This window comes from Streptomyces sp. B1866 (assembly GCF_031932565.1).
Classification (GTDB): Bacteria; Actinomycetota; Actinomycetes; order Streptomycetales; family Streptomycetaceae; genus Streptomyces.
Genome location: NZ_JAVSCF010000020.1, coordinates 1 through 47,183 on the forward strand (window position 1 = coordinate 1; position 47,183 = coordinate 47,183).

Consider the following 47,183-nt stretch of genomic DNA (forward strand, 5'->3'; position numbering starts at 1 on the left):
CGCCGCGCCGACGGCGGGCGGGGGCGGGCGGGTCGACTACGAGCACCCCGGCCGCCGCGCCGCGCCGCCGCAGGCACCGCCGGCTTCGCAACCCGCCGAGCCGGGCCGGCCCGCCGTGCCCGTGGCCGGGGACGCCTCCGGGTGGACCATGGAAGAGCGGCTGTACAACCAGGTCTGGGGCATGTTCGAGGACCTGGCCCGGACCACCGCCGCCTACCGCAGCGCGGTGGAATTCGCGGAGTCGCGCATGGAGCGGGAGCTGGACGGGGTGCTGTCCGACCCGCGCACCCGCGTCGGCCCGGCCGCCGACGCCGCCCGCGCCGCGGCGCGGGCCAAGCACGCCGAGCTGGTGGCGCAGGCGCGCGTCGTCCTCGACCGGGACCTGGTGCAGCTGGTGGCCGAGGCCGAGGTCGTCGAGCCTGCGCTGCCGCCCGCGTACGCCCGCTGGGACAGCCCGGTCTGGCAGGCGTACCGGGTTCCGATGGAGAACCCGATGGCCCTGCGCCTGGGCGACCTCCACCTCCCCGAGCGCCCGGACCTGCGCGTCCCCATGCTGGCGCGGCTGCCGCTGGAGCGCGGGATGTGGATCGACAGCGGGCGCGGGCAGTCGGAGGCGGCGGCGCTGGCGGACTCCACCGAGCTGCGCCGGCTCGCGGCGGACACGGCCGTCGCGCACGCGGCGCGGCTGCTGGCCGTCTACCCGGCGGGCGAGTTCACGGTGCACGTGATCGACCCCGCGGGCTCCGCGACCTCCTCCTTCGCCCCGCTGATCCGGTCCGGCGCGCTGCGCCGGCCGCCGGCCGCCGGGGCCCAGGGGGTCGCCGCGGTGCTCGCCGAGCTGACCCGCCGGGTGGACCTGGTGCAGATGGCCGTCCGCAGTGGCGCCTCCGACGCGCTGCCGCCCGACGTGGACATCGCGGAGCAGCTTCTGATCGTCAACGACTTCCCCCACGGCTTCGACGACCGCGCCGTCACGCAGCTGCGCTACCTCGCGGACGAGGGGACGTCGGTGGGCGTGCACCTGATGATGGTGGCCGACCGGGAGGACGCCCGGGCCTACGGACCGGTGCTCGACCCGCTGTGGCGTGCCCTGCTGCGCTTGACGCCGGTGCCCGAGGACCACCTGGCCGACCCGTGGGTCGGGCACGCGTGGACCTACGAGCCGCCGCGCGTCCCGGCCGGCAGCCAGATCCTCGACCAGGTGCTCACCCAGGTCGCCCACGCCCGGGAGACCTACGGCCGATAGCCTTTACCAGCAGCTTTACCAATCGCTTTACTTTCTCTTGGGACTTCCTGTACGCTTTCTTGGACGGAGGGGAGTACTCCCGTCGCGACGTACCCCGTCACCACGGACCGCTTCGGCGCGGTCCCGGGGCGTCGGTCCGCGGCCCGGCCGCGGGCGGAGGAGACCTCCGGCAGCGCACGACGCTGAGACTGCCGTACGAGTGCCGGAGGACCCGTGGACACCTCATTGACCGTGTGGGGGCTGACGATCGTCGGCCTGTCCGCACTGATCGCCGTCGACTTCCTGGTGGGCGGGCGCAAGCCGCACGAGGTCTCCCTCAAGGAGGCCGGGATCTGGAGCGCCGTCTGGGTCACGCTGGCCTGCCTCTTCGGCTTCGGGCTGCTGCTCTTCGCGGGCGGGCAGCCATCCGGCGAGTTCTTCGCTGGCTTCATCACCGAGAAGTCGCTCAGCGTGGACAACCTCTTCGTGTTCGTGCTGATCATGGCGAAGTTCGCCGTTCCGACGGCCTACCAGCAGCGGGTGCTGATGGTGGGCGTGCTGATCGCACTGGTGCTCCGCACGATCTTCATCGGGGCGGGCGCCGCCATCACCGCCACCTTCTCCTGGGTCTTCTACCTGTTCGGCGCCTTCCTCGTCTGGACGGCGTGGAAGCTGATCCAGGAGGCGCGCGGCCAGAGCGGGCAGGAGGAGTTCGAGGAGAACCGCTTCCTGAAAATGGTGGAGCGGCGCTTCCCGGCCACCGACACCTATCACGGCACCCAGCTGTTCGTCGTGCGGCAGGGCCGGCGCCTGATCACGCCGATGCTGGTGGTGATGCTGGCGATCGGCACCACGGACGTCCTCTTCGCGCTCGACTCGATACCCGCGATCTTCGGTCTGACGCAGGACCCGTACATCGTCTTCACCGCCAACGCCTTCGCGCTGATGGGGCTGCGCCAGCTGTACTTCCTCATCGGCGGGCTGCTGAAGAAGCTGGTCCACCTCTCCTACGGGCTCTCGGTCATCCTCGGCTTCATCGGCGTGAAGCTGGTGCTGCACGCCCTGCACGAGTCCGGGGTGCACGTGCCCGAGATCGGCATACCGGTCTCGCTCGGCGTCATCTGCACGGTGCTGGCCGTCACCACGGTCACCAGCCTGCGCGCGTCGTCCCGGCAGCGGGCCGGCGACGGGGCGCCGCGGCAGGAGGAGCCGGTGGGTGCCGGCAGCGGCGGGGGCACGGCCGGGCAGTGAGCCGCGGGCCGACCGGCCGGTGCGCGGGGCCCGGAAGGCCGTGACCCGCTCTGGTCGGCGGTCGGCCGACTGGATGCCGGGCGGGGGCGGGCCCGCGCCCGGCGGGCGGGGCGGCGGCCTACCAGCCGCGCTCGCGCCACTCGGCCAGGTGCGGGCGCTCCGCGCCGAGGGTGGTGTCGTCGCCGTGGCCGGGATACACCCAGGTCTCGTCCGGAAGCTGCCCGAAGAGCTTGGTCTCGACATCGCCGATCAGGCTCTGGAACGCCTCCGGGTCACCGTGGGTGTTGCCGACCCCGCCCGGGAAGAGGCAGTCCCCGGTGAACAGGTGCGGATGGCCGTGCGGGTCGTCGTAGACCAGGGCGATGCTGCCGGGAGTGTGGCCGACCAGGTGGCGCGCGGTCAGCTCGACCCGGCCCACGCGCAGCGTGTCGCCGTCGTCCACCAGGACGTCGGTGGGCACGGGAATGCCCTCCGCGTCGTGGCGGCCCGCGAGGGTGCGCGCGCCGGTGGCGTCCACCACCTCGCGCAGCGCGGCCCAGTGGTCGTGGTGGCGGTGGGTGGTGACGACGGACGCGATACCGCTGTCGCCGACCAGGGACAGCAGCGTCCGTGGCTCGGCGGCGGCGTCGATGAGCAGCTGCTCACCGGTTGCGCGGCAGCGCAGCAGGTAGGCGTTGTTGTTCATGGGGCCGACCGCGACCTTCGAGATCATCAGGTCGGTCAGTTCGTGGACGTCCGCGGGCCCGCCGACCTTCACCGCTCCGCTGTAGGTCATGTCCTCCAGCCTATAGCGGGCACGGGCCCGGCAGGGGGCGCGGTCCGGACACGTTCCGGCCTGTCCCGAGGCGGCCCGAGGCGACGGCGGCGCCCCTCGCGGCGGGTCGGGTCCGCTCCGTAGCGCCGGCCACACGTTCGGGTGAAGTGGCTCCGGCGCGACCGTGAATCGAATGTACGTGCGATAAGCTCGGTGTGCTGCATCGGTAAGACTTCACCGTAGCGCCCCCCTACTCTGGAGCGGGGGGCCTGCTCCACGCCGCTGCCGGGCCGGCGGGGGCCCGGAATGCAGTGCCTGACCCCACCTCTCCCAAGAAAGGTGCCGACCGGCGTGGCCGACCGTCTCATCGTCCGTGGCGCTCGCGAGCACAATCTCCGGAATGTCTCGCTCGACCTGCCCCGCGACGCGCTCATCGTGTTCACCGGGCTCTCGGGGTCGGGCAAGTCGTCACTCGCGTTCGACACGATCTTCGCCGAGGGCCAGCGCCGGTACGTGGAGTCCCTGTCCTCCTACGCGCGGCAGTTCCTCGGCCAGATGGACAAGCCCGACGTGGACTTCATCGAGGGGCTGTCCCCGGCGGTGTCCATCGACCAGAAGTCGACCTCGCGCAACCCGCGGTCGACCGTCGGCACCATCACCGAGGTCTACGACTACCTGCGGCTGCTGTTCGCCCGCATCGGGCGGCCGCACTGCCCCGAGTGCCGCCGACCGATCGCGCGCCAGTCGCCGCAGGCGATCGTGGACCGCGTGCTCGAACTGCCCGAGGGCAGCCGGTTCCAGGTGCTGTCCCCGCTGGTGCGCGAGCGCAAGGGCGAGTTCGCCGACCTCTTCACCGACCTCCAGACCAAGGGGTACAGCCGGGCGCGGGTGGACGGCCGCACCGTCCAGCTCGCCGAGCCGCCGAAGCTGAAGAAGCAGGAGAAGCACACCATCGAGGTGGTCGTCGACCGCCTGACGGTCAAGGACACCGCCAAGCGGCGGCTGACCGACTCGGTGGAGACCGCTCTCGGCCTCTCCGGCGGCATGGTGGTCCTCGACTTCGTGGACCTCCCCGAGGACGACCCGCAGCGCGAGCGGATGTTCTCCGAGCACCTGTACTGCCCGTACGACGACCTCTCCTTCGAGGAGCTGGAGCCGCGCTCGTTCTCCTTCAACTCGCCGTTCGGCGCCTGCCCGGACTGCACGGGCATCGGCACCCGCATGGAGGTCGACCCCGAGCTCGTCGTGCCCGACGAGGAGAAGTCGCTGGACGAGGGCGCCATCCACCCCTGGTCGCACGGGCACACCAAGGACTACTTCGGCCGGCTGGTGGGCGCGCTCGGCGAGGCCCTGGGCTTCCGCACCGACATCCCCTGGGCGGGTCTGCCGCAGCGCGCCAAGAAGGCGCTGCTGCACGGCCACAAGACGCAGATCGAGGTGCGCTACCGCAACCGCTACGGCCGCGAGCGCGCCTACACCACCGCCTTCGAGGGGGCCCTGCCCTTCGTCAAGCGGCGGCACTCCGAGGCCGAGAGCGACTCAAGCCGCGAGCGCTTCGAGGGCTACATGCGCGAGGTGCCCTGCCCCACCTGCGAGGGAAGCCGGCTCAAGCCGATCGTCCTGGCGGTCACCGTGCAGGGGAAGTCCATCGCGGAGGTCTCCGCGATGTCGATCAGCGACTGCGCCGGGTTCCTGCGCGGGATGACGCTCAGCGCGCGGGAGAAGACCATCGCCGAGCGGGTGCTGAAGGAGGTCAACGAGCGCCTGAAGTTCCTGGTCGACGTGGGCCTGGACTACCTGTCGCTCAACCGGGCCGCGGGCACGCTCTCCGGCGGCGAGGCGCAGCGCATCCGGCTCGCCACCCAGATCGGCTCCGGCCTGGTGGGCGTGCTGTACGTGCTGGACGAGCCGTCGATCGGCCTGCACCAGCGCGACAACCACCGCCTGATCGAGACGCTGGTGCGCCTGCGCGACCTGGGCAACACGCTGATCGTCGTGGAGCACGACGAGGACACCATCGCCACCGCCGACTGGGTGGTCGACATCGGTCCGGGCGCGGGCGAGCACGGCGGCAAGGTGGTGCACAGCGGCACGTTGAAGGAGCTGCTGGCCAACGAGCAGTCGCTCACCGGGCAGTACCTGGCGGGCAAGAGGTCCATCCCGGTGCCGGCCGCGCGGCGGCCGACTGACCCGGGTCGGCGGCTGACCGTGCACGGCGCCCGGGAGAACAACCTCCGCGACATCGACGTGTCCTTCCCGCTCGGCCTGCTCACCGCCGTCACCGGCGTCTCGGGCTCGGGCAAGTCGACTCTGGTCAACGACATCCTCTACACCCACCTGGCCCGCGAGCTGAACGGGGCGCGGTCCGTGCCCGGGCGGCACACCCGGGTGGACGGCGACGACCTGGTGGACAAGGTGGTGCACGTCGACCAGTCGCCCATCGGCCGCACCCCCCGGTCCAACCCGGCGACGTACACCGGCGTCTTCGACCACGTCCGCAGGCTGTTCGCGGAGACCACCGAGGCCAAGGTCCGCGGCTATCTGCCGGGCCGCTTCTCGTTCAACGTCAAGGGCGGGCGCTGCGAGAACTGCTCCGGCGACGGCACCATCAAGATCGAGATGAACTTCCTGCCGGACGTGTACGTGCCGTGCGAGGTCTGCCACGGCGCGCGCTACAACCGGGAGACGCTGGAGGTGCACTACAAGGGCAAGTCCATCGCCGAGGTGCTGGACATGCCCATCGAGGAGGCCCTGGACTTCTTCGAGGCGGTGCCGACCATCTCCCGGCACCTGCGCACGCTCAGCGAGGTGGGACTGGGGTACGTGCGGCTCGGGCAGCCCGCGCCGACCCTCTCGGGCGGTGAGGCGCAGCGCGTGAAGCTGGCGTCCGAGCTGCAGAAGAGGTCGACCGGCCGCACGGTGTACGTGCTGGACGAGCCCACCACCGGTCTGCACTTCGAGGACATCAGCAAGCTGATCACGGTGCTGTCCGGACTGGTCGACAAGGGCAACACGGTGATCGTCATCGAGCACAACCTGGACGTCATCAAGACCGCCGACTGGGTCGTGGACATGGGGCCGGAGGGCGGCAGCGGCGGCGGCCTCGTGGTCGCCGAGGGCACGCCGGAGCAGGTCGCGACGGTCCCGGCCAGCCACACCGGCACGTTCCTGCGGGACATCCTCGGGCCCGAGCGGATCAGCGCCGCCGCCGTGCCCCCGGCGCGGAAGGCCGCCAGGAGCTCCAGGGCCGCCAGGTCGGCCGGGGCGGCGGACGCGGGCACGCCGGTGAGCGCCGACGGCGCGGGCGAGACCATGAAGACCGCCAGGACCGCGAAGAAGAAGCCCGCGGCCCGGACCGCCCGCGGCTGACCGGCACGACCCCGCGCCAGGGGCGCCCGCACCGCCTCCGCGTCGCTCCCGACCCGGCCGCGCGGGAGTACGCGCACGGCCGGACCCCGGCCTCCCGGCGCCCGCGAACCCCCCCGCCCCTCGGGGTGCGCGAGCCGGCGTCGCGCGGACCTGGCGCCGCACGGGGCCGGGGCGGGCAGGGCCGGGGTCCGGCGTCTCGTGGCGGAGCGCTCGGCGCCGCCCGGCCGCGGGGGGCGGACCCGCCACCCGTGCCCCGCCGGCCCCCGTCCGGCGGAACTGCCTGACTGTCAGTCCCCGCCAGTAGGGTGGTGACCATGGCCGACCCGAGCACCTACCGCCCCAAGCCGGGACAGATCCCCGACTCGCCGGGGGTCTACAAGTTCCGTGACCAGCACGGCCGGGTGATCTACGTGGGAAAGGCGAAGAGCCTGCGCCAGCGGCTCTCCTCCTACTTCCAGGACATGGCGAACCTGCACCCGCGCACCCGCACCATGGTCACGACGGCAGCGGGCGTGGAGTGGACCGTCGTCGCCACCGAGGTCGAGGCCCTGCAGCTCGAATACTCCTGGATCAAGGAGTTCGACCCCCGGTTCAACGTCAAGTACCGGGACGACAAGAGCTACCCCTCCCTCGCCGTGACCACGGGCGAGGAGTTCCCGCGCGTGCAGGTCATGCGCGGCCCCAAGCGGAAGGGCGTGCGCTACTTCGGCCCGTACGCGCACGCGTGGGCGATCCGCGAGACCGTCGACCTGCTGCTGCGGGTCTTCCCGGTGCGGACCTGCTCGGCGGGGGTGTTCAAGCGCTCGGCCCAGATCGGCCGCCCCTGCCTGCTGGGGTACATCGACAAGTGCTCCGCACCCTGCGTGGGCCGGGTCACCGCCGAGGAGCACCGCGCCCTGGCCGAGGAGTTCTGCGACTTCATGGCCGGCCGCACCGGCGCCTACCTGCGCCGCCTGGAGCAGGGCATGCGGGAGGCGGCCGAGGACATGGAGTACGAGCGGGCCGCCCGGCTGCGCGACGACATAGAGGCGCTGCGGCGCGCCATGGAGAAGAACGCCGTCGTGCTGGCCGACGGCACGGACGCCGACCTGCTCGCGGTCGCCGAGGACGAGCTGGAGGCGGCCGTGCAGATCTTCCACGTGCGCGGCGGCCGGGTGCGCGGCCAGCGCGGCTGGGTCACCGACAAGGTCGAGGCCGTGGACACCGCGGGCCTGGTGGAGCTGGCGCTCCAGCAGCTGTACGGCGAGGAGAGCGGCGACTCGCAGGCCGCGGGCGGCAACGGCGGCATTCCCAGGGAGGTCCTGGTCCCGGACCTCCCCGACCCCGCCGAGCCGCTGGCCCAGTGGCTCGCCGCGCGCCGCGGCGCGGGCGTCAGCCTGCGCGTCCCGCAGCGCGGCGACAAGAAGGACCTGATGACGACGGTCGAGCGCAACGCGCAGCAGGCGCTCGCCCTGCACAAGACCAAGCGCGCCTCCGACCTGACCACCCGCTCCCGCGCCCTGGAGGAGATCACCGAGGCGCTGGGCCTGGACACCGCGCCGCTGCGCATCGAGTGCTTCGACGTCTCGCACCTTCAGGGCGACGACGTGGTGGCGTCCATGGTGGTCTTCGAGGACGGCCTGGCGCGCAAGAGCGAGTACCGGCGCTTCCAGATCAGGACCTTCAGCGGCCAGGACGACGTCCGCTCCATGCACGAGGTCGTCAGCCGCCGCTTCCGCCGCTACCTCCAGGAGCGGCAGCGGACGGGGGAGTGGGAGGTCGCCGCCGCTGACGAGGACGCCGCGGACGGGCAGTTCCCGGACGGGGGCGCCGCGGGTGAGGCCGCCGCGGGCGCCGCGGCCCGGGATCCGGTCCCGGCGGGCGCCGTCACGGCGGTCGGCCGGCCGCCCGACGACGGCGCGGAGGACACCGGCCGGCCCAGGCGGTTCGCCTACCCGCCGCAGCTCGTCGTCGTGGACGGCGGGCAGCCGCAGGTCGCCGCCGCCCAGCGGGCCCTGGACGAGCTCGGCGTGGACGACGTGGCCGTCTGCGGCCTGGCCAAGCGCCTGGAGGAGGTCTGGCTGCCCGGCCAGGCCGATCCGGTGGTGCTGCCGCGCTCCAGCGAGGGGCTGTACCTGCTCCAGCGGGTCCGGGACGAGGCGCACCGGTTCGCCCTCGCCTACCAGCGCGGCAAGCGCGGCAAGACGCTGCGGGCCGGACCGCTGGACGCCGTGCCGGGCCTCGGCGAGAGCCGCAGGCAGGCGCTGCTGAAGCACTTCGGCTCGCTCAGGCGGCTGCGCGCGGCGACGGTCGAGCAGATCTGCGAGGTGCCGGGCTTCGGTCGCAAGACGGCCGAGACGGTCGTCGCGGCCCTGGCCCAGGCGGCCCCGGCCGGCCCCGCGGTCAACACCGCGACCGGCGAGATCCTGGACGAGAGCGGATGACCGCGGCCGCGGGCCCGGCGCCCGCCGCGCGCCGGCCCGCGGCGGCGGTCCGCGGATGCCCGGTGGCGCGCGCGGACCGCAGTATGGAAGACGGCACCCGCGGCGCCGACCGCGCCGCGGGGGCGGGAGACGGGGCACGGACCGCGCACCGGTGAACGGGACAATGACACGGGGGACGAAGCGATGAACGAGACCAGCGAAGGCGGAGCACAGGTGACGACGGGCACGGTGGGAGAGGTCGCCGACGAGGCCGCCATCCCCGAGCTGGTGATCATCTCCGGGATGTCGGGGGCCGGCCGCAGCACCGCGGCCAAGTGCCTGGAGGACCTGGGCTGGTTCGTCGTGGACAACCTGCCGCCCGCCCTGATCCCCACCATGGTGGACCTCGGCGCCCGCTCCCAGGGCAACGTGGCCCGGATCGCCGTGGTCGTGGACGTGCGCGGCCGGCGCTTCTTCGACAACCTCCGCGAATCCCTCGCGGACCTGGCCACCAGGAGTGTCCGGCGGCGCGTGCTGTTCCTGGAGGCGTCCGACGACGTGCTGGTGCGCCGCTTCGAGTCCGTGCGCCGCCCGCACCCGCTGCAGGGCGACGGCCGGGTGGTGGACGGCATCGCCGCCGAGCGCGACCTGCTGCGCGAGCTGCGCGGCGACGCCGACCTGGTGATCGACACCTCCGCGCTGAACGTGCACGAGCTGCGCGCCAAGATGGACGCCCAGTTCGCCGGGGACGAGGAGCCGGAGCTGCGGGCCACGGTCATGTCCTTCGGGTACAAGTACGGCCTGCCGGTCGACGCCGACCTGGTGGCCGACTGCCGCTTCCTGCCCAACCCGCACTGGGTGCCGGAGCTGCGCCCCTTCACCGGGCTCCACGAGGAGGTGGCCGCCTTCGTGTTCAACCAGCCCGGTGCCAAGGAGTTCCTGGACCGCTACGCGGAGCTGCTGCACCTGATCGCCGCGGGCTACCGCCGCGAGGGCAAGCGGTACGTGACCATCGCCGTCGGCTGTACGGGCGGCAAGCACCGCAGCGTGGCGATGTCCGAGCGGCTGGCCGCCCGGCTCGCCGCGGACGGGGTCGAGACCGTCGTCGTCCACCGGGACATGGGGCGCGAGTGACGATCCGCACCCGGCGCCTGCGGCGGCTGGTCGGGGCACGTACGGGCCGGGGCGCGCAGCCCAAGGTCGTCGCACTCGGCGGCGGCATGGGCCTGTCCGCCTCGCTGGCCGCCCTGCGCCGCATCACCGGCGCCCTGACCGCCGTCGTCACCGTCGCCGACGACGGCGGCTCCAGCGGGCGGCTGCGCCAGGAGCTGGGCGTGCTGCCGCCCGGTGACCTGCGCAAGGCCCTGGCCGCGCTGTGCGGCGACGACGACTGGGGCCGCACCTGGTCGCGGGTGATCCAGCACCGCTTCGCCGGCGGGGGCGAGCTGCACGACCACGCCGTGGGCAACCTCCTCATCGTCGCGCTGTGGGAGCAGCTGGGCGACCATGTCAAGGCGCTCGACCTGGTGGGCCGGCTGCTGGGCGCGCACGGCCGGGTGCTGCCCATGTCGGCCGTGCCGCTGGAGCTCCAGGCGCTGGTGCGCGGCCACGACCCGCGGCGGCCCGAGGAGGTCACCACCGTCCGCGGCCAGGCCACGGTCGCCCTCACCCCCGGTGAGGTGCAGTCGGTGCACCTGGTGCCGCACGACCCGCCGGCCGTGCCCGAGGCCGTCGAGGCGGTCCTGGACGCCGACTGGGTGGTGCTCGGCCCCGGCTCGTGGTTCTCCTCCGTCATCCCGCACCTGCTGGTGCCGGAGCTGCTACAGGCCCTCACCGAGACGAAGGCCCGGCGCGTGCTCTCGCTGAACCTCGCGCCCCAGCCCGGCGAGACGGACGGCTTCTCCCCGCAGCGTCATTTGGAGGTTTTGGCCCGACACGCCCCTAAACTCGCCTTCGACGTGGTGCTGGCCGACCGGGCCGCCGTTCCCGACCGCGGCCGCCTGCGCGAGGCCGCCCAGCGGCTGGGCGGCACGGTCGAGCTCGCTCCGGTGGCCGCCCAGGCCGATGGCGCGCAGGGCGGTTCCCCGCGACACGACCCGGAGCTGTTGGCGGCCGCGTACGACCGTATTTTTCGGATGCATGGAAGGATCGGCCCATGGCGATGACGGCAGCGGTGAAGGACGAAATCTCCCGGCTCCCCGTCACCCGCACCTGCTGCCGGAAAGCGGAGGTCTCGGCGGTCCTGCGCTTCGCGGGCGGCCTGCACCTGGTCAGCGGGCGCATCGTGATCGAGGCCGAGCTGGACACGGGCATCGCGGCCCGCAGGCTGCGCAAGGACATCCTGGAGATCTTCGGGCACGCCTCCGACCTGGTGGTCATGGCGCCCGGAGGCCTGCGCCGCGGCAGCCGGTACGTGGTGCGGGTGGTCGCCGGCGGCGACCAGCTCGCCCGGCAGACCGGCCTGGTCGACGGCCGCGGACGGCCCATCCGCGGGCTGCCCCCGCAGGTCGTCTCCGGCGCCACCTGCGACGCCGAGGCGGCCTGGCGCGGCGCCTTCCTCGCGCACGGCTCGCTCACCGAGCCCGGCCGCTCGTCCTCCCTGGAGGTGACCTGTCCCGGCCCGGAGGCCGCCCTGGCGCTGGTCGGCGCGGCCCGCAGGCTCCAGATCGCCGCCAAGGCCCGGGAGGTGCGCGGCGTTGACCGGGTGGTCGTCCGGGACGGTGACGCGATCGGCGCGCTGTTGACCCGCCTCGGGGCGCACGAGTCGGTGCTGGCGTGGGAGGAGCGGCGGATGCGCCGCGAGGTCCGGGCCACCGCCAACCGCCTGGCCAACTTCGACGACGCCAACCTGCGGCGTTCCGCCCGCGCCGCCGTGGCCGCGGGGGCCCGGGTGCAGCGCGCGCTGGAGATCCTGGGCGACGAGGTGCCCGAGCACCTGGCGGCGGCCGGGCGGCTGCGCATGGAGCACAAGCAGGCGTCCCTGGAGGAGCTGGGCGCGCTCGCCGATCCGCCGCTGACCAAGGACGCCGTCGCCGGGCGCATCCGCCGCCTGCTCGCCATGGCCGACAAGCGCGCCACCGACCTGGGCATCCCGGGCACCGAGTCCGGGCTCACCGAGGAGATGGCGGAGGACATGGCCGAGGGCGTGGTCGGCTGACGGCCCGGCCGGCGCGGCTGGCACGGCCGGCCCCGCCGATCCCGCCGTAGAAGGGCGAGCCCCCACCGGATCCGGCGAAGGATACCCGCGCCGGATCGTCCGAAGGGTGGAAACCGGTTTCGGCCGATCTGGGCGCGTATGCCGGTACGCCGAGCGGGTGGCCCGGGTGTCGTACGTCACCGCACCGGGTAAGGGCGCCGCGGCGCCGTCGGACTCCACGGCGCTGCCGAGCGGCCCGCGACCGCCCTCGGCCCTGGAGCGCGGTCGGCCCGACGGCCGCGTGTCCCGCGCCGCCCGGCCCCGGCACCGGGAGCCCTGCCCGCCTCCGCGTCCGTGACCACGGTGAACACGGCGCCGCCCGGCTGCGGCCCGGACAGCGCACGGGACGCCGCCGGGCGTCCCGCGCCGCCGCGGACGGCCCGGAGCGCACGGCGCCGGAGCCCGGCGGCGGCGCACCGCCGTGAGCCCCGGGCGCGCGCCGCGTGGCCATAGCGCGTCCCGGGCCGTCCCGCAACCACCTCCGGTGTCTCGCGGGAGCAACGATGACGGTAGGGTCGGACACGGTCGGGGACATTCCATACAGCTCGCCGGCGTCCAAACCGGCACACCAACGAGGAGATCGGTTCGTGACGATCCGCGTAGGCATCAACGGCTTCGGCCGCATCGGCCGCAACTACTTCCGCGCGCTCCTCGAGCAGGGCGCGGACATCGAGATCGTCGGTGTCAACGACCTGACCGACAACGCGACCCTGGTCCACCTGCTCAAGTACGACACGATCCTGGGCCGGCTGAAGCACGAGGTCAGCCACACCGACGACACCATCACCGTCGGCAACCAGACCTTCAGGACGACCGCCGAGCGCGACCCGGCCAACCTGCCCTGGGGCGAGCTGGGCGCCGACATCGTGATCGAGTCCACCGGCATCTTCACCAAGCGGGACGACGCCGCCAAGCACCTGGCCGCCGGCGCCAAGAAGGTCCTGATCTCCGCGCCCGCCAAGAACGAGGACGTCACCATCGTCATCGGCGTCAACCAGGACGCCTACGACCCGGCCAGCCACCACGTCATCTCCAACGCCTCCTGCACCACCAACTGCGTGGCGCCGCTGGCGAAGGTGCTCGACGAGAGCTTCGGCGTCGTCAAGGGCCTGATGACCACGGTCCACGCCTACACCAACGACCAGCGCATCCTGGACTTCCCGCACAGCGACCTGCGCCGCGCCCGCGCCGCCGCGCAGAACATCATCCCGACCTCCACCGGCGCCGCGAAGGCCACCGCCCTGGTGCTGCCGCAGCTGAAGGGCAAGCTGGACGGCATCGCCATGCGCGTGCCGGTGCCGACCGGCTCGGTCACCGACCTGGTCGTGGAGCTGTCCCAGGAGGTCACCCGCGACGAGGTCAACGCCGCCTTCCAGAAGGCCGCCGAGGGGCAGCTGAAGGGCATCCTGGAGTACACCGAGGACGCCATCGTCTCCTCCGACATCGTCAACTGGCCCGCCTCCTGCACCTTCGACTCCTCGCTGACCATGGCGCAGGGCAACCAGGTGAAGGTCGTCGGCTGGTACGACAACGAGTGGGGCTACTCCAACCGCCTCGTGGACCTGACCGTGTTCGTGGGCGAGCGGCTCTGACCGTCCTTCCGTGACGACGCCAGGACGGGGCCCGGTACGACATGGTCGTCCCGGGCCCCGTTCGTGACCCCTAGGAGCCACTTCGTGAAGACGATCGACGATCTCCAGGTCGCGGGTAAGCGGGTCTTCGTCCGCGCTGACCTGAACGTCCCGCTCGACGGCCGGACCATCACCGACGACGGCCGCATCCGCGCCGCCCTGCCGACGATCACCCGGCTCGCCGAGGCGGGCGCCAGGGTCATCGTCGCCTCCCACCTCGGCCGCCCCAAGGGCGCCCCCGACCCGGCCTTCTCGCTCGCGCCCGTGGCCGAGCGGCTCGGCGAACTCCTCGGCGAGCCGGTCGCGTTCGCGGCCGACACGGTCGGGGACGCGGCCAAGGGCGTGGTCGCCGGCCTCGCCGACGGCCAGGTCGCGCTGCTGGAGAACCTCCGCTTCAACGCGGGCGAGACGGCCAAGGACGACGCCGAGCGCGGCGCCTTCGCCGACCAGCTCGCCGCCCTCGCCGACGCCTACGTGGGCGACGGCTTCGGCGCCGTGCACCGCAGGCACGCCTCCGTCTACGACCTCCCGGCGCGGCTGCCGCACGCCGCGGGCGGCCTGATCGCCACCGAGGTCGGCGTGCTGAAGAAGCTCACCGAGGACGTCAAGCGGCCGTACGCCGTGGTCCTCGGCGGCGCCAAGGTCTCCGACAAGCTCGCGGTGATCGACAACCTGCTGGAGAAGGCCGACCGCATCCTCATCGGCGGCGGCATGGCGTACACTTTCCTCAAGGCCCAGGGCCACGAGATCGGCACCTCGCTGCTCCAGGAGGACCAGATCCCGGTGGTCGCGGCCTACCTGGACCGGGCCAAGGAGCGCGGCGTGGAGTTCGTGCTCCCGGTGGACGTGCTGGTCACGGCCGAGTTCCCGGACCTGAAGACGAAGGCCCCGGCCGACGCGGAGACCGTTGCCGCCGACGCCATCCCCGGCGACCGGATGGGCCTGGACATCGGCCCGCGCACCCGCGAGCTGTACGCGGCCAAGCTCGCCGACGCGGGCACCGTCTTCTGGAACGGGCCCATGGGCGTCTTCGAGCACCCGGACTTCGCCGGCGGCACCCGGGCCGTCGCCCAGGGCCTGCTGGACAGCCCCGCCTTCACGGTGGTGGGCGGCGGCGACTCGGCCGCCGCGGTCCGCATCCTGGGCTTCGACGAGACGGCTTTCGGCCACATCTCGACCGGGGGCGGCGCCAGCCTCGAATACCTTGAGGGCAAGACGCTGCCCGGCCTCGCCGCACTGGAGGACTGAACACCGTGAGTGACCGCATCCCGCTGATGGCGGGCAACTGGAAGATGAACCTCAACCACCTGGAGGCCATCGCCCACGTCCAGAAGCTCGCCTTCGCGCTCGCCGACAAGGACTACGAGGCCGTGGAGGTCGCGGTCCTGACCCCGTTCACCGACCTGAGGTCGGTGCAGACGCTGGTCGACGGCGACAAGCTGAAGATCAGGTACGGTGCCCAGGACCTGTCGGCGTACGACTCCGGCGCGTACACCGGCGAGGTCTCCGGCGCCATGCTGGCCAAGCTGAAGTGCACGTTCGTGACCGTCGGGCACTCCGAGCGGCGGCAGTACCACGCCGAGACCGACGAGCTGTGCAACGCCAAGGTCAAGGCCGCCTACCGGCACGGCCTCACCCCCATCCTGTGTATCGGGGAGGGCCTGGAGGTGCGCAAGGCGGGCAACCACGTCGCGCACACCCTCGCCCAGCTCGACGGCGGCCTCAAGGAGATCCCGGCCGACCAGGCCGCGACGGTCGTGATCGCCTACGAGCCGGTGTGGGCGATCGGCACCGGCGAGGTCGCCACCCCCGCCGACGCGCAGGAGGTCTGCGGGGCCATCCGCGGCCGGCTCGCCGAGCTGTACGGCCGGGAGGTGGCCGACGCGGTCCGCATCCAGTACGGCGGCTCGGTGAAGGCCGGGAACGTCGCGGCGATCATGGCGGAGCCCGACGTGGACGGCGCGCTGGTCGGCGGCGCGTCGCTGGACGCGGACGAGTTTGTCAGGATCGTCCGCTTCCGTGACCAGTAGCTAGGCCGCCGGGGGCCCGGCGTCGTACCCTGTCGGGGGCCGTGGCAGCGCCGCACCGGCGCCGCCCGGCCCCCGGCGTCCGCCGCACGGCGGTGTGCGGACGCCGCGGCACCGCTCCGCGGGAAGGGCCCCAGGGCCCGCGCGCGGTCCGGCGAGGCCGGTCCCGCCAGGCCCGTCCCGAAAAGCAGTCCCAGAGTCGGTCACCGACAGATCAGTCCGAACAGATCAGTCCGAGAGAGTTGGTCCAGCCGTGGTCATGGGGTTCTCGATCGCCCTCATCATCTTCAGCGTCCTGATGATGATGCTGGTGCTCATGCACAAGGGGAAGGGCGGCGGCCTGTCCGACATGTTCGGCGGCGGCATGCAGTCCTCGGTCGGCGGCTCGTCGGTCGCCGAGCGCAACCTCGACCGGATCACGATCGTGGTCGGGCTGCTGTGGTTCGTCTGCATCGTCGTGCTCGGCATCCTGATGAAGCTCGACAACTGACACACCGTCGCCTGCGCGGCCTATCATGGTCTCGCGCCCCTGGCGGCGGGCGGTAACTCCTGCCACTGGACGCGCGTTGGGCCTTACGTAGACTGGGGCGCCCGGCAGCGACGCTGCCTATCGATGCTTTGCGGCACCATCACGCAGGGAGTTACGACCGTGGCAAGTGGCAACGCGATCCGAGGAAGTCGGGTCGGAGCGGGGCCGATGGGTGAAGCCGAGCGAGGCGAGTCGGCGCCCCGCCTGCGCATCTCCTTCTGGTGCTCGAACGGGCACGAGACCAACCCGAGCTTCGCCAGCGACGCGCAGATCCCCGACACCTGGGACTGCCCCCGCTGCGGCTTCCCCGCGGGCAAGGACCGGGAGAACCCCCCGGACCCGCCGCGCACCGAGCCCTACAAGACCCACCTGGCGTACGTGCGGGAGCGGCGCAGCGACGCCGACGGCGAGGCGATCCTCGCCGAGGCGCTGGCCAAGCTCCGGGGCGAGATCTGACGCCCTCCCACGCGGCGCCGGTCCCGCGGAGGCGGTGACGACGGCCCGGCCGGGCACCTGTTCGCGGGTGCCCGGCCGGGCCGTCGCGCTCCGTCCGGCCGCCGCCGGTGCCGCTGCCGGTCCCACTCCCGGTGCCGCTGTCAGCGCCGCCCGATACGGTCGTGAGGACCGGCGCGGGAAGCGGGCGGCAGACCTCCGGCGCGCCCGCGGCGCGCGTGTCGTCCGGTCGGCGGCAGCCGCGCGCCCGGCTCTAAGGTGGGGGACACGGGGTTGTCGTGGACGAGAAGAAGTGGGCTGATGTCCGAGATGAACGCAGAAGGCCGCACCAGGCTCGACCAGTTGCCCGAGTGGCGCGCGCTGGCCAAGCACCGCGAGGAGCTGGGCGAGACGCACCTGCGGGAGCTGTTCGCCGGCGACCCCGACCGCGGTCGCCGGTTCACCCTCCAGGTCGGCGACCTGTACGTGGACTACTCCAAGCACCTGGTGACCGACCGTACGCTGGCGCTGCTGCGCGAGCTGGCCCGGGCCACCTCGGTGGCCGAGCTGCGCGACGCCATGTTCCGCGGTGAGAAGATCAACACCACCGAGGGCCGCGCGGTGCTGCACACCGCGCTGCGCGCCCCGCGCTCGGCCTCCGTCCTGGTGGACGGCGAGGACGTCGTCCCGGGCGTGCACTCGGTGCTCGACCGGTTGGCGGCCTTCGCCGAGCGGGTGCGCTCCGGCGCGTGGACCGGGCACACCGGGCGGCGCATCCGGACGGTCGTCAACATCGGCATCGGCGGGTCGGACCTGGGCCCGGCGATGGCGTACGAGGCGCTGCGCTCCTTCACCGCCCGGGACCTGGCTTTCCGCTTCGTGTCCAACGTGGACGGCGCCGACCTGCACGAGGCGCTGCGCGACCTGGACCCGGCCGAGACGCTGTTCATCGTCGCCTCGAAGACCTTCACCACGATCGAGACCATCACCAACGCCACCTCGGCCCGCGCGTGGCTGCTGTCCGGGCTCGGCGCGGGGGAGGAGGCCGTCGCCCGGCACTTCGTGGCGCTGTCGACCAACGCGCGCATGGTGGCCGAGTTCGGCATCGACCCGGAGAACATGTTCGAGTTCTGGGACTGGGTCGGCGGTCGCTACTCGTACGACTCGGCGATCGGCCTGTCGCTGATGATCGCCATCGGCCCGGACCGCTTCCGCGAGATGCTGGACGGGTTCCACCTGGTCGACGAGCACTTCCGCACCGCGCCCTTCGAGGAGAACGTGCCGGTGCTGCTCGGCCTCCTCGGCATCTGGTACGGCAGCTTCCACGGCGCGCAGGCGCACGCGGTCCTGCCCTACAGCCACTACCTGTCGAAGTTCACCGCCTACCTCCAGCAGCTCGACATGGAGTCCAACGGCAAGTCGGTGGACCGGCAGGGCGAGCGGGTGAGCTGGCAGACCGGTCCGGTGGTCTGGGGCACGCCGGGCACCAACGGGCAGCACGCCTACTTCCAGCTCCTGCACCAGGGCACCAAGCTGATCCCGGCCGACCTGATCGGCTTCGCCCGGCCGGTGGACGACCTCGCTCCGGGCCTGGTCGCGCAGCACGACCCGCTGATGGCCAACCTGTTCGCCCAGAGCCAGGCGCTCGCCTTCGGCAAGACGGCCGAGGAGGTGGCCGCGGAGGGCGTGCCCGCCGAGCAGGTCGCGCACCGCACCTTCCGCGGCAACCACCCCACCACCACGATCCTGGCCCGGGAGCTGAGCCCGTCGGTGCTCGGCCAGCTCGTCGCGCTGTACGAGCACAAGGTCTTCGTGCAGGGCGCCGTGTGGGACATCGACTCCTTCGACCAGTGGGGCGTGGAGCTGGGCAAGGTCCTGGCCCGGCGCGTCGAGCCCGCGCTGACCGAGGGCGCCGAGGTCGAGGGCCTGGACAGCTCCACCGCCGCCCTGGTGGCGGCCTACCGGTCCCTGCGGGGCCGCTGAGGCCGGCGTGCCCGTACGCGCCGCGGCCGGGCGCGGGCGTACGGCGCGGGGCGAGTCCGTACAGGCGTACGGACTCGCCCCGCGGCAGGCACCCGGGGCCACCGCGAGCCCGCGACGGCCCCCGGGCCGGGAGCGCCGCGGGACGCCGTCCTACAGCGACGCCGGCGGGTAGAGGTCCCGCGGCAGGCCGGCCGCGGCGGTGCGGTCCAGCAGCCACAGGGTGCGCCGCCGGCCGTACGCGCCCGCGGCCGGGGCCTGCACCTCGCCGGCGCCCGACAGGGCGATCGTCACCGCCTTGGCCTTGTCCTCGCCGGCCGCCAGCAGCCACACCTCCCGCCCGGCGCGGATCGCGGGCAGGGTCAGCGACACGCGCGTGGGCGGCGGCTTGGGCGCGCCGCGCACCCCGACCACCGTCCGCTCCGTCTCCCGCACCGCGGGCAGCTCGGGGAACAGCGACGCCACGTGCGCGTCCGGCCCCACGCCCAGCAGCACCACGTCGAAGGACGGCACCGCCGCGTGGTTCTCCGGCCGCGCCGCCGCGGCCAGCTCGGCCGCGTACTCCTCCGCGGCCTCCTCCACGCCGCCGCCGTGCGGGCCGTCCGCCGCGGGCATCGGGCGCACCCGCGCCGGGTCGACCGGCACCGCGTCCAGCAGCGCCTGCCGCGCCTGGGTCTCGTTGCGCTCCGGATGGCCGGCCGGCAGGAACCGCTCGTCGCCCCACCACAAATCCAGGCGCGACCAGTCCACCGCGTCCCGCGCCGGGGCCTCGGCGAGCGCGGCCAGCAGGCCGTTGCCGTTCCGCCCGCCGGTGAGCACCACCGACGCGAGCCCGCGGGCGGCCTGCGCGTCGACGATCTTCGTGATCAGCCGGGCCGCCGCGGCCCGCGCCGCCAGCCCGGCGTCGCGGTGCACCACGACCTGCGGCGCGGTCACGAGCCCGCCTTCCCGCTCCCCGCGGACCCGGCCGGGCCTGCGGAGGACGCCGCGTCCGCCGGCCCGGCGCTCTCCGGCCCCGGCGCGCCGCTGCCCGGCGCGTCCGGCTCGGGCGGAGCCTGCCCGGCGGCCTCCGCCTGCGCCGCCTGGGACTCCCGCGCCCCGCTCCCGATCAGCCCGCGGCCGTCTCCGGTCGCGCCGAACCTGACGGTGGAGGCGTAGATGTCGTCCGGGTCCAGGCGGCGCAGCTCCTCGGCGATCAGCTCGGCCATCTCGCGCCGGTGGAGCGCCACGTGCCGGTCCGGCTGCCCGGGAATGGCCAGCTCGGCCAGGGCGCCGTCGGCGCGGTCCAGGCAGATCTGCCCGTCGGCCGTCTCCAGCCGTACGGCCGTCAGGCCCGGCCCGTCGGTGACCTCGCGCCGGACCGGCACCCGCAGCCGCTCGGCGAGCCACAGCGCCAGCAGCTCGCTGCTCGGGTTGTACGCCTCGCCCTCCACGATCGCGGCGGTGATCGCCGAGTGCTTCTGGTCCAGGGCCGCGGCCAGCACGCTGCGCCACGGCGTGATCCGGGTCCAGGCCAGGTCGGTGTCGCCCGGGGTGTAGGTCCTGGCCCGCAGCTCCAGGGTCGCGACCGGGTCCTCGGTGGCCTGCGCGTCGGTGATGCGCCGGGCGGCGAGCCGGCCGAGCAGGTCGCGGCTGGGGTGCTCGGGGGCCTCCTCCGGCCACCACACCACCACCGGGGCGTCCGGCAGCAGCAGCGGCAGCACCACGGCGTGCGCGTGCCCGGCCAGCTCGCCGTGCAGGCGCAGCAGCACCGTCTCGCCGCTGCCGGACTCGCCGCCGACCCGCACCTCGGCGTCCAGGCGGGCCGTCCTGCGGTCCCGCGGCGAGCGGCCCGGCCGCTTGATGACCACGAGGATCCGCGACGGGTGCTCCTTGGACGCCTCGCTGGCGGCCTTCAGCGCGTCGTAGTGGTTGCCCTCGTCGGTGACGATGACGAGGGTGAGGACCATGCCGACGGCCGGCGTGCCGGTCGCCCGCCGGGCCTGCACCAGGGCGGAGTTGATCTGGCTGGACGTGGTGTCCGTGAGATCGATGTTCATGGCCGGCGCCAGCTCCGTCCGTCTCGTGCGAGCATCTCGTCCGCCGCCTTCGGCCCCCAGGTGCCCGCGGTGTACTGCTCGGGCCTGCCGTGGGCGTCCCAGTACTCCTCGACCGGGTCGAGGATGCGCCAGGACTCCTCCACCTCCTGGTGGCGGGGGAAGAGGTTCGTGTCGCCCAGCAGGACGTCGAGCAGCAGCCGCTCGTACGCCTCCGGGCTGGACTCGGTGAAGGACTCGCCGTACGCGAAGTCCATCGTCACGTCCCGGATCTCCATGGACGTGCCCGGCACCTTCGAGCCGAACCTGATGGTCACGCCCTCGTCCGGCTGCACCCGGATGACCAGGGCGTTCTGCCCCAGCTCCTCGGTGTCGGTGGCGTCGAAGGGGGAGTAGGGGGCGCGCTGGAAGACCACCGCGATCTCGGTGACCCGCCGCCCCAGGCGCTTGCCGGTGCGCAGGTAGAACGGCACCCCGGCCCAGCGGCGGTTGTCGATCTCCAGCTTGACGGCGGCGTAGGTGTCGGTCCTGGAGTCGGGGTCGATGCCCTCCTCCTCCAGGTAGCCCAGCACCTCCTCGCCGCCCTGCCAGCCGTGCGCGTACTGGCCGCGCACCGTGTACCGGCCGAGGTCCCCGGGCAGCTTGACCGCGCCCAGCACCTTCAGCTTCTCGGTGACCAGCGCCTTGGCGTCGAAGGAGGCGGGCTCCTCCATGGCGGTCAGGGCCAGCAGTTGCAGCAGGTGGTTCTGGATGACGTCGCGGGCGGCGCCGATGCCGTCGTAGTAGCCCGCGCGGCCGCCGATGCCGATGTCCTCGGCCATGGTGATCTGCACGTGGTCGACGTAACCGCGGTTCCACAGCGGTTCGAACATCGTGTTGGCGAAGCGCAGCGCCAGGATGTTCTGGACCGTCTCCTTGCCCAGGTAGTGGTCGATGCGGAAGACGTCGCTGGGCCGGAACACCTCGTGCACGACCTGGTTCAGCTCCTCCGCGCTGGCCAGGTCGTGGCCGAAGGGCTTCTCGATGACGGCGCGCCGCCAGGAGTCGCCCGGCCCCTGCGACAGGCCGTGCTTCTTGAGCTGCCGGACCACGGTGGGGAAGAACTTCGGCGGGACCGACAGGTAGAACGCGAAGTTGCCGCCCGTGCCGCGCGCCTTGTCCAGCTCCTCGACGGTGGCCCGCAGGGTCTGGAACGCCTGGTCGTCCGCGAACTCGCCGGGCACGAACCGGAAGCCCTCGGCCAGCTGCTGCCAGACCTCCTCCCGGAACGGCGTACGCGCGTGCTGCTTCACCGCGTCGTGCACGACCTGTGCGAAGTCCTCGTGCTCCCAGTCGCGGCGGGCGAAGCCGACGAGCGAGAAGCCCGGCGGCAGCAGCCCGCGGTTGGCCAGGTCGTAGATGGCCGGCATGAGCTTCTTGCGGGACAGGTCGCCGGTGACGCCGAAGATGACCAGACCCGACGGCCCCGCGATGCGCGGGAGCCGCCGGTCCTTCGCGTCACGCAGCGGGTTGCTGCCGGACACGGGTCACCCTTCCGCGGGAGCGAGGCGCTTCAGCTCGGCCTCGGTCGACTTCAGCAGGTCGTTCCACGACGCCTCGAACTTCTCGACGCCCTCGTCCTCCAGGACCCGCACCACCTCGTCGTACGAGATGCCGATCCCGGCGAGCGCGTCCAGGTCGGCCCTGGCCTGCTCGTAGGTGCCGCGCACGGTGTCGCCGGTGACCTCGCCGTGGTCGGCGGTGGCCCGCAGGGTGGCCTCCGGCATGGTGTTGACCGTGCCCGGCGCGACCAGCTCGGTCACGTACAGGGTGTCCTTGTACGCCGGGTCCTTCACGCCGGTCGAGGCCCACAGGGGCCGCTGCCGGTTGGCGCCCGCGCGCTCCAGCGCGGCCCACCGGTCGGAGCCGAAGACCTCCTCGTACGCCTGGTAGGCCAGGCGCGCGTTGGCCACCGCGGCCCGGCCGCGCAGCGCCCTGGCCTCCTCGTTGCCGGACTTGTCGATGCGCTTGTCGATCTCGGTGTCCACCCGGGACACGAAGAAGGACGCCACCGAGTGGATCTGGGCGAGGTCCAGGCCGCTCGCCTTGGCCTGCTCCAGGCCGGTCAGGTACGCGTCCATGACCTCGCGGTAGCGCTCCAGCGAGAAGATCAGCGTGACGTTGACGCTGATGCCCTTGGCGATCGTCTGGGTGATCGCGGGCAGGCCCGCGCGGGTCGCCGGGATCTTGATGAAGGTGTTGGGCCGGTCCACCAGCCAGGCGAGCTGCTTGGCCTCGGCGACGGTGGCCGCCGTGTTGTGGGCGAGCCGCGGGTCGACCTCGATGGACACCCGGCCGTCCTGGCCGCCGGTCGCGTCGAACACCGGCCGCAGCACGTCCGCGGCGTCCCGCACGTCCGCCGTGGTGATCATGCGAATGGCCTCCTCGACCGTCACCCTGCGGGCGGCGAGGTCGGCGAGCTGCCGGTCGTAGCCGTCGCCGCCGGCGATGGCCTTCTGGAAGATCGTCGGGTTGGTGGTCACGCCCACCACGTGCTGCTGGTCGATCAGCTCGGCGAGGTTCCCGGAGGTGATGCGCTTGCGCGACAGGTCGTCGAGCCAGATCGCGACGCCCTCGTCGGAGAGGCGCCTGAGTGCGTCTGTCATGGGATTGCGTCTCCTACTGTTCGCTGTTCGTCGTACAGGTTCGTCAGAGTCGGATCCGCGTACGGTCACGAACCGGCGTGGCCGGCCTCCTCCAGCGACGCCCGGGCCGCGTCGGCGACCGCCTCGGGCGTCAGGCCGAACTCCCGGAAGAGCACCTTGTAGTCCGCGGAGGCACCGAAGTGCTCCAGCGAGACCACGCGCCCGGCGTCGCCCACGAACCGGTGCCAGGTCAGCCCGATGCCGGCCTCCACGGCCACCCGCGCCCGCACCGACGGCGGCAGCACGCTGTCGCGGTACTCCCGGTCCTGCTCCTCGAACCACTCCACCGACGGCATCGACACCACCCGGGTCGGCACGCCCTCGGCCTGGAGCAGGTCGCGCGCCGCCACGGCGAGCTGCACCTCGGAGCCGGTGCCGATGAGGATCACCCGCGGCTGCCCGCCCTCGGCCTCGGCCAGCACGTACCCGCCCCTGGCGGCGGCCTCGTTCGGCTCGTACACCGGCACGTTCTGCCGGGTCAGCGCCAGTCCGTGCGGGGCGGGCCGGGCGGAGTGCCGCCGGGTGATCTCCCGCCACGCCACTGCGGTCTCGTTGGCGTCGGCCGGCCGGACGATGTTCAGGCCCGGGATGGCGCGCAGCGCGGCGAGGTGCTCCACCGGCTGGTGGGTGGGGCCGTCCTCGCCGAGCCCGATGGAGTCGTGCGTCCACACGTAGGTGACCGGCAGCTTCATCAGCGCGGCCAGCCGCACGGCCGGGCGCATGTAGTCGGAGAAGACCAGGAAGGTGCCGCCGTAGACGCGGGTGTTGCCGTGCAGCGCGATGCCGTTCATGGTCGAGCCCATGGCGTGCTCGCGGATGCCGAAGTGGATGGTGCGCCCGTACGGGTCGGCCTCCGGCAGCGGGTTGCCGACGGGCAGGAAGGACGAGGACGGGTCGATGGTGGTGTTGTTCGACCCGGCCAGGTCCGCCGAGCCGCCCCACAGCTCCGGGATCACCCCGCCGAGCGCCTTGAGCACCTGGCCGGACGCCTTGCGGGTGGCCACGCTCGCGCCCGCCTCGAACACCGGCAGCACCGACTCCCAGCCCTCGGGCAGCTCGCCCGCGCTGATCCGGTCGAACTCGGCGGCCCGCGCGGGGTTGTCGTCGCGCCACTCCTGAAGCCGCTTGTCCCACGCGGCGTGCGCCTCGCGGCCCCGCTCGACCGCGCCGCGCACGTGCGCCAGCACCTCGTCCTCGACGGCGAAGTGCCGCTCGGGGTCGAAGCCCAGCACCCGCTTGGTGGCCGCGACCTCGTCGGCGCCGAGCGCGGAGCCGTGGGCCGCCTCGGTGTTCTGCGCCTTCGGCGCGGGCCAGGCGATGATCGTACGGGCGGCGATGATCGACGGCCGGGAGGTCTCGGCCCGGGCCGCGGCCAGAGCCTCGTACAGCGCGTGCACGTCCAGGTCGCCGTCCGGCCCCTGCTCGACGCGCTGCACGTGCCAGCCGTAGGCCTCGTACCGCTTCAGCACGTCCTCGGACAGGGCCGTGGCGGTGTCGCCCTCGATGGAGATGTGGTTGTCGTCATACAGCGCGACGATGCTGCCGAGCTTCTGGTGCCCGGCCAGCGAGGACGCCTCGGCGGAGATGCCCTCCTCCAGGTCGCCGTCGGAGACGATCGCCCAGACGGTGTGGTCGAACGGGGAGGTGCCCTCCGGCGCGTCCGGGTCGAACAGGCCGCGCTCGTAGCGGGCGGCCATCGCCATGCCGACCGCGTTGGCGATGCCCTGGCCGAGCGGGCCGGTCGTGGTCTCCACACCGACCGTGTGCCCGTGCTCGGGGTGGCCGGGGGTGAGGCTGCCCCAGGTGCGGAAGGACTCCAGGTCGGCCAGCTGCAAGCCGTAGCCCGCCATGAACAGCTGGATGTAGAGCGTCAGGCTGGTGTGGCCGGGGGAGAGGACGAACCGGTCCCGGCCGGACCAGGTGGCGTCCGACGGGTCGTGCCGCATCAGCTTCTGGAACAGCAGGTAGGCGGCGGGGGCCAGGCTCATGGCCGTGCCAGGGTGGCCGTTGCCCACCTTCTGTACGGAGTCCATGGCCAGGACGCGAACGGTGTCCACGGCCCGTCGGTCCAGTTCGGTCCACTCAAGACCTGCGGTGGTCGGCTTCGTGCTCACCCTGAGTCAGGGCTCCTCTCCGTATCCATCAGGAGGGTCCAATTCCGGTAGCGGTCGTACCGGCGCTTTGAGCCTACCCTCGGACGGCTTGCATCCTTTCGTATGCCACCCGGCGCCCCCGGCAACGGACGGCGGCCCGACGGCATTCCCTGGCGGCAGCGGCGTCCGGGCCTGTCCGCACGCCGCCCCGCAGGGAATGCCGAGGGCGCGCCGGGCAGCGGCGCGGGCCGCCCGTCCGGCGGCCGGCCGCCGGACGACGACGGTCCGCACGTCTCGGGTGCCCAGCGGCCGCCGGTTCAGCCGTCCCGGCGGGGCCCGCGCCCGCTGTCGTACACGCTTGCGGCCGCGGTCCAACACGACCGACCCCCACGTCGGGCGGCGTATTCGCTGCGTCTAGAGTGGCGTGGTACGCGCAAGTCTTTACCGGGCCTTCACGTCCGGTGCTTGCTGGTTTCTCGCCTTCTACCAGGGGTGTGCGTGACGGCCGTCGATTCCCGTCCAGCGGGTGTGCTTCCTGCCGGCCCCCGCCAGCGGCCCTTCGGTGCCCGCGCCAGGGCCTTCGTGGCGCTGACCAAGCCGCGCATCATCGAGCTGCTGCTGATGAGCACCGTGCCGGTGATGTTCCTGGCGGCCGAGGGCGTCCCGGACCTGTGGCTGGTGCTGGCCACCTGCGTGGGCGGTTACCTGTCGGCGGGCGGCGCGGCCGCGTTCAACATGTACATCGACCGGGACATCGACGCGCTGATGGACCGTACGGCCCAGCGCCCGCTGGTCACCGGCATGGTCAGCCCGCGCGAGTGCCTGGTGTTCGCCACGGCCCTGGCCGTGGTGTCCACCGTCTGGTTCTGGACGCTGGTCAACCCGCTGTCGGCGATGCTCGCCCTCGGCGCGCTGCTGTTCTACGTGCTCGTCTACACGATGTGGCTCAAGCGGCGCACCTCGCAGAACATCGTGTGGGGCGGCCTCGCGGGCTGCATGCCGGTGCTGGTGGGCTGGTCCGCCGTCACGAACTCGGTGTCCTGGGCCGCGGTGATCCTCTTCCTGGTGATGTTCTTCTGGACGCCGCCGCACTACTGGCCGCTGTCGATGCGGGTGCAGGAGGACTACCAGCGGGTGGGCGTGCCGATGCTGCCCGTCGTCGCGGGCAATCGGGCGGTCGCCCGGCAGATCGTCTGGTACAGCTGGGCGATGGTCGGCGCCTCCCTGCTGCTGTGGCCGCTGGGCTACACCGGCTGGTTCTACCCGGCCGTGGCGGCCGTGCTGGGCGCCTTCTGGCTGAAGGAGGCGTACGCGCTCCAGGCCCGTGCCCGGGCCGGGATCACCGGTCCGAAGCTGAAGGAGATGCGGCTGTTCCACTGGTCCATCACCTACGTGTCGCTGCTGTTCACCGCGGTGGCGGTGGACCCCTTCCTGCGCTGATTACCGACGGGTAGCATTCTGGTCATGGCAGCAGACACGGCAGACACCACGCGGTCCGACCAGGAGAGCCCGGCCGGCGGGCCGGCCCTGAACGGCCGCGACGACCGGCGCGCCCGGCGGCTCGCCCACCAGATCACCGCCTTCGCCAAGGGCCACGGCGGCAGCGCCGAGGGCCAGCTCGCGCACATCGCGCGTGGCAGCGTCCGCATCGCCCTGGTCGGCGCGAACGGCGAGTGGGGCAACCTCGTCGCCCCGTCCTTCCCCGTCGCCCAGCGGGCCGCGGAGCTGGCGAAGCTCCCCCTTCAGGACGACTTCGGCGGCGAACTGGCGGCCAAGGTGCGCACGGGGCCGTACGAGTGGTCCCGGATGGCGGGCATCCAGGTCGGCGGGCCCAGCAACGGCTGAGGCCGCGCGCCCGTCTCTCGCGACCCGCACTCCCTGTACGACACCGGGGGCCGGGCAGCTCGATGTCGAGCTGCCCGGCCCCCGGGTGCGTGCGTGGGTACTTCCTGCGGCGAGGAGCCCTGGCGGCCCGCCTGCTAGCGGCCCGCCGCCGACGGGGCCGCGTCGGCCGTACGCGCCGGCGCGGCGGCCGGCGGCGCCACCGGCTCGCCGCCCGGGGCCGCGGGCGGCACGGGCAGCCGCTCCCGCTGCGCGAGCAGCACCCGCAGCACCGCGATCCACACCAGGCACGAGCCGAACATGTGCATCCCGACGACCACCTCGGGCAGGTGCAGGACGTACTGTACGTAGCCGATCACGCCCTGGCCCAGCAGTACGGCCAGCAGCGCCAGGACCGCGCGGCGCGGGGCCGCCGGAGCCCGCACGGCGCGCAGCGCGAACCACAGGGCGCCGGTCAGCCCCAGCACGACGTACACCAGGTCCACGTGCACCTGGGTGATCTCCCGCCAGTTCAGCGGGATGCGGCGCACCTCCTCGGCGTCGCCCGCGTGCGGGCCCGCGCCGGTGACCACGGTGCCCGCCACGATCAGCAGGGCGGCGGCGGCCACCAGCAGCCACGTCAGCTGGCGCACCGGGCCGGGGACGGCCGCACGGGCCGGTCCGTCGCCCTCCCGCGCGCGCTGCCAGGTCAGCACGGCGACCGTGAGCAGCGCCGTCGACAGCAGGAAGTGCGCGCTGACGATGTACGGGTTGAGCCCGGTCAGGACGGTGACGCCGCCGACCACCGCGTTGCCCATGACGATCCAGAACTGGGCCCAGCCCAGCCGGGTCAGCGGGCGGCGCACCGGCGTGCGCGCGCGGGCGGCGACGATCAGCAGGCCGATGGCCGCGCACAGCACGTACGTGAGCATGCGGTTGCCGAACTCGATGGCGCCGTGCACGCCCATCGCGTGCGTCGGCGCCAGGCTCTCGTCGGTGCAGGTGGGCCAGGTCGGACAGCCGAGCCCGGACTCGGTGAGCCGGACCGCGCCGCCCGTCACGACGATCACGACCGACATCACCACGGCGGCGAGCGCGGCGCGCTCCACGAACCGCGCCGAGGGCTGCCAGCGGCGGGCGATCAGCGCGAAAGGATTCAGCGAATCGGGCACCCGCCCATCGTAGGCGCGTGCTTGTGCGGATTTTCACGAGGGGTACGGGCCGCGCCGCCCGGCGGCCCGTCACTCCCGTCGGCTCGTCACTCCCAGCGGAAGAAGCGCGCCGCGGCGCCCAGCCCGGCCACCGCCCACACCGCCAGGATCGCCAGGTCGCCCGCGGGCAGCCCGGCGCCGTCCCGCAGCACGTCCCGCAGCCCGTCCGACAGGGCGGCGACCGGCAGCAGCCCCAGGATGTCCTGGCCGGTGCCGCCGAACCGGTCGAGCGGCACGATGACCCCGCCGCCGACCAGCAGCAGGATGAAGACCAGGTTGGCGGCGGCCAGGGTCGCCTCGGCCCGCAGGGTGCCGGCCATCAGCAGCCCGAGCCCGGAGAAGGCGGCCGTGCCCAGGAGCAGCAGCAGGGCCACGGACAGCGGGTTGCCGTGTGGCGACCAGCCCAGCGCGAAGGCGATCGCGGTCAGCAGCGCGACCTGAAGGACCTCGGTGACCAGCACCGCGCAGGTCTTCGCGGCCATCAGCGCCCAGCGCGGCAGCGGCGAGGTGCCCAGGCGCTTGAGGACCCCGTACCGCCGCTCGAAGCCGGTGGCGATGGCCTGCCCGGTGAACGCCGTGGACAGCACCGCCAGGGCCAGCACGCCGGGCGCCAGGAAGTCCACCGGCTCGCCGCCGGGGCCGGCGGCGTCGCCGATGTCGACCACCTCGACCGTGCTGAACAGCACGAGCAGCAGCGACGGTATGAGGACGGTCAGCAGCAGCTGCTCGCCGTTGCGCAGCAGCATGCGGGTCTCCAGCGCGGCCTGCGCCCGGATCATCCGCGGCAGCGGAGCCGCGCCCGGGCGGGGCGTGAAGGTGCCGGTGGCGGTCACGAGCGCAGCTCCTTGCCGGTGAGTTCCAGGAAGACGTCCTCCAGGGTGTGCCGCTCGACCGAGATCCGCTCGGGCAGGACGCCGTTCTGCGCGCACCAGGTGGTGACGGTCGCCAGCAGCTGCGGATCGATCTTGCCGGTGACGCGGTACGAGCCCGGGGTCAGCTCGGCGGCGGTGGAGTCGACCGGCAGCGCCTTGAGAAGGGAGACCAGGTCCAGGGCGGGCCGGCCGGTGAAGCGCAGCGTGTTCTCGGCGCCGCCGCGGCACAGCTCCTCGGGGCTGCCCTGGGCTATCACCCGCCCGCCGTCGACGATCGCGACGCCGTCGGCGAGCTCCTCCGCCTCCTCCATGTGGTGCGTGGTCAGCGCGACGGTCACCCCGTCGTCCCGCAGGTCGCGCATCAGGTCCCAGGCGGCGTGGCGGGCCTGCGGGTCGAGGCCGGCGGTCGGCTCGTCGAGGAAGACCAGCTCGGGGCGGCCGACGACGGCCATCGCGAGCGCGAGGCGCCGCTGCTGCCCCCCGGACAGGCGCCGGTAGGGGGTGCGGCCGCAGGAGCCGAGCCCCAGCCGTTCGACCAGGGCCGGCACGTCCAGCGGGTGGGCGTGCAGCGCGGCGGTGTGGCGCAGGGCCTCTTCTGCGCGCGCTCCGGAATAAACCCCTCCGGACTGGAGCATCACGCCGATCCGGGGGCGCAGGGCGGCCGCCTGCGCCACGGGGTCCAGGCCGAGTACGCGGACGGTGCCGGCGTCCGGCCTGTGGTAGCCCTCGCAGGTCTCGACGGTGGTGGTCTTGCCTGCCCCGTTGGGGCCCAGCACGGCGGTCACGGTGCCGCGGGCCACGGTCAGGCTGAGCCCGTCGACCGCGGTCTTCGCGCCGTACCGCTTGACCAGTCCGACGACCTCGACGGCGGGCTCTTGTCGCATGCCCGGCAGTCTACGAAAGCGCCGACCCGCCGCGGGGCCCCGCCTGTCCCGGGCCGGCGCCCGCGCCCGTACCGTACGCGGGACGCCGCCCGCGCCCGCCGCCCGGCGTCCCTGTCCGCGTACGTGCGCGGACAGGGACGAGGACGTGCCCGCGACGGCCCGGGTTAGGTGAGCCTGAGTGACGCACTCCACCGGCGCCGGGCCCGGCGCGGCTTGTGTCGCGGCCGGGAATTACGCAACAATGGCGTTGTGAAATACGCGAGCGAGATTCCGGTGGAGCGCGCGGCCGACCCGGCCGCGCGGTCCGCTGTGCCCGCGCCCGCGCCCGAGGAGCAGCAGGGCACCCGGGACCGGGTGATCCGCTCCATCCGCGACCACGGCCCGTCGACCGCGGCCGAGCTGGCCCTGCGGCTGGAGCTGACCCAGGCGGCCGTCCGCCGCCACCTCGACGCCCTCGTCACCGACGGCGTGGTCGAGCCCCGCGAGAAGCGGGTGTACGGCGCGCGGGGCCGCGGCCGTCCGGCCAGGGCGTTCGCCCTCACCGACTGCGGCCGGGACGCCTTCGAGCACGCGTACGACCAGCTTGCCGTCGACGCGCTGCGCTGGATCGCGCAGAGCGCGGGCGGCGGCGAGCGGGGCCGGGCCGCCGTCGCGGCCTTCGCCCGGGCCAGGCTCGCCGCGCAGGCCGAGGCGTACCGCGCGGCGGTCGACGCCGCCGGGCCCGAGACCCGCGCCGAGGCCCTGGCCCGCGCGCTGACCGCCGACGGGTACGCTGCCACGGCGCGCGGTGCCCCGGTCGGCGAGCAGCTGTGCCAGCACCACTGCCCGGTCGCCCACGTGGCCGAGCACTACCCGCAGCTGTGCGAGGCGGAGACCGAGGTCTTCTCCGAGCTGCTGGGGACCCACGTGCAGCGCCTGGCCACCATCGCCCACGGTGACGGCGTGTGCACGACGTTCATCCCCCGGGCCGCCGAGCCCGACCGGTCCCCCGCGCGCGGGGCGCGCGCCCCGGGGACCGCCACCCTCAAGACCACCACCAAGACCAGCACGGCATCCGCCAGCACGGCCGGGAGGAACCCCGAATGACGCTTCCCACGGAGACCGCCCACCCCGAGCTTGAGGGCCTGGGCACCTACGAGTACGGCTGGGCCGACTCCGACGTGGCCGGCGCCTCGGCCAGGCGCGGCCTCTCCGAGGAGGTCGTCCGCGACATCTCCGCCAAGAAGTCCGAGCCGGAGTGGATGCTGCAGCGGCGCCTGAAGGGCCTGAAGCTGTTCGAGAAGAAGCCCATGCCGAACTGGGGCTCGGACCTGTCCGGCATCGACTTCGACAACATCAAGTACTTCGTGCGCTCCACCGAGCAGCAGGCCGCCTCCTGGGAGGAGCTGCCCGAGGACATCCGCAACACGTACGACAAGCTGGGCATCCCGGAGGCCGAGAAGCAGCGCCTGGTCGCGGGTGTGGCCGCGCAGTACGAGTCGGAGGTCGTCTACCACAAGATCCGCGAGGACCTTGAGGAGCAGGGCGTCATCTTCCTCGACACCGACACGGGCCTGAAGGAGCACCCCGAGCTGTTCCAGGAGTACTTCGGCACGGTGATCCCGGCGGGCGACAACAAGTTCGCCGCGCTGAACACGGCGGTGTGGTCCGGCGGGTCGTTCATCTACGTGCCGAAGGGCGTGCACGTGGAGATCCCGCTCCAGGCCTACTTCCGGATCAACACGGAGAACATGGGCCAGTTCGAGCGGACCCTGATCATCGTGGACGAGGACGCGTACGTCCACTACGTCGAGGGCTGTACGGCGCCGATCTACAAGTCGGACTCGCTGCACTCCGCGGTGGTCGAGATCATCGTCAAGAAGGGCGCCCGCTGCCGCTACACGACCATCCAGAACTGGTCGAACAACGTCTACAACCTGGTCACCAAGCGCGCCGTGGCCTACGAGGGCGCGACCATGGAATGGGTCGACGGCAACATCGGCTCCAAGGTCACCATGAAGTACCCGGCCGTGTACCTGATGGGCGAGCACGCCCGGGGCGAGACCCTGTCCATCGCCTTCGCGGGCGAGGGCCAGCACCAGGACGCCGGCGCCAAGATGGTCCACATGGCGCCGCGCACCTCGTCGAACATCGTGTCCAAGTCGGTGGCGCGCGGCGGCGGCCGCACCTCCTACCGCGGTCTCATCGAGATCGGCGAGGGCGCCGAGGGCTCGAAGTCCAACGTGCTGTGCGACGCGCTGCTGGTGGACACCATCTCCCGCTCGGACACCTACCCGTACGTGGACGTCCGCGAGGACGACGTGTCCATGGGCCACGAGGCGACCGTCTCCAAGGTCAGCGAGGACCAGCTGTTCTACCTGATGAGCCGCGGTCTGTCGGAGGACGAGGCCATGGCGATGATCGTGCGCGGCTTCGTGGAGCCGATCGCGCGCGAGCTGCCGATGGAGTACGCGCTGGAGCTCAACCGGCTCATCGAGCTGCAGATGGAGGGCGCCGTCGGCTGACGCCGGCCGCCCAGTCCGTCACCGGCCCACCGCCGTGGGCCACCCCGTTCGGGCCGTGAGCGAGCCGAGGGGCGCCGCCCCTGCCGAAGGCGTCGGCAGGGGCGTCCCCGAGGCGAGCGGGCCACACGAAGGCAGAAAGCGAGCTGTACGACTAGCCATGGCTGACAGCATTCCGGCCGGGAGCACCACGGAGGGTGCCATCCAGGTGGGCCAGCCCACCGACGCGCGGTCCGCCGCGCCCGCGTCCTACGAGGTGGCCGACTTCCCGGTGCCGCACGGCCGCGAGGAGGAGTGGCGGTTCACGCCGCTGGAGCGCCTGCGCGGCCTCCACGACGGCACCGCCGAGGCCACCGGCGGCGTACGGGTCGAGGTGACCGCCCCCGAGGGCGTCACCGTCGAGACCGTCGACCGCGCCGACCCCCGGCTCGGCCGGGCGGGCAAGCCGGTGGACCGGGTCGCGGCCCAGGCGTACAGCTCGTTCGAGAAGGCGTCGGTGGTCTCGGTGCCGAAGGACGCGGTGCTCGCCGAGCCGGTGCGGGTCGCCGTGCACGGCGAGGGCGGCACGGCTTACGGGCACCTGCTGGTGGACGTGGGCGCGTTCGCCGAGGCCGTCGTCGTGCTGGACCACACCGGCGGCGGCACCCTCGCCGCCAACGTGGAGTACGTGCTGGGCGACGGCGCCCGGCTGACCGTGGTGTCCGTCCAGGACTGGGACGACCAGGCGGTGCACGCCGGACAGCACACCGCGCTGGTCGGCCGGGACGCCGCGTTCAAGTCGGTGGTGGTCACCCTCGGCGGCGACCTGGTGCGGCTGCACCCGCGCGTGGTCTACGGCGGCCCCGGCGGCGAGGCCGAGTTGTACGGGCTGTACTTCACCGACAACGGCCAGCACCAGGAGCACCGGCTCTTCATCGACCACGACACGCCGCACTGCCGCAGCAACGTGGCGTACAAGGGCGCGCTCCAGGGCAAGAACGCGCACGCGGTGTGGATCGGCGACGTGCTCATCCGAGCGGTCGCCGAGGGCACCGACACCTACGAGCTCAACCGCAACCTCGTCCTCACCGACGGCGCCCGCGTCGACTCCGTGCCGAACCTGGAGATCGAGACCGGCGAGATCGTCGGCGCCGGCCACGCCTCGGCGACCGGCCGCTTCGAGGACGAGCAACTGTTCTACCTGATGGCCCGGGGCATCCCGGCCGACGAGGCCCGCCGCCTGGTGGTGCGCGGCTTCTTCGCCGAGCTGGTCCAGCAGATCGGCGTGCCGGACGTGGAGGAGCGGCTGCTCGCCAAGATCGACGAGGAGCTGGAGGCGTCCGTCGCATGAGTGCCTTCGAGCGGGTCTGCGCCCTGAGCGAGCTGGAGGAGGACACCCCCAGGCGGGTGGAGCTCGACGGCGTGCCGGTCTCCGTCGTGCGCACCGAGGGCGAGGTGTTCGCGATCAACGACATCTGCTCGCACGCGAACGTGTCGCTGTCCGAGGGTGAGGTGGCCGACTGCGCCATCGAGTGCTGGCTGCACGGCTCCAGCTTCGACCTGCGCACCGGCAAGCCGTCCTCGCTGCCCGCCACCCGCCCCGTCCCCGTATACCCCGTCAAGATCGAAGGAGACGGCGCCGACGCGGCCGTGTTCGTCTCCGTCACCCAGGAGTCCTGAGGCATCCATGGCAACGCTTGAGATCCACGACCTGCACGTCTCCGTCGACGCCGAGGGCGGTCCGCGCGAGATCCTGCGCGGGGTCGACCTGACCGTGAAGCAGGGCGAGACGCACGCCATCATGGGCCCCAACGGCTCCGGCAAGTCCACCCTGGCGTACTCGCTGGCCGGCCACCCGAAGTACACGGTCACCAGCGGCACCGTCACCCTGGACGGCGAGGATGTGCTGGCGATGTCCGTCGACGAGCGGGCCCGTGCGGGCGTCTTCCTCGCCATGCAGTACCCGGTGGAGGTCCCCGGCGTCTCCGTCTCCAACTTCCTGCGCACCTCGGCGACCGCCGTCCGCGGCGAGGCGCCCAAGCTGCGGCTGTGGGTGAAGGAGGTCAAGGAGGCCATGGAGCGCCTGCACATCGACCCGTCCTTCGCCGAGCGGAACGTGAACGAGGGCTTCTCCGGCGGTGAGAAGAAGCGTCACGAGATCCTTCAGCTGGAGCTGCTGAAGCCGCGCGTCGCGATCCTGGACGAGACCGACTCGGGCCTGGACGTGGACGCGCTGCGGGTGGTCTCCGAGGGCGTCAACCGGGTCCGCGACACCGGCCTGGTCGGCACCTTGCTGATCACGCACTACACCCGCATCCTGCGCTATATCAAGCCCGACCACGTCCACGTGTTCGCCGCCGGGCGGATCGCCGAGTCCGGCGGCCCGGAGCTGGCGGACAAGCTGGAGGACGAGGGCTACGAGTCCTATGTGAAGGGCGGCCCGACAGGTGAGTGACACAACGGCGCTCGCGGGTCTGCTCGACACCGAGGCGATCCGCAAGGACTTCCCCGTCCTGGACCGCGTGGTGCACGACGGCCGGAAGCTCGTCTACCTGGACAACGCCGCGACCTCCCAGAAGCCGCGCCAGGTGATCGACGCGCTGAACACCTACTACGAGCGGTACAACGCCAACGTGCACCGCGGCGTCCACGTGCTCGCCGAGGAGGCCACGGCGCTGTACGAGGGCGCCCGGGACAAGGTCGCCGCCTTCGTCAACGCGCCCAGCCGCGACGAGGTGATCTTCACCAAGAACGCGTCCGAGTCGTTGAACCTGGTCGCCAACATGCTCGGCTGGGCGGACGAGCCGTACCGGGTGGACCGCGAGACCGAGATCGTCATCACGGAGATGGAGCACCACTCCAACATCGTGCCGTGGCAGCTGCTGTCGCAGCGCACCGGCGCGAAGCTGAAGTGGTTCGGCCTCACCGACGACGGCCGCCTCGACCTGTCCCGGATCGAGGAGGTCATCACCGAGAAGACCAAGGTCGTCTCGTTCGTGCTGGTCTCCAACATCCTCGGCACGGTCAACCCGGTCGACGCCATCGTCCGCCGCGCCCAGGACGTCGGCGCGCTCGTCGTGGTGGACGCCTCCCAGGCCGCCCCGCACATGGCGCTGGACGTGCAGGCGCTCCAGGCCGACTTCGTCGCCTTCACCGGCCACAAGATGTGCGGGCCCACCGGCATCGGCGTGCTGTGGGGCCGCCAGGAGCTGCTGGAGGACCTGCCGCCCTTCCTCGGCGGCGGCGAGATGATCGAGACCGTCTCGATGCACTCGTCCACCTACGCCCCGGCGCCGCACAAGTTCGAGGCGGGCACGCCCCCGATCGCCCAGGCCGTCGGCCTCGGCGCGGCCGTGGACTACCTGACCTCGATCGGCATGGACGCCATCGCCGAGCACGAGCACGTGCTCACCGAGTACGCGGTCGGCAGGCTGCTGGAGGTGCCCGGCCTGCGGATCATCGGCCCGACGACGGCCGAGGAGCGCGGCGCCGCGATCTCCTTCACCCTGGGCGACATCCACCCCCACGACGTCGGGCAGGTGCTGGACGAGCTGGGCATCGCCGTCCGGGTGGGGCACCACTGCGCCCGCCCGGTCTGCCTGCGCTACGGAATTCCCGCGACGACGCGAGCGTCGTTCTATCTGTACTCCACCCCGGCCGAGGTCGACGCCCTGGTCGCGGGCCTGGAGCACGTTCGGAACTTCTTCGGCTAGGGGCTGCCTCGTGAAGCTGGATTCCATGTACCAGGACGTGATCCTCGACCACTACAAGCACCCTCACGGCAGGGGGCTGCGGCCCGGCGACGCGGAGGTGCACCACGTCAACCCGACGTGCGGCGACGAGATCACCCTGCGGGTGCAGCTCGACGGCGCCGTGATCAAGGACGTCAGTTACGAGGGCCAGGGCTGTTCGATCAGCCAGGCCAGCGCGTCCGTGCTCAACGAGTTGCTGGTCGGCAAGGAGCTGTCCGAGGCACGCAAGATCCAGGAGGCGTTCCTGGAGCTGATGCAGTCCAAGGGCCGCATCGAGCCGGACGACGCGATGGAGGAGGTGCTGGAGGACGCGGTCGCGTTCGCCGGCGTCTCCAAGTACCCGGCGCGCGTGAAGTGCGCCCTGCTGAGCTGGATGGCCTGGAAGGACGCCACGGCGCAGGCGCTGGGCGAGACCCCTGCGAGGAAGACGGCATGAGCGAGAACACCGAGACCACCACCGCGGCCGGCACGGCCACCGCCGCCACCGAGGAGGAGATCCGCGAGGCGATGATGGACGTGGTCGACCCCGAGCTGGGCATCGACGTGGTCAATCTCGGCCTCGTCTACGGCATCCACGTCGACGAGTCGAACATCGCCACGCTCGACATGACGCTGACCTCCGCGGCGTGTCCGCTGACCGACGTCATCGAGGACCAGGCGCGGGCCGCCACCGAGGGCATCGTCGACGAGCTGAAGATCAACTGGGTCTGGATGCCGCCGTGGGGCCCGGACAAGATCACGGACGACGGCCGGGAGCAGCTGCGGGCGCTGGGCTTCAACGTCTGAGCCCGTTCCGGACCAGGTCGCCGCCCGCCCGTGTGTACGGGCGTACGCATCGTTGTGTACGCTCGTACGCATGGGCTATCTGATGCTGTCCGGGGCCATCCTGGCCGAGATACTGGCGACCACCTCCATGAAGTACAGCGACGGCTTCAGCAGGCTGTGGCCCTCGCTGGGCACCGCCCTGGGCTACGTGATCGCCTTCGCCCTGCTCGCGCAGACCCTCAGGACCGTGGCCGTCAGCACCGCCTACGCCATCTGGTCCGGCGCCGGCACCGCCGTCATGGCGGCGATCGGCATGGTCTTCCTCGGCGAGGCGGCGACCGCCGCGAAGGTGGCCGGCGTGGCCCTGGTGATCGCGGGAGTGGTGGTGCTGAACCTCGGCGGCGCGCAGTGACACCCCGCCGCCACGACCCCGACCGCCGCGCGCGCATCGTCGACGCGGCCGTCGCGGTCCTCGGGCGCGGCGGCATCGCGGCGCTCAGCCACCGGGCCGTGGCCGCCGAGGCGGACGTGCCGCTCGGCTCGACCACTTACCACTTCAGCAGCCTGGACGACCTGCTGCTCGCCGCGCTCCGCCGGATCGACGCCGCCTGGCTGGCCGGCATCGCCCGCTGGTCGGACGGCGTACGCCCGGGGGTGCCGCTCGCCGACGAGCTGACCGGGCTGGTCGGCGAACTGCTCGGGCGCGGCCGGGACGTACTCCAGGCGGAGTACGAGCTGTACCTCGCCGGGCTGCGCCGCGAACCGCTGCGGCAACTCGCCACCGAGTGCCTGGACGCCATGGCCGCGCTCCTTCGGCGGCACACCGCGGACGAGGCCACCGCCCGCACGCTGGTCGCCCTGCTCGACGGGCTGATCCTGCGCTGCCTGCTCACCTCCGGGCCGTACGACCGGGACGAGATCCGCGCGGCGTTCGCCCGGGTGACCGGAGAGAGCCCCTCCGCGCATGCCGGGCCGGACGGCACAGGACCGGGGTCGCCCGGGTCGGGCGGCGGCTGATCCCGGTCACCGGACCGGCGGCCGTGGCCGGCCGGCGGCCGGTCCTCAGCGCCGCGGCCGGTCCGGATCGCGGCGGTTCGGGCGGGCGGAGCCGGCCGTGTCTGGGGGCTGAGACCGGTTCGCCTCCCCGGCCCGCCTCCGGTTAGCGTGACGACCATGACCGACGCAGCCACCACCCCTGCTACCACCTCCACCGGCGCCGCCGCGGCCGGCCTGGCCACGGTCGCCGACGACGGCACCGTGCTCGACACCTGGTTCCCGGCGCCCGAGCTGGTCGCCGAACCCGGCCCCTCCGGCACCGAGCGGCTGAGCCCCGAGCGCGCCGCCGAACTGCTCAGCGAGGGCGTGCGGGGCGCGCTCGGACCGGACCCGCGCCGCGGCGTCGAGGTCGTCGCCGTCCGCACGGTCATCGCCTCGCTCGACACCAAGCCGCTCGACGCGCACGACGTCTACCTGCGGCTGCACCTGCTCAGCCACCGGCTGGTGCGGCCCCACGGGCAGAACCTGGACGGCGTCTTCGGCCTGCTCGCCAGCGTCGCGTGGACCAGCCTCGGGCCCGTACCCGTCGACCAGGTGGAGCGGGCCCGGCTCGCGGCCCGCGCCGCGGGGCAGCCGTTCGCGGTGACCAGCGTGGACAAGTTCCCCCGGATGACCGACTACGTGGTGCCCTCCGGTGTGCGCGTCGCCGACGCCGACCGGGTCCGGCTCGGCGCGCACCTCGCCCCCGGCACCACCGTCATGCACGAGGGCTTCGTCAACTACAACGCCGGCACGCTGGGCGTCTCCATGGTGGAGGGCCGGATCAGCGCGGGCGTCATGGTCGGTGACGGCTCCGACATCGGCGGCGGCTCCTCGATCATGGGCACGCTGTCCGGCGGCGGCAAGGAGGTCATCTCGCTGGGGGAGCGCTGCCTGCTGGGCGCCCAGGCGGGCATCGGCATCTCGCTCGGCGACGAGTGCGTCGTGGAGGCGGGCCTGTACGTGACCGCGGGCAGCCGCGTCACCCTGCCCGACGGCCGGACCGTCAAGGCCCGGGAGCTGTCCGGCGCCTCCGGCCTGCTCTTCCGCCGCAACTCCACCACCGGCACCGTCGAGGCCCTGCCGCGCACCGGCTCCTGGGGCGGCCTGAACGAGGTGCTGCACAGCAACAACTGAGTACCGCGGGGGCGGCGCCGGACCCTCCGCCGCCCCCGCCGCCCGCGTGCGCCGCGCTACGGGCGCAGCCGCACCACCTGCGGGTCGTGGTCGCTGGCCTGGTCGGCGAACTCGGCGTTCAGGTGCACGATGTCGTAGTCCGCGCGGGCCTGTCCGCGGCTGGTGAGGATGTGGTCCAGCGCCTGCGAGTTGCCGTTGAAGACGTAGCCGTACCGCTCGGCGCGCGGCAGCCGGTCCACCAGGTCGGTTAGCGCGCCCCCGGCGGTGAGCGCGGCCAGGGCGGGCGAGAACGGGTAGTCGTTGAGATCGCCCGCGACCACCACCGCGGCGCGCGGGTCGACCGCGAGCACGTCCTCGACGAAGGCGTTCACGGCCGCGCCCTGCGCGGTGCGCTGCACCTCGGTCACCCGCGCCGGGGGCTGGAACCGGCCGTCCAGAGCCTGGTCGCCGCCCTTGGAGTTGAAGTGGTTGGCGACCACGAACACCGGTCGGCCCTGGAAGGAGAACTGCCCGGCGAGCGGCTTGCGGCTGTCCTCCCAGGCGGCGTTGCCCGGGTCGATGCGGCCGGGGGACGCCGACAGGCTCGGCCTGCCGCGGTCGGCCAGCACCCGCACCGGCGTGGTGGCGTCGCCGCCGGGGGTGTCGGTGAAGGACACGCGCTCGGGGTTGAAGAGGAAGGCGACGCGGATGTTGCCGCCCGGCTGCCCGCCGTCCTGGTCGTCCACCGGGTCGATCTGCCGCCACTGGTAGGCGGGCCCGCCCGCCGCGCGGATGGCGTCGGTCAGCTTCGTCAGCGTGGCATCGGCGCTGACGACCGCGTCGTTGGTGGGCCCGTTGTCGTCCTGCACCTCCTCCAGAGCCACGATGTCGGGCGAGGCGAGGTTGCTCACCAGCGCCGCCGCGAGCCGGTCGAACTTCGCGGCCGGGGTCTTCGGCGACAGGTTCTCCACGTTGTAGGTGGCCACGGACAGCTCGTCCGCCGCCTGCGGGCGGGTGGACTCGCGGGCCAGGCCGCCGCGGGCCAGGTCGCCGAACGCGGTGGCCTCGATCTCGTAGCCGCCGAAGTTGTCATAGTCCAGCGGCCCGGCCGTGGTGCCGGCCAGCGTGTCGCCCACGTCCGCGACGGGGAAGGGCCGCTGGGCGAACGGGATGAGGGAGGCGACCTTGACCCGGCCCGGGTTCGGGTCGCGGTACGAGGCGTAGAGCGTGCCGCCGCGCGGGGTCCGGTTACGGCCCGGCTCCGCGGTGACCCACAGCTCGTTGAAGTCGCTGGTCGGGCCCACGACCGGGGCGTCGCGCACGGCCACCCGCATGCCCTCCAGGGACTCGTACCGGTCCAGGGCGTACGTACGCGGACGCAGCCGGAGGCTTTCGACGGAACCGCCTGCGGCGTTCGGGGCGAACCGGTCGGGTACGGAGGCCGGGCGGAGAGCGAAGGCGTCGGGCAGCGGGTTGCCCGAGGAGAGCACCGTCCAGGACGGCTTGGAGATCTGGGTGACCGACTGCAGACCCTTGTCCTCGCCGCCCGGGTAGAACTCGCCGACCGTCCCGGACACGGTCACCGCGTCGCCGACGGTGACGGCGGGGGTGGTCGAGCCGGTGAACACGAAGACGCCCTCGCTGGTGGCGGGGTCGCGGTCGGATTCTGGATCCTGGATCCAATATCCACGAGCCGATCCGAAGGCGCGCACCGCCGTCACCGTGCCCGGCACGTCGGTCACCGGCTGCCCTGCCAGCGGGGATATTCGGGTGTTGCCCTGTATGTCGTGGATGCGGACCTCGACGGCGTCCGCCCGCTGCGGAGCGGCGATCAGCCCGCCGACGAGCGCGGCCGCCGCGAGTGCGGCGAGGACGGTGGCCGGGTGCCGCGCGGACACTGCGTGTGAGGACATGGCGGGCCTTCCTTGGGCAGTTCCTGATGCCAGTCTCGCGCCGGGGAGCGGTGCCCGCGATGCGAGCGCCCGGCGCTACGCGCGTCAATGTCGGGCCGGGCGGCGGTAGCTGTCAAGGCGGGCCGCCCCTACGGCTCCTGACGGACCGGTGAATTCCCCGCGCGCCTCCGCGCCGGCCGGCGGGCCTTGGCCGACGGGCGGATCCGCTGCCGTGCGGCGCCGGACTCCGTCCGCCCGCGCGGGCGGGTCCCGGCGTGGATTTCGGATTCTGGATCCAGGAGATCGGATATTGGATCCAATATGGCGCGCTCGCGCTCGCGCCCGTCTCGCCGCCCGCCGCCCGCCGCTGGCCGGATCCGGCTTCTGGCCCCCGTGCCCGTCACATCGGGAGGAGGCGACGGGGGTATTCCGTCTACGCTGGGCACTCGGCCGTGTATCGGCCGTAGCCCGCACCGGTCGGCACGCCGGTGCCCCGCGTACGAGGAGATGACGTCCCCCCATGTCCCAGGACCGCCCCACCTTGCCGCCCGTGCGGCTCCGCGGCGACGCCGAGCTGGCGCGCGACGCACTCGCCGCGCCGCTGTTCGACCGTGCGGTGCGGCTCGCCCGATGGACCGACGGCGAGCGGCGGGTCGCGGCGGACGGCGACCTGCTGGCGGACGACCTGCGGGCGGCCGCCGGGCACCTCGGGCTCGGGGGCGACGAGGAGGCGCTGGCAGAGGCGGCGGACGCGTGGCGGATGGCCCTGGCCACCGGTGTGGTCGCGATCCGCGAGGACCAGGACGAGGCGGCCGGCGGGACCGGCGGCGCGCAGGGCCCGGGCCCGGAGGCGGAGTATCCCGTCGTCACCCAGGCCGAGGGCCTGTGGCTGATCGACAAGGGGAGCCACCCGGAGTACGTGCTGGACATGTGGCTGGACGGCTTCGAGGCGGTCGTCACCGACGCCGCCCTCCCCTTCGGCCCGGAGCCCGGCGGCCTCGCCGGCTGGCCCGGTGACGAGGACGGCGACGGCGCGGCCGACGAGGGCCTTCCGGACGCGTTCGACTGGGACCCGGAGGAGGAGGCCGACTTCCTCGACAGCGTGCTGGCCAACCTCTACGTGCTCACCGCCCTGGACGAGGACCCCGGCGGCCGCGCCGTCCCGCTGCCCGCGCTCGCCGCCTCCGTGCTCATCCCCGGCGACGTCGAGGAGCCGAGCGACGAGCTGCTGGAGGAGGTCTCCGAGGCGATGGTGCGCCTGGACGACCAGTTCCGGCTGCTCGCGCCCACCGGCGCGGTGGAGTACCGGCCGGTGGACGAGGCGCTGATCGAGGAGGTCGACGGCGCGGGGCCCGGCCCCCGCCCGGCCGACACGCCCCCACCGGCCGACTCCGACTCCGGCCTCGACGCAGACTCAGGCCTCGACTCCGACCCCGGCTCCGACGCCGACGACGAGGACCTGTCCCGCTACGGCGCCGTCCGCCTCACCCCGCTCGGCGTCTACGCCATACGGGCCCGGATGCTCTACGCGGGCATGGCCGCGCCGCTCGTCGGCGAGCTGGCCGAGCGCGACGCGGACGCCCTGCTGGACGCCCTGGCCGACTACCCCGCGCCCGCCGCGCACGCCGAGGTCGAGCAGTGGCTCGCGCGCCGCGCGCCCGACGAGGCGGCCCGCGCCCTGCTCGCCGCCGCGCGCGGCGACGACGAGCGCGCGCCGCTGCGCCGCCTGACCTGCCAGCAGACCCTCTCCCTGGTCGGTGCCCCGGCCGAGCCCGCGGTGCGGGAGGTGCTGGACGACCGGCACCTGGGCGGGCTCGCCCGGGTGTGGCTGGCGGAGCACAAGGCCGCCGACGTGCCCGAGCCGTCGGAGGACATGGTGTTCTGGCTGACGGTGGACACCATCGCGGCGCAGCTGACCGCCGAGGGCGAGTCCGCCGAGCTGCGGGACCTGGTGCGGGGCCTGGTGGACCGCTCGGGCGGCTTCTTCGACTCCGCCTGGCGGGTGGACCACCCGGCGACCGCGGAGGTGCTGGAGGCGATGGGACGGCTGCACCCGGACAAGGAGGCCGCGAAGGAGGCGCGCCGGGCCGCCTTCAAGGCGCGGTCGCGCGCCTGACGCCGCACGCGTGCGGGCCGCACGCCGGGCGCCTGGCACCGTGGCCCGGGCGCCCGGCGTGCGGCCCGCCCGTACGGGTATCCGGCGGATACGGGCCCGGGCCGCACCGAGGTCGGTCATATCGGTCGACCGGACCCTGCGACGTCGTTCCCCGTTCAACCGGCGTTCGGCTGGGCNGTCGACCGGACCCTGCGACGTCGTTCCCCGTTCAACCGGCGTTCGGCTGGGCGCGCCACGGTGGCCCTGCCCCCCCGCACGGACACTGGCACCTGGGAGACGACGATGCCGCTCAGCCGTAGAGATTTCGCCAAGCGTTCCGCGTACACCGGGGCTGGAGTCGCCCTGGTCGGCAGCGTCGGCGTGCTGGGCACCGCGCCCGGCGCGCTCGCCGCGGAGGCCGCGGACGCCGAGGCCGAAGGGCTCGGCCACGGGCACCGGTTCGGCTACGGCCCGCTGCTGCCCGACCCGGACGGCATCCTCGCCCTCCCCGCCGGCTTCAGCTACCGCGTCATCACGCGGACGGGCGTGACGACGCTGGAGTCCGGCGAGTCCACCCCGTCCAACCACGACGGGACCGCGACCTTCGAGGGCCCGCGCGGCGCGACGCTGCTGGTCAACAACCACGAGCTGAAGGGCCCGCGGTCGTCCTGGCCGCACCCGGTGCCGCTCGCCGAGGGCCTGGTCTACGACCCGGCCGCCTCCGGCGGCTGCACGGTGGTGGAGGTCTCCAAGCACGGCGAGCCGCTGGGCGAGTGGGTGGGCATAGCCGGCACGTCCACCAACTGCGCGGGCGGCAGCACTCCGTGGGGCACCTGGCTGACCTGCGAGGAGACCGAGGACAAGGCCGGGAAGAACGGCATGACCAAGGACCACGGGTACGTCTTCGAGGTCGACCCGCTGGACCGCCGCGCCAACCGCGACCCCAAGCCGATCAAGGCGCTGGGCCGGTACGCGCACGAGGCGGTCGTCGTGGACCCGCGGCGTGGCCACCTCTACCTCACCGAGGACGCCTCGGGCCCCAACGGCCTGTTCTACCGCTGGACCCCGCCGCAGGGCTTCCGGCACGGGCGCGGGAAGCTGCGCACGCTCGCCGACGACGCGGGTGCGCTCCAGGCGTTCCGCTGCTTCGACTCCGGCGGCCGGTTCGTGGACGACCTGTCGCGCGCCACGGAGACCGGCACCGTCTACGGCGTCGACTGGGTGGACGTGCCGGACCGCGACGCGCGCTCGGTGCCGGTGCGTGCCCAGTTCGGCCCCGGCCAGGTCACCCGGGCGCGGAAGCTGGAGGGCATGTGGTGGGGGGACGGCGGCGCGTACGTCGTGGCCTCCTTCGCCCGCTCCGAGAGCCCGGTCGCGCACGACGGCCAGGTGTGGTTCTACAACCCGGCGCGGCGCACGCTGACCCTGAAGGTGCTGCTCGGCGTCAACCCCGACCCGGCCGAGGACGGCGCCCTCGACGGCCCGGACAACATCACCGTCTCGCCGTACGGCGGCCTGGTCGTCGCCGAGGACGGCGAGGGCGTCCAGCACCTCTTCGGCGCCACGGACGACGGCCGCACGTACCCGATCGCCCGCAACGAGCTGAACATCGGCACGGCGGAGAAGCCGGAGTACAGCGAGTTCACCGGGGTGGTCTTCTCGCACGACGGCCGGACGCTGTTCGCCAACATCCAGGACCCGGGGATCATGCTGGCCATCACCGGCCCGTGGCGGCGGCAGCGCCCCGACTGCTGACCACCGGGCGCGCCGAACGCGGCGCGCGGCCGGAGGCGGCGCGGGCCCCGCGCGCCGGGCCGGGCCCCGCGCGCCGGGGCGCGGCGGGCGGGAATCCGCGCGCGGCCGCGTTGTTGAACCAGTCGTGACCACCTCGCGCCTGCGGGCCACCCGCTTCTCGGTCCTGGACCGCTCCCGCACCCGGCGGGGGCGGTCGCAGGGGGAGGCGCTGCGCGACACCGTGCGGTTCGCGCGGCGCGCCGAGGCCCTCGGCTACCACCGGTTCTGGGTGGCCGAGCACCACAGCGTGCCCGGCGTGGCCGGGGCGGCGCCGACCGTGCTGGCCGCCGCGGTCGCGTCCGCCACCCGGCGCGTGCGGGTGGGCACCGGCGGCGTGATGCTGCCCAACCACCGGCCGCTGGTGATGGCCGAGCAGTTCGGGGTCCTGGCCTCGCTCTTCCCCGGCCGGATCGACATGGGCCTGGGCCGGTCGGTCGGCTTCACCGACGGCGTACGGCGGGCGCTGGGCACGGCCGAGGACGCAAGGGACGGCTTCGGCGCCGGCCTCGCCGAGCTGCTGGGCTACTTCACCTGCGAGCAGCGCACCCACCCCGAGGTGCACGCCCACCCCGCCGAGGGACTGCTGCCGCCCGCGTTCGTGCTGGCCACCGGCGCCGGGGCGGACATCGCGGCCGCCGCGGGCCTGGCGCTGGTGATCGGCGGGGTGGGCGGCGAGGACCGGACGCTGCGGGCGATCGACCGCTACCGCGCGGGCTTCCGGCCGTCCGCCTGGTGGGACCGGCCGTACGTGGTGGTGGCGGGCACCGTCGCGGTGGCCGGCACGACCGAGGACGCCCGCCGGCTGCTGCTGCCGGAGGCGTGGGCGCTGGCCCGCTCGCGCACCCGAGGCGTCTTCCCGCCGCTCGTACCGGCCGAGGAGGTCGCCGCCCTGGAGGCGGACGGGATGACCGGGAAGGAGCGCGGCTTCTACCAGGAGGCGCTGCGCGGCCACATCCACGGCACCGAGGAAGAGGTCGCCACCGCGCTGGAGGCGCTGATCGGCCGCAGCGGCGCCGACGAGGTGCTGGTCACCACCAGCACCCACGACCGGGCGGCGATGCTGGACTCCTACCGGCGGCTGGCCCGCCTGGCCGGGCTGCCTGCCGAGGCGGGCGGCGCGCTCCGGGCGGCCTGAGCCGCCCGGCTCCGGGCCGCCCGGGCCGTACGCGCCGCCGCCGGCCGCCCGAGCCCGGCGGCGCCCCGGACCTTCAGCTCACAGGGCCTGGCCCGCGGGCTTGGCCATGCCGCGCACGGTACGCGCGTCCACGAAGTCGCCCATGGCGGTCATCTCCCACTCACCCGAGAACTGCTTGATCAGCTTGGCGAGCATGACGCCCGTGCGCGGCTCGGCGTGGGTCAGGTCGAAGCGGACCAGCTCCTCGCCCGTCCCGGCGTCGAGCAGACGGCAGTACGCCTTGGCGACGTCGGTGAACTTCTGCCCGGAGAAGGAGTTGACCGTGAAGACCAGGCCGGTGACCTGCGGCGGCAGCCCGCCGAGGTGCACGGTGATGGACTCGTCGTCCCCGCCGCCCTCGCCGGTGAGGTTGTCGCCGGAGTGCTGGATCGCGCCGTTCAGGATCACGAGCTTGCCGAAGAAGCAGGCGTCGATCTTCTTGCGGTCCGCGCCGAAGGCGATCACCGAAGCGTCCAGGTCGATGTCCTTGCCCCGGAACGCCGGCTCCCAGCCCAGGCCCATCCGCACCGAGGTCAGCACCGGCCGGCCGCCCTTGACCAGGGACACCGTCTGGTTCTTCTGGAGGCTCACCCGGCCCTTGTCCAGATTCACCTTGCCCGGGGCGCCCGGGGCAGCCGGGGCGGCGGGCGGCGCGAGCGGGGCCCGCGGCGCGGCGGGCGGCG

The 47,183-nt window shown here is 73.3% G+C and carries 39 protein-coding genes and 1 pseudogene; 29 read left to right on the top strand and 11 right to left on the bottom strand.

The genetic code is table 11. The annotated features are described in order from the left end of the window. Together RKE29_RS05215 and RKE29_RS05220 are read left to right on the top strand one after the other, a co-directional pair. A pseudogene (locus tag RKE29_RS05215) lies at positions 1 to 1,246 on the top strand (export associated protein); the annotation flags it as partial. Positions 1,247 to 1,459: 213 nt separating this feature from the next. Further along, positions 1,460 to 2,476 (top strand): TerC family protein, encoded by a 1,017-nt coding sequence (locus RKE29_RS05220; protein WP_312003838.1) that lies wholly within the window; start codon positions 1,460 to 1,462, stop codon positions 2,474 to 2,476. Positions 2,477 to 2,594: 118 nt separating this feature from the next. Here RKE29_RS05220 and RKE29_RS05225 read toward each other — a convergent pair whose 3' ends face one another. Next, positions 2,595 to 3,251, bottom strand: a complete 657-nt coding sequence (locus RKE29_RS05225; RefSeq protein ID WP_312003839.1) for an MBL fold metallo-hydrolase — start codon at positions 3,249 to 3,251, stop codon at positions 2,595 to 2,597. A gap of 330 nt (positions 3,252 to 3,581) precedes the next feature. On the opposite strand from RKE29_RS05225, the gene uvrA reads away from it, so the two are divergent. The 11 genes from uvrA (at position 3,582) to pgi (ending at position 18,799) form a co-directional block, all read left to right on the top strand. Continuing rightward, positions 3,582 to 6,599: an excinuclease ABC subunit UvrA gene (gene uvrA, locus RKE29_RS05230; protein WP_312003840.1), complete on the top strand. Its 3,018-nt coding sequence runs from the start codon at positions 3,582 to 3,584 to the stop codon at positions 6,597 to 6,599. 314 nt (positions 6,600 to 6,913) lie between these two features. Beyond that, entirely contained in the window at positions 6,914 to 9,022 is a 2,109-nt protein-coding gene (gene uvrC, locus RKE29_RS05235; protein WP_312003841.1) for an excinuclease ABC subunit UvrC, read from the top strand. A gap of 183 nt (positions 9,023 to 9,205) precedes the next feature. Next, positions 9,206 to 10,135, top strand: coding sequence for an RNase adapter RapZ (gene rapZ, locus RKE29_RS05240; protein WP_312003842.1), 930 nt, complete (start codon positions 9,206 to 9,208; stop codon positions 10,133 to 10,135). Continuing rightward, a complete protein-coding gene (gene yvcK / locus RKE29_RS05245; RefSeq protein ID WP_312003843.1) occupies positions 10,132 to 11,166 on the top strand; it encodes a uridine diphosphate-N-acetylglucosamine-binding protein YvcK in 1,035 nt (344 codons plus the stop codon). The genes rapZ and yvcK overlap by 4 nt, the downstream gene beginning before the upstream one ends. Beyond that, positions 11,157 to 12,158 carry a DNA-binding protein WhiA gene (whiA, locus tag RKE29_RS05250; protein ID WP_312003845.1) on the top strand — a complete coding sequence of 334 codons (1,002 nt, stop codon included), beginning with the start codon at positions 11,157 to 11,159 and terminating at the stop codon, positions 12,156 to 12,158. The genes yvcK and whiA overlap by 10 nt, the downstream gene beginning before the upstream one ends. Before the next feature lie 626 nt (positions 12,159 to 12,784). Next, positions 12,785 to 13,789, top strand: coding sequence for a type I glyceraldehyde-3-phosphate dehydrogenase (gene gap, locus RKE29_RS05255; protein WP_312003846.1), 1,005 nt, complete (start codon positions 12,785 to 12,787; stop codon positions 13,787 to 13,789). Positions 13,790 to 13,873: 84 nt separating this feature from the next. Beyond that, on the top strand, positions 13,874 to 15,076 hold the full coding sequence (pgk, locus tag RKE29_RS05260) for a phosphoglycerate kinase (protein WP_312003847.1): 1,203 nt from the start codon (positions 13,874 to 13,876) through the stop codon (positions 15,074 to 15,076). 5 nt (positions 15,077 to 15,081) lie between these two features. Further along, positions 15,082 to 15,858, top strand: coding sequence for a triose-phosphate isomerase (gene tpiA / locus RKE29_RS05265; RefSeq protein WP_312003848.1), 777 nt, complete (start codon positions 15,082 to 15,084; stop codon positions 15,856 to 15,858). 256 nt (positions 15,859 to 16,114) lie between these two features. Further along, positions 16,115 to 16,345 carry a preprotein translocase subunit SecG gene (gene secG, locus RKE29_RS05270; RefSeq protein ID WP_312003849.1) on the top strand — a complete coding sequence of 77 codons (231 nt, stop codon included), beginning with the start codon at positions 16,115 to 16,117 and terminating at the stop codon, positions 16,343 to 16,345. A gap of 159 nt (positions 16,346 to 16,504) precedes the next feature. Continuing rightward, positions 16,505 to 16,840 (top strand): RNA polymerase-binding protein RbpA, encoded by a 336-nt coding sequence (locus RKE29_RS05275; RefSeq protein WP_312003850.1) that lies wholly within the window; start codon positions 16,505 to 16,507, stop codon positions 16,838 to 16,840. Between the two features lie 306 nt (positions 16,841 to 17,146). Beyond that, positions 17,147 to 18,799: a glucose-6-phosphate isomerase gene (pgi, locus tag RKE29_RS05280; protein WP_312003876.1), complete on the top strand. Its 1,653-nt coding sequence runs from the start codon at positions 17,147 to 17,149 to the stop codon at positions 18,797 to 18,799. Positions 18,800 to 18,949: 150 nt separating this feature from the next. Here pgi and pgl read toward each other — a convergent pair whose 3' ends face one another. The 5 genes from pgl to tkt all read right to left on the bottom strand — a co-directional run bounded on the left by pgl (position 18,950) and on the right by tkt (position 25,630). Next, entirely contained in the window at positions 18,950 to 19,732 is a 783-nt protein-coding gene (gene pgl / locus RKE29_RS05285) for a 6-phosphogluconolactonase (protein WP_312003851.1), read from the bottom strand. Then, positions 19,729 to 20,835 carry a glucose-6-phosphate dehydrogenase assembly protein OpcA gene (opcA, locus tag RKE29_RS05290; RefSeq protein WP_312003852.1) on the bottom strand — a complete coding sequence of 369 codons (1,107 nt, stop codon included), beginning with the start codon at positions 20,833 to 20,835 and terminating at the stop codon, positions 19,729 to 19,731. Before opcA ends, pgl begins: the two co-directional genes overlap by 4 nt. Next, on the bottom strand, positions 20,832 to 22,355 hold the full coding sequence (gene zwf / locus RKE29_RS05295) for a glucose-6-phosphate dehydrogenase (RefSeq protein WP_312003853.1): 1,524 nt from the start codon (positions 22,353 to 22,355) through the stop codon (positions 20,832 to 20,834). Before zwf ends, opcA begins: the two co-directional genes overlap by 4 nt. A 3-nt stretch (positions 22,356 to 22,358) precedes the next feature. Next, positions 22,359 to 23,477: a transaldolase gene (gene tal / locus RKE29_RS05300; protein ID WP_312003854.1), complete on the bottom strand. Its 1,119-nt coding sequence runs from the start codon at positions 23,475 to 23,477 to the stop codon at positions 22,359 to 22,361. Between the two features lie 65 nt (positions 23,478 to 23,542). Then, a complete protein-coding gene (gene tkt, locus RKE29_RS05305; RefSeq protein ID WP_312003855.1) occupies positions 23,543 to 25,630 on the bottom strand; it encodes a transketolase in 2,088 nt (695 codons plus the stop codon). A 477-nt stretch (positions 25,631 to 26,107) separates the two neighbouring features. Here tkt and RKE29_RS05310 point away from each other — a divergent pair, with 477 nt between their 5' ends. Then, a complete protein-coding gene (locus RKE29_RS05310; RefSeq protein WP_312003856.1) occupies positions 26,108 to 27,049 on the top strand; it encodes a heme o synthase in 942 nt (313 codons plus the stop codon). A 24-nt stretch (positions 27,050 to 27,073) separates the two neighbouring features. Beyond that, positions 27,074 to 27,454 (top strand): hypothetical protein, encoded by a 381-nt coding sequence (locus tag RKE29_RS05315; protein ID WP_312003857.1) that lies wholly within the window; start codon positions 27,074 to 27,076, stop codon positions 27,452 to 27,454. A 134-nt stretch (positions 27,455 to 27,588) separates the two neighbouring features. On the opposite strand, the gene RKE29_RS05320 is transcribed toward RKE29_RS05315, so the two are convergent. The 3 genes from RKE29_RS05320 to RKE29_RS05330 all read right to left on the bottom strand — a co-directional run bounded on the left by RKE29_RS05320 (position 27,589) and on the right by RKE29_RS05330 (position 30,397). After that, positions 27,589 to 28,602, bottom strand: a complete 1,014-nt coding sequence (locus tag RKE29_RS05320; RefSeq protein WP_312003858.1) for a COX15/CtaA family protein — start codon at positions 28,600 to 28,602, stop codon at positions 27,589 to 27,591. An 86-nt stretch (positions 28,603 to 28,688) separates the two neighbouring features. Further along, positions 28,689 to 29,474: an ABC transporter permease gene (locus RKE29_RS05325; protein WP_312003859.1), complete on the bottom strand. Its 786-nt coding sequence runs from the start codon at positions 29,472 to 29,474 to the stop codon at positions 28,689 to 28,691. Then, complete coding sequence (locus RKE29_RS05330; RefSeq protein WP_312003860.1) at positions 29,471 to 30,397, bottom strand: ABC transporter ATP-binding protein; 927 nt, start codon at positions 30,395 to 30,397, stop codon at positions 29,471 to 29,473. The genes RKE29_RS05325 and RKE29_RS05330 overlap by 4 nt, the downstream gene beginning before the upstream one ends. Before the next feature lie 309 nt (positions 30,398 to 30,706). Between RKE29_RS05330 and RKE29_RS05335 the strand changes: the two genes are divergently transcribed. The 11 genes from RKE29_RS05335 (at position 30,707) to dapD (ending at position 39,566) form a co-directional block, all read left to right on the top strand. Continuing rightward, positions 30,707 to 31,483 (top strand): ArsR family transcriptional regulator, encoded by a 777-nt coding sequence (locus RKE29_RS05335; RefSeq protein ID WP_312003877.1) that lies wholly within the window; start codon positions 30,707 to 30,709, stop codon positions 31,481 to 31,483. Next, a complete protein-coding gene (sufB, locus tag RKE29_RS05340) occupies positions 31,480 to 32,901 on the top strand; it encodes a Fe-S cluster assembly protein SufB (RefSeq protein ID WP_312003861.1) in 1,422 nt (473 codons plus the stop codon). The genes RKE29_RS05335 and sufB overlap by 4 nt, the downstream gene beginning before the upstream one ends. Positions 32,902 to 33,058: 157 nt before the next feature. After that, the gene (sufD, locus tag RKE29_RS05345) at positions 33,059 to 34,228 is read left to right on the top strand and encodes a Fe-S cluster assembly protein SufD (RefSeq protein WP_312003862.1); all 1,170 of its coding nucleotides are present in this window, start codon (positions 33,059 to 33,061) and stop codon (positions 34,226 to 34,228) included. Then, on the top strand, positions 34,225 to 34,557 hold the full coding sequence (locus RKE29_RS05350; RefSeq protein ID WP_312003863.1) for a non-heme iron oxygenase ferredoxin subunit: 333 nt from the start codon (positions 34,225 to 34,227) through the stop codon (positions 34,555 to 34,557). Before sufD ends, RKE29_RS05350 begins: the two co-directional genes overlap by 4 nt. A 7-nt stretch (positions 34,558 to 34,564) precedes the next feature. Continuing rightward, complete coding sequence (gene sufC, locus RKE29_RS05355) at positions 34,565 to 35,332, top strand: Fe-S cluster assembly ATPase SufC (protein WP_312003864.1); 768 nt, start codon at positions 34,565 to 34,567, stop codon at positions 35,330 to 35,332. Beyond that, positions 35,325 to 36,590: a cysteine desulfurase gene (locus RKE29_RS05360; RefSeq protein ID WP_312003865.1), complete on the top strand. Its 1,266-nt coding sequence runs from the start codon at positions 35,325 to 35,327 to the stop codon at positions 36,588 to 36,590. Before sufC ends, RKE29_RS05360 begins: the two co-directional genes overlap by 8 nt. A 10-nt stretch (positions 36,591 to 36,600) precedes the next feature. Beyond that, positions 36,601 to 37,065, top strand: coding sequence for a Fe-S cluster assembly sulfur transfer protein SufU (sufU, locus tag RKE29_RS05365; RefSeq protein WP_312003866.1), 465 nt, complete (start codon positions 36,601 to 36,603; stop codon positions 37,063 to 37,065). Continuing rightward, the gene (locus RKE29_RS05370) at positions 37,062 to 37,415 is read left to right on the top strand and encodes a metal-sulfur cluster assembly factor (RefSeq protein ID WP_312003867.1); all 354 of its coding nucleotides are present in this window, start codon (positions 37,062 to 37,064) and stop codon (positions 37,413 to 37,415) included. The genes sufU and RKE29_RS05370 overlap by 4 nt, the downstream gene beginning before the upstream one ends. Before the next feature lie 70 nt (positions 37,416 to 37,485). Next, positions 37,486 to 37,806, top strand: a complete 321-nt coding sequence (locus RKE29_RS05375) for a multidrug efflux SMR transporter (RefSeq protein WP_312003868.1) — start codon at positions 37,486 to 37,488, stop codon at positions 37,804 to 37,806. Beyond that, positions 37,803 to 38,411 carry a TetR family transcriptional regulator gene (locus RKE29_RS05380; protein WP_312003869.1) on the top strand — a complete coding sequence of 203 codons (609 nt, stop codon included), beginning with the start codon at positions 37,803 to 37,805 and terminating at the stop codon, positions 38,409 to 38,411. Before RKE29_RS05375 ends, RKE29_RS05380 begins: the two co-directional genes overlap by 4 nt. A 156-nt stretch (positions 38,412 to 38,567) precedes the next feature. Then, entirely contained in the window at positions 38,568 to 39,566 is a 999-nt protein-coding gene (gene dapD / locus RKE29_RS05385; protein ID WP_312003870.1) for a 2,3,4,5-tetrahydropyridine-2,6-dicarboxylate N-succinyltransferase, read from the top strand. A gap of 56 nt (positions 39,567 to 39,622) precedes the next feature. On the opposite strand, the gene RKE29_RS05390 is transcribed toward dapD, so the two are convergent. Then, positions 39,623 to 41,458 carry an endonuclease/exonuclease/phosphatase family protein gene (locus RKE29_RS05390; protein ID WP_312003871.1) on the bottom strand — a complete coding sequence of 612 codons (1,836 nt, stop codon included), beginning with the start codon at positions 41,456 to 41,458 and terminating at the stop codon, positions 39,623 to 39,625. 499 nt (positions 41,459 to 41,957) lie between these two features. On the opposite strand from RKE29_RS05390, the gene RKE29_RS05395 reads away from it, so the two are divergent. The 3 genes from RKE29_RS05395 to RKE29_RS05405 all read left to right on the top strand — a co-directional run bounded on the left by RKE29_RS05395 (position 41,958) and on the right by RKE29_RS05405 (position 46,461). Then, positions 41,958 to 43,553 (top strand): hypothetical protein, encoded by a 1,596-nt coding sequence (locus RKE29_RS05395; protein ID WP_312003872.1) that lies wholly within the window; start codon positions 41,958 to 41,960, stop codon positions 43,551 to 43,553. Between the two features lie 282 nt (positions 43,554 to 43,835). Next, complete coding sequence (locus RKE29_RS05400) at positions 43,836 to 45,287, top strand: alkaline phosphatase PhoX (RefSeq protein ID WP_312003873.1); 1,452 nt, start codon at positions 43,836 to 43,838, stop codon at positions 45,285 to 45,287. 124 nt (positions 45,288 to 45,411) lie between these two features. Continuing rightward, on the top strand, positions 45,412 to 46,461 hold the full coding sequence (locus RKE29_RS05405) for an MsnO8 family LLM class oxidoreductase (RefSeq protein WP_312003874.1): 1,050 nt from the start codon (positions 45,412 to 45,414) through the stop codon (positions 46,459 to 46,461). 78 nt (positions 46,462 to 46,539) lie between these two features. On the opposite strand, the gene RKE29_RS05410 is transcribed toward RKE29_RS05405, so the two are convergent. Further along, positions 46,540 to 47,183 (bottom strand): TerD family protein (locus tag RKE29_RS05410; protein WP_312003875.1); only part of this gene is annotated, 644 nt, incomplete at its 5' end.

Bases quoted from the DNA above. Each gene is read 5' to 3' on its own strand.
- tal (WP_312003854.1), bottom strand. From the start codon at position 23,477: ATGACAGACGCACTCAGGCGCCTCTCCGACGAGGGCGTCGCGATCTGG.
- dapD (WP_312003870.1), top strand. From the start codon at position 38,568: ATGACCGACGCAGCCACCACCCCTGCTACCACCTCCACCGGCGCCGCC.
- rapZ (WP_312003842.1), top strand. From the start codon at position 9,206: ATGAACGAGACCAGCGAAGGCGGAGCACAGGTGACGACGGGCACGGTG.
- sufD (WP_312003862.1), top strand. From the start codon at position 33,059: ATGGCTGACAGCATTCCGGCCGGGAGCACCACGGAGGGTGCCATCCAG.
- RKE29_RS05390 (WP_312003871.1), bottom strand. From the start codon at position 41,458: ATGTCCTCACACGCAGTGTCCGCGCGGCACCCGGCCACCGTCCTCGCC.
- RKE29_RS05225 (WP_312003839.1), bottom strand. From the start codon at position 3,251: ATGACCTACAGCGGAGCGGTGAAGGTCGGCGGGCCCGCGGACGTCCAC.
- opcA (WP_312003852.1), bottom strand. From the start codon at position 20,835: ATGAACATCGATCTCACGGACACCACGTCCAGCCAGATCAACTCCGCC.
- pgi (WP_312003876.1), top strand. From the start codon at position 17,147: ATGAACGCAGAAGGCCGCACCAGGCTCGACCAGTTGCCCGAGTGGCGC.
- RKE29_RS05350 (WP_312003863.1), top strand. From the start codon at position 34,225: ATGAGTGCCTTCGAGCGGGTCTGCGCCCTGAGCGAGCTGGAGGAGGAC.
- RKE29_RS05375 (WP_312003868.1), top strand. From the start codon at position 37,486: ATGGGCTATCTGATGCTGTCCGGGGCCATCCTGGCCGAGATACTGGCG.
- uvrC (WP_312003841.1), top strand. From the start codon at position 6,914: ATGGCCGACCCGAGCACCTACCGCCCCAAGCCGGGACAGATCCCCGAC.
- RKE29_RS05400 (WP_312003873.1), top strand. From the start codon at position 43,836: ATGCCGCTCAGCCGTAGAGATTTCGCCAAGCGTTCCGCGTACACCGGG.
- sufB (WP_312003861.1), top strand. From the start codon at position 31,480: ATGACGCTTCCCACGGAGACCGCCCACCCCGAGCTTGAGGGCCTGGGC.
- RKE29_RS05370 (WP_312003867.1), top strand. From the start codon at position 37,062: ATGAGCGAGAACACCGAGACCACCACCGCGGCCGGCACGGCCACCGCC.
- whiA (WP_312003845.1), top strand. From the start codon at position 11,157: ATGGCGATGACGGCAGCGGTGAAGGACGAAATCTCCCGGCTCCCCGTC.
- secG (WP_312003849.1), top strand. From the start codon at position 16,115: ATGGGGTTCTCGATCGCCCTCATCATCTTCAGCGTCCTGATGATGATG.
- RKE29_RS05395 (WP_312003872.1), top strand. From the start codon at position 41,958: ATGTCCCAGGACCGCCCCACCTTGCCGCCCGTGCGGCTCCGCGGCGAC.
- RKE29_RS05315 (WP_312003857.1), top strand. From the start codon at position 27,074: ATGGCAGCAGACACGGCAGACACCACGCGGTCCGACCAGGAGAGCCCG.
- sufC (WP_312003864.1), top strand. From the start codon at position 34,565: ATGGCAACGCTTGAGATCCACGACCTGCACGTCTCCGTCGACGCCGAG.
- RKE29_RS05330 (WP_312003860.1), bottom strand. From the start codon at position 30,397: ATGCGACAAGAGCCCGCCGTCGAGGTCGTCGGACTGGTCAAGCGGTAC.